Origin of the sequence: Duganella radicis (genome assembly GCF_009720825.1) — a bacterium.
GTDB classification, from domain to species: domain Bacteria; phylum Pseudomonadota; class Gammaproteobacteria; order Burkholderiales; family Burkholderiaceae_D; genus Rugamonas; species Rugamonas radicis.
Window position 1 is genome coordinate 1 of sequence record NZ_WNKY01000033.1, and the last position, 56682, is coordinate 56682.

Below are 56682 nucleotides of genomic sequence, written 5' to 3' on the forward strand. Positions count from 1 at the left end.
ATCTCCAGCGCGCCGAAAGACGACACGCCGCCGCCGGCCAAGCCGGCCGACATCGCGCTGGCCCCGGCGGCGCCGGCCGGCGCCTTTGCCAGCCTGAAAGGCCAGCTGCGCGCCCCGGTGGCGGGCAAGGTGGCGGCCAGGTTCGGCGCCAAGCGCGGCGACGGTCCGAGCTGGAAGGGCGTGTTCATCCGCACCGCCGAGGGCGCCGACGTGCACGCCATCGCCGGCGGCCGCGTGGTGTTCGCCGACTGGCTGCGCGGCTTCGGCAACCTGATCATCGTCGATCACGGCGGGCAGTACATGAGTATTTACGGAAACAACCAGTCGCTGCTCAAACGGGCCGGCGACATCGTCAAGGCCGGCGACCCGATCGCCAGCGCAGGCAACAGCGGCGGCAACGAGGAATCGGGGCTATACTTTGAACTTCGCCATCAGGGCGCGGCATTCGATCCGGCTGGCTGGGTCAAGTTTTAAGGTTCGCAGGAAAAATGGGCAACAAAGTCAAGAGCATCGGCCTGATCGGCCTCGGTATGGTGGCTGGTGTTGCCGCCTCGTTCCAGTTTTCCGCCATCGCGCAAAAAGTCAGCGGCAACCCGTTGCCGCTGGAAGAATTGCGCCAGCTGTCCGACGTTTTCGGCCTGATCAAGACCGACTACGTCGAGAACGTAGACGACAAGAAGCTGCTGACCGAGGCCATTTCCGGCATGGTGTCCTCGCTCGATCCGCACTCGGTCTACCTCGATAAAAAAGCCTTTCGCGAAATGCGCGAGACGGTGGCCGGCAAGTTTGTCGGCATCGGCGTGGAGGTCGGGCTGGAAGACGGCTACATCAGGGTGGTGTCGCCGATCGAGGATACGCCCGCCTTCAAGGCCGGCATCAAGGCCGGCGACGTCATCACCCGCATCGACGGCACGCTGATCAAAGGCATGTCGCTCGACGAATCGGTGAAGAAGATGCGCGGCGAGCCGCGCTCCAAGGTCAGCGTCACCATCAGCCGCAAGGACGAGGACAAGCCGCTGATCTTCAACATCGTGCGCGAAGAAATCCGCGTGCAGAGCGTCAAGGCCAAAATCATCGAGCCGGGTTATGCGTGGGTGCGTATCTCGCAATTCCAGGAACCGACCGTGGACGACATGGCGAAGAAAATCACCGCCCTGTACCACCAGGACCCGAACATCAAAGGCCTGGTGCTCGACCTGCGCAACGATCCGGGCGGCGTGGTGCCGGGAGCGATCGGCGTGTCGGCCGCCTTCCTGCCCAAGGATTCGGTGATCGTCTCCACCAACGGCCAGCTGCAAGCGTCGAAGGAGACCTTCTACGGCCGTCAGGAATTCTATGCCCCGCGCGCCAAGACCGACCCGCTGTCCAAACTGCCGGCCGCACTGAAGGACGTGCCGATGGTGGTGCTGGTGAACGGCGGCTCCGCCTCGGCCTCGGAAATCGTCGCCGGCGCGCTGCAAGACTACAAGCGCGCCACCATCATGGGCCAGCAGACTTTCGGCAAAGGCTCGGTGCAGACCTTGCGCCAGCTGACCGCCGATACCGCCGTCAAGCTGACCACCGCGCGCTACTACACGCCGAAGAACCGCGCCATCCAGGCGCGCGGCATCACGCCCGACCTGCTGGTCGACGAAACCGCCGAAGGCGACGGCTTGAACCGCCTGCGCGTGCGCGAAGCCGATCTGCAAAAACACCTCGGCAACGACAAGGACCCGGAAGGCGACGCCGCCAGGCGCGATCCACTGGAAGAGGGTCAGGCGGTGGCCGTGCTGGCCAAGAAAACCAAGCCGGTGGAATTCGGCTCCAGGGAAGATTTCCAGCTGGAGCAGGCCCTGAATCACTTCAAGGGCCTGCCGGTCAAACTGTCCAAATAAACCCATGCGCGTCAACGCCGCAGAGAGACGATGAACGACTCACAATTGCTGCGCTACTCGCGCCACATCCTGCTCGACGAAATCGGCATCGAAGGCCAGCAAAAGCTGCTGGCCGCGCGCGCGCTGGTGATCGGCGCCGGCGGCCTTGGTTCGCCGGCCGCCATGTACCTGGCGTCGGCCGGCGTCGGCCACATCACGCTGGTCGACAACGACACAGTGGATCTCACCAACCTGCAACGCCAGATCGCCCACACCACCGAACGCGTGGGCCAGCCCAAGGCCGAATCGGCGCGCCTCACGCTCCAGCGGATCAATCCCGAAACCGCCGTCACCGCGCTGGTCGAACGGGTGGATGACGCCCGCCTGGCCGAGCTGGTGGCGCAGGCCGACGTGGTGCTCGACTGCACCGACAACTTCGCCACCCGCCATGCGGTGAACCGCGCGTGCGTGGCAGGGAATAAACCGCTGGTGTCGGGGGCGGTGATCCGCTTCGACGGGCAAATCAGCGTGTTCGATCCACGCGGCGGCGGGCAGCCCTGCTATTCCTGCCTGTTCCCGCAGGATCAGAAGTTTGAAGATGTGGCCTGCTCCACCATGGGCGTGTTCGCGCCGCTGGTGGGCGTGGTGGGCGCCATGCAGGCGGCTGAAGCGCTCAAGCTGTTGATGGGCGTGGGCGCTTCGCTGGCGGGGCGCCTGATGATGCTGGATGGCTTGAACATGGAATGGACCAGCATCGGTGTAAGCCGCAACGATGCCTGCCCGGTCTGCGCTGCGCAAAAAATAAAAGGAGAATCAACTTGCTGAACAAACGACTCGCCGTACTGCCATTCGCCCTGGCCGCCGCCTTCGGCGCGCACGCCGCCACCACCACCAGGTACCTGATCATTTCCGAAAACGCCAACAAGCAGATCGGCCAGCAGGTCGTCGAACGCATGGACGACGGCCTGACCAAGGTCACTTTCGGCTACAAGGACAACGGCCGCGGCCCGGATCTGGTGGAGCAGTTCCGCCTGGGCGCGGACGGCACCATGAGCGAATACTCGGTCAAGGGCAACTCGACCTTCGGCGCCGTGGTGGACGAGCAGTTCAGCCGCAAGGGCGATCAGGCACAGTGGAAGTCGACCTCGGAGCAAGGCCAGACAACCGTGAGCGGCGCGGCCGCCTACCTGCCGCTGAACAGTTCCTTCGAGGTGGAGTCGGTCGCCATCGCCGCGCTGGCCAAAACGCCGGACGCCAAACTGGCGCTGCTCCCTTCCGGCACCCTGTCGCAGCGCCAGCTCGATCAGGTGGAAGTCACCAGCAGCAGCGGCCAGAAACAAACCGTGCGCCTGCTGGCGCAGACCGGTGTCGGCCTGTCGCCATCGTTCTACTGGGCCACCGCCGGTGACAATCCGCGCCTGTTCGCGGTGGTCATGCCGGGCTTCGGCAGCATGCTGGAAGAGGGCTGGCAAGCGGCCGCGCCGGAACTGGCCAGGCGCCAGAAGAGCGCGGAAAGCCAGATGCTGACCGATGCCGCCGCCAGGTTGCAGCATCCGCTGCACGGCCTGACCGTGGTGCGCAACGCCCGCATCTTCGACAGCGAAAAAGCCACCCTCGGCAAACCATCGGACATCTATGTGCTGCGCGGCCGCATCACCTCGGTGCAGCCGGCCGGTTCGCCGGTGCGCGCCGCCGACAATGTGATCGACGCCGCCGGCCGCGTGGTGCTGCCTGGCCTGTTCGACCTGCACGGCCACGTCGACCGCTGGTCCGGCGCGCTGAATATGGCGGCCGGCGTCACCAGCGTGCGCGACATGGGCAACGACAACGCCCAGCTGCAAGCCATGCTGGACGAAACCGCCGACGGCAAGCTGCTGGCGCCGCAGGTGGTGCCGGCCGGCTTCCTGGAGGGCGAGAGCCCGTACAGCGCCAACAACGGCTTCGTCATCAAGGATCTGAAGGAAGCCAGGGACGCCATCGACTGGTACGCCGAGCGCGGCTACCCGCAGCTCAAGATTTACAATTCCTTCCCCAAGGCCATCCTGAAAGACACGGTGGCGTATGCGCACAGCCGCGGCATGCGCGTCTCGGGCCACATCCCGGCCGGCCTGCGCGCGCAAGAGGCGCTGGACGCGGGTTACGACGAAATCCAGCACATCAACCAGGTGCTGCTGAACTTCCTGGTCAAGCCGGATACGGAAACCCGTAACCTCAACCGTTTCGTGCTGCCGGCGGAGAAGGTGGCGGACCTCGACTTCAACTCCAGGCCGGTGAAGGACTTCGTGGCCTACCTGGCGAAGAAGCAGATTTCGATCGACCCGACGCTGGCCACCTTCGCCTTCCTCAAGCAGCGCGACGGCGACATGAACGAGCCTTACGCCTCGGTGGCCTCGCACATGCCGCCGGACGTGGCGCGCGGCTTCAAGGTCGGCACCATGAAGATCGACGGCGACGCGCAGCTCAAGCGCTACGAGAAGTCCTACGCCAAGATGGTGGACTTCGTCGGCGTGATGTACAAGGCCGGCGTGCCGATTGTGGCCGGCACCGACGATATCGCCGGTTTCACCCTGCATTCCGAGCTGGCGCTGCTGGTCAAGGCCGGCCTGACGCCGGCACAGGCGCTGCAAGTGGCCACCCGCAACGGCGCGCGCTACACCCGCACCAGCAATGACCGCGGCAGCATCACGCCGGGCAAGCTGGCCGACATCGTGCTGGTGGACGGCGACCCGACCAAAAACATCGAGGATGTGCGCAAGGTGTCGGCGGTGATCACGCGCGGCTTCCTGATCTACCCGCGGGAGATCGACGCGGCGCTGGGCATCGCGCCGTTCGTGACGGCGGCGCCCATGGTCACCCGCAGCGACAAGCCGGTGGCCGCCGCCTACGGCGGCAGCAACGAAGGCGCGCGCGCCCGCATCGAGGCCAGCGCCCGCAAGCACGATTGAGTAAGTCCATGTAAAGAAACGGTCATATTAAGAGCTGTTTAAGCACCAAAGCGGATAAATCAGGGCCGAATATCGGCTAAAAGTCGCAAGTGCCCTGATTCCGCCTTATACTCTGCACTCATTTTTATTTGCCATCGAATTATGAAAAAGTTTACAAATCGTGCCCAGCGCGGCTTCACCCTGATCGAAATCATGGTGGTCGTGGTCATCATGGGCGTGCTGGCGGCACTGGTGGTGCCCAAGCTGCTGAACCGTACCGGCGAATCCAAGGTCGCCGCCGCCAAGGTGGATATCGCCACCATCATGCAGGCGCTGAAACTGTACAAGCTGGATAACCAGCGCTACCCGACCACCGAGCAAGGCTTGCAGGCGCTGATCGAAAAGCCGACCGGCGGCCCGGCCGCCAACGGCTGGAAGGCCGGCGGCTATGTCGAGAAAATGCCGAAAGACCCATGGGGTAATCCGTACCAGTATCTGTCGCCGGGCATCAAGGGCGAGATCGACGTGTTCTCCTACGGCGCCGACGGACAACCAGGCGGCACCGGCGACGATGCCGACATCGGCTCCTGGGATAACTGATCGCTGATCATGCGCGGCGAGCGTGGCTTCACGCTGATTGAATTGCTGGTGGTGATGGTCATCCTGGGCATCACCCTGGGGCTGGTGTCGCTCAACGCCATGCCGGGCCAGAAACAGTCGATGCAGCAGGACGCCAGGCGCATCGCGCTGCTGCTGCAACTGGCGCGCGACGAAGCCATCGTGCGCAACCGCCAGATCGCCTTTGAAGCCGGCACCGACAACTACCGCTTCATGATCCGCAACGAAAACAAGCAATGGGAGCAGGTGGCGCAGGACGACCTGCTGCGCGAGCGCGAATTCAAGACCGCGCCGCTGACCCTGATGTTGGACCCGGCGCCGGCCCTGCCCGAGTCCACGCTGCGCATCGTCTTCGGCCGCGAGCCGGTCGATAAACCTTTTGTGCTGACCATGACCGCCAGCGACGGCGGCACGGTCGCCATCCGCGCCGACGGCATCGGCCATTTTACGGTGGACTGAGATGCGGCGCTCGATTCAATCTCAACGCAATCGCGGGTTCACCATGCTGGAAGTGCTGGTCGCGCTGATGATCGTCGCCACCGCGCTGATCGCGTCGCTGCGCGCGGTCGGCAGCCTGACCGCCAACAGCGACGGCCTGCGCGCCAATATGATGGCGACGTGGTCGGCCGAGAACCGGCTGGTGCAACTGCGCCTGTCCAGGGCCTTCCCGCCGATCGGCAAGCAAACCTACGAATGCCCGCAAGGCGACCTGCCGCTGATGTGCGAGGAAGAAGTCATCGCCAGCCCCAACCCGCGCTTCCGCCGGGTCGAGGTCAGCGTCTACGAGGCCGCGCATCCGGAGCGCCGCATCATCAAGCTGGTCCAACTGGTGCTGAGCCCATGATCCACCGTGCGCGCGGCTTTACGCTGATTGAACTGCTGCTGGCGATCTCCATCCTGGCCATCATCGCGGTGCTGGGCTGGCGCGGGCTCGATAGCATCGTCCGTTCGCGCGAAACGCTCAGCACCGGCATGGAGCAGACGCGCGGCCTGCAACTGGCGTTCGCGCAGATGCAGAGCGATTGCGAGAACCTCGCCACCAATGGCCTGCTGCGCAGCCGCGCCAATCTGCAAGCGGAAGACAACCGCGTCACGCTGGTGCGCGTGGTGATGGCCGAGAACCAGCCGACCCGCTTGCAGGTGGTGTCCTACCGCGTGGTGGACGGCGTGCTGACGCGGCGCGAGTCGCTTTCCACGCGCGATCTCGCGCAGCTGGACAATCTGTGGCAGGCGGCGCTGGGCGATACCGATCCCGCTGTCGCCGTGGCGCTGCAATCGGGTGTGCAGAATCTGACGATGCGCATGTGGATACCGGGCGGCAGCGGTCCGGCCGTCACCACCAATGCCGGCGGCTGGCGCGCGGCCACCGGCATTTCGACCGCGCTGCCGGATGGCAGCCCGATTGCGCCGACCGGCCTGGAAGTATCGATGACGCAGCAGGGGCAGGAAATTCCGATGGTGAAGTCCTTCCTGCTGGGGGCGAAATGAAGCGGCAACGGCAACAAGGCGTGGCCGTGGTGACGGCGCTGCTGCTGACCACCCTGGCGGTAACCATCGTCACCAGCTTGTTCTGGTTGCAGCAGGTGCAGGTGCGCTCGATGGAGAACCAGCGCTTGCAGCTGCAAACGCGCTGGATCTTGCGCGGCGCGCTGGACCTGAGCCGGCTGGTGCTGAACCAGGACTTGATGGATTCGCCCAACTACACGCAGCTGAACGGCGTGTGGGCCACGCCGCTGGAGGAAACGCGGCTGGACGATTACGTGGAGCGCGAGCGTTTGCAGGGCGAGAGCTTCGACGCCACGCTGTCCGGCCGCATGGTGGATGCGCAGGGACGCTACAATCTGGCCAATCTGGCGGACAGCACTAAACAGCTCAACCTCGACGAACTGGCGGTGTTCAAGCGCCTGCTGGAGAATCTGAAGCTCGATTCCAGCCTGGCGCAAGGCGTGGCGGACCTGGTGCTGAATGCCACGCCGGCGCCGAATACGCAGACCACCGGCGGGCAGACCACCGGTGCGCAGACCGCCGCCGCCGTCACCACCACCGGCAGCCAGCCGATGGGCCTCGTGCGGGTGGAAGACCTGCTGGCGGTGAGCGGCTTCACCCCGCAAGCTATCGAGCAGTTGCGCGACTATGTCATCATACTGCCCGTGAGTGGCACCACGGTGAACGTGAATACCGCGCCGGCCGAGCTGTTGTCGGCGCTGGTGCCGGGGCTGTCGCTGTCGGATGCGGCGGCCATGGTCAGCGCGCGCAAGACGAGCTATTACCGCGACACCGCCACCTTCCTGGCGCTGTCGCAGATGGTCGGCAAGCAGATCAAGGCCAAGTGGAATGTAAAAAGCGATTACTTCCTGGCCTACAGCCGGGTGAGGCTGGACCGTGCCGCGCTGGATACGCAGTCCCTGCTCAAGCGGCCGGGGAGCATACCCAACACCACGGTGGAATGGATACGGGAATACTGAAAGTAGCGATGAACGAAAGCGAGATCCTTTGACGACATTATTTATCCGCTATCCGGCCAAGGCCAGCGTCGACAGCGGCGCGGCCCAGACTTGCCCGTTCGCGCTGGTGGGCGACGGCGGCAATCTGCTGCAACAGGGCGCCTCGCCGCTGGGGAATATCGGTGACATGGTGGCCTCCGCGCGCCGCGTGGTGTTGCTGCTGGCCGCCCCGGACACCACGCTGCTGCGCGTGAAAGCGCCGCCGCTGTCGGCCGCCAGGCTCAAGGCCGCGCTGCCGGCGCTGGTGGAAGAACAGGTGCTGGGCGATCCCGCCGACTGCGTGCTGGCCGCCACCGCCGAAGATGCGGAAGGCCTGCGCACCGTCGCCGTGGTGCAGCGGGCGTGGCTGGAAGTACTGGTCAAAGCCTTGCTGGCGCAGGGCGCGCATGCGGTGTCGGTGGTGCCGTCGCAACTGTGCCTGCCATTCCAGCCCGGCGCCGTCTCGGCCACGCTGCTGCAAGGCGATGCCGGCTACGATCTGGTGATGCGTCAGTCGCAGTTCGAAGGCCTCGGCCTGACGCTGCCGGCGCAGCCGCAAGCGGCGCTGCACACGCTGCGCGCGCTGGCCGGCGAGCAGCCGGTCACGCTGTACCTGCCGTCATCGCACATGGCGCAATTCAGCCCGCTGGCGGCCGACGTCCCGCACCTGACGCTGGAAGAGGACCACTGGGCGCACTGGGTGGCCTCGTCGCGCAGCGCCGGGCTGGATCTGGCGCCGGCACTGGGCGCCAGTGGCGCCGCGGCGCGCGCATGGCAGCGCTGGCGCTGGCCGTTGCGCATCGCCGTGCTGGCGCTGCTGGTCAATGTGATCGGCCTGAACATCGAATGGATGCGCCTCAAGAACGAAGCCAAGGTGGTGAACCAGTCGATGACGCAGACCTTCAAGTCGGTCTATCCGAAAGAACCGCTGATCGCCGCGCCGATGGACCAGATGAGCCGCAACATCCGCCTGGCCAAGGCCAATAGCGGCCAGACCGGCGCCGACGAATTTGTCACCATCAGCGCCGGCTTCGGCGAAGCACTGGGCGCACTGCCGCGGCGCGACATCATCGCCACGCTGGAGTACAAGGACCATGCGCTGCTGGTCAAGGTCAAGCCGAACACCGTGGACGCGGCGGCGGTGGGGCAGCTGCGTTCCGCGCTGGCCGGCCGCAAGCTGGAGTTGCAGGAACCGACGCCGGGCAGCTGGAAGATCGTGCCGGCAGCCGGAGGAAAATCATGAGCAAGCCCAATCCAATTCAAGACCTGCGCGCGCGCGCCGACGCCTTCTGGCAAGTGCGCACCGAGCAGGAACGCAAGCTGCTGCGCATCGCCGGCATCGTGGTCGGCGCCGGGCTGTTTTACAGCCTGCTGATCGATCCGGCGCTGAGCGGCCGCGCCGCCCTGCATAAATCGCTGCCGGAACTGCATCAGCAGGCGGCCGAGATGCAGAACATGGCGCGCGAGGCGCAGGCGCTGCAAAGCCAGAACACCATCGCGCCCACGCCGATGACGCGCGAGAACCTCAACGCCGGGCTGGCGGCGCGCGGCCTGACTCCGCAGTCGGTCAACGTCACCGGCGAATACGCCAAGGTGCAGTTCAACGGCGCGCAATACGCCGGCGTGGTGGCATGGCTGGACGCCATCCGCACCGAAAGCCGCATCGCCGTGGTGGACGCCAGCTTTACCGCGCAGGACGCGCCGGGTGTGGTCAACGGCAGCCTGACGCTGCGCCAGGGAGCCCGATGAAGCGCGCCATGCTATGGTTGCTGACCGTCGCCCTGACGGTAGGGGTGACGCTGGCGGTGTTCTTCCCGGCCGCGTGGCTGGGTTCCATCGTCGAGCAGCGCACCGGCGGCCGTTTGACGCTGGGTGACGCGCAGGGTACGCTGTGGCGCGGCTCCGCCTTCATCGGCGGCGCGTCGGGCAATAACAGCCCGGTCACGCCGCTGCTGCCGGGCCGTTTCAGCTGGAAGATTTCGCCGCTGGTGCTGATCGGCATGGTCGATATGCAGCTGGAGAATCCGCAGGCGCTGGCGCAGCCGGTGACCTTCCGCGGCGGCTGGTCGCAATGGCAATTGAGTCCGTCGGCGCTGCTGCTGCCGGCCGAAGGCCTGGCCGGCCTGGGGGCGCCGCTGAATACCCTGGCGCCCAGCGGCACCATGCGCTTGTCGTGGACGGGCCTGGAGCTGAAGCTGGCCAACCGCCAGGTCAGCGTGGAAGGCCGCACCACGCTGGAGATGAGCGACATGGCATCGCGCCTGTCGTCGATCCGGCCGCTGGGCAGTTACAACATGGCGCTGGACTGGCATGGCCAGCAGGCGCAATTGACGCTGAGTTCCGTCAAGGGGCCGCTGCTGCTGAGCGGCCGGGGAAGCTTGAACAACGGCCGCCTGCAATTTTCCGGGCAGGCCGAGGCAGCACAAGGATACGAAGAGACGTTGGCCAATCTATTGAATTTGCTGGGCCAGCGCAAGCCAGGTAATGACCGTCAGGTCATCGCATTAGAGTTCCACTGAGATAAAGCCCGACCATGAAAAAACAGTCCGTTAGCAAATCCCTTCCTGCGCTGCGCCGCCTGAGCGCAGGTGCGATGCTGTGCTGCGCGATCAGCGCCGCACCAACCGCCGCGCTGTTGCTGCCTGCACTGGCGCACGCCGCCGCGGATGACGCCGCGCTGAACTTCGTCGGCGCCGATATCGAATCGGTGATCAAGGCGGTGGGGCATTACACCAACATCACCTTCGTGATCGACCCGCGCGTGAAAGGCACGCTGACCGTGGTGTCGGAAAAGCCGGTCACCAAATCGCAGGCATTCAGCCTGCTGACCTCCGCGCTGCGCCTGCAAGGCTACGCGGTGGTGAGCGGCGACGGCTTTGCCAAGGTGGTGCCGGAAGCGGACGCCAAGCTGCAAGCCAGCCCGACCCAGGTCGATGGCGCGCAGGCCAAGGGCGACCAGATCGTCAGCCAGATCTTCCGCCTGAATTATGAATCGGCCGCCAACGTGGTGACCGTGCTGCGCCCTCTGATCTCGCCGAACAACACCATCAACGCCAACCCGGGTAACAACAGTGTGGTGGTGACCGACTACGCCGACAACGTCAAGCGGCTGGCGAAGATCGTGGCGGCGCTGGACGCGCCGGCGGTGTCGGACCTGGACGTGATCCCGGTGCGCTACGCCATCGCCAGCGACCTGGCCACCATGATCAACAAATTGCTGGACAATGCCGGCGGCAGCGGTGCGGCCGATGCCGGCAAGGTCAGTGTGCTGGCCGATCCGCGCACCAATTCGCTGGTGCTGCGCGCGCCGTCGGTGGCGCGCGCCAACCTGGCCAAGTCGCTGATCGCCAAGCTTGACCAGCCGACCGCGGAACTGGGCAATGTGCACGTGGTCTACCTGAAAAACGCCGAAGCGACCAAGCTGGCGCAGACCCTGCGCGCGGTGGTGTCGGGCGAAGTGTCGCAGCAGAGCAGCGGCAGCGGCACGGGCACGAATAGCCAGAACAACAGCAACACCGGCGGCTTTGGCAGCAACAGCAACAACAGCATGAGCGGCAATTCATCGGGCACCGGCAACGCCGGCCCGAGCAACCCGCTGCTGAGCGGCTCCAACTCGCAACAGCAGAACAGCGGCGGTGGCGGCGCGGCAGGCTTCATCCAGGCCGACGCCTCCACCAACACCCTGATCATCACCGCGCCGGAATCGGTGTACCGCAACCTGCGCGCCGTGATCGACCAACTGGACGTGCGCCGCGCGCAGGTCTACATCGAATCGCTGATCGTTGAAGTCACCTCCGACAAGGCGTCCGAGTTCGGCGTGCAGTGGGTGGGCGCGACCGGCAACTCGAACAGCACTTACCGCGTGGGCGGCCTGCAATCGTTCACCACCAGCGGCGCCGACAGCTCCCTGGTGTCGATCTACGCCAACAAGGGTTCGACCATTCCGAACAACGGCCTGTCGATCGGCGTCTTCAAGCAGATCGGCGGCGCCCTGGGACTGGGCGCGCTGGCGCACTCGCTGGAATCGGACGGCAACGCCAACATCCTGTCGACGCCGAACATGGTCACGCTGGATAACGAACTGGCCACCATCCGCGTCGGCCAGAACGTGCCTATCCTGACCGGCCAGTACACCACCACCTCCGGCACCAACAGCAATCCGTTCCAGACCATCGACCGCAAGGACGTGGGCCTGACGCTGAAAGTGCGCCCGCAGATTTCCGAAGGCGGCACCATCAAGATGGCGATCTACCACGAGACCTCCAGCGTGGATAAATCGACCCTGACCGCGCAATCCGGCATCACGCTGAACAACCGCGTGATCGAGAATAACGTGATCGCCGACGATGGTCAGATCATCGTGCTGGGCGGCCTGATTGAAGATACCGAAGGCGATGGCACCGACAAGGTGCGCGGCCTGGGCGACATTCCGGTGCTGGGCAATCTGTTCAAGTCGCAGTCGCGCACCCGCAAGAAAACCAACCTGATGGTGTTCCTGCGCCCTGTGGTGATCCGCAATAAAGAACAGAGCACCAGCCTGGCCACCGACCGTTACGACTACATGCGCAGCCAGCAGGAAGCCATCAAACCGCCGGACAGCATCCTGGTGCAGGACCTGGGCCAGCCAGTGCTGCCCAAGCTGCAAAACGGCGCGCCGGTCAGCGGCGGCGCGGTTGCCGCGCCGGTGCCGCCGGCGCCGATCCCTGTACGCGTGCCTGGCGCCGCCGAAAACGTCCAGCCGCAAAAGTGATATGAGCAATCTCCTCCCATACGCTTATGCCCGCGATTTCGTGGTGCTGGCCCAGCACAGCGATGATGCCGAAAACACCGTCGATGTGCTGATGTGCGGCGCCACGCCGCCGGCCGCCATCGCCGAAGTGTCGCGCCGTTTCGGCCGCATCCAGTTGAAGCACATGACGCGCGCCGACCTGGAAACCGCCATCGCCACCGCCTACGCCAGCTCGGGCGGCAACGCCTCCATGGTGGCGGAAGAATTCGACGCCGATCTCGATCTGACCAAGCTGCTGCAAGACGTTCCGGCGATTGAAGACCTGCTGGAATCCTCCGACGACGCGCCGGTGATCCGCATGATCAACGCGCTGCTGACGCAGGCGCTGCGCGACGGCGCGTCCGACATCCACATCGAGCCGTTCGAGCAAACCTCGGTGGTGCGCTTCCGCGTCGACGGCACGCTGCGCGACATCGTCCGTCCGCGCAAGGCGATTCACGGCTCGCTGATCTCGCGGATCAAGATCATGGCGCAGCTGGACATCGCCGAGAAGCGCCTGCCGCAGGACGGCCGCATCACGCTGCGCATCGGCGGCAAGCCGGTGGACGTGCGTGTTTCGACGCTGCCGACCGGCCACGGCGAACGCGCGGTACTACGCCTGCTGGACAAGGAAGCCGGCCGCCTCGACCTGAACCACCTTGGCATGAGCGACACCATGCTGCCGAAGTTCGATGCGCTGATCAATCAGCCACACGGCATCGTGCTGGTGACCGGCCCCACCGGCTCCGGTAAAACCACCACGCTGTACGCCGCGCTGTCGCTGCTGAACGCCTCCACCACCAACATCATGACGGTGGAAGACCCGATCGAATACGACCTGCCTGGCGTGGGCCAGACCCAGGTCAACACCCGCATCGACATGACCTTCGCCAAAGCCCTGCGCGCCATCCTGCGCCAGGACCCGGACGTGATCATGATCGGCGAGATCCGCGACCTTGAAACCGCGCAGATCGCGGTGCAGGCTTCGCTGACCGGCCACCTGGTGCTGGCCACGCTGCACACCAACGATGCCGCCGCCGCCGTCACGCGTCTGCTGGACATGGGCATCGAACCGTTCCTGCTGTCGTCCACCCTGCTGGGCGTGCTGGCGCAGCGCCTGGTGCGCAAACTGTGCCCGAGCTGCAAAACCTTCGACGGCAAGTTGTGGCACGCGGTCGGCTGCGAGCATTGCGGCCACACCGGCTATCAGGGCCGCGTGGGCGTCTACGAATTTTTGGAGACCACGGAGCACATCCGCGCGCAAATCCACAACCGCGCCTCGGAAGCCGAGATCAAGGCGGCCGCCATCGCCGACGGCATGCAGACCATGCGTGAGGACGGCGACCGCTGGCTGGACAGCGGCACCACCACGCAGGCCGAATTGATGCGTGTGACCAAGGACTAAGGCATGCCCGCATTCCGTTACGAAGCCGCCGATGCCGGCGGCGCCACCAAGAAGGGCGTCCTCAATTCGGACAGCGCCCGCTCGGCGCGCGCCGAGTTGCGCGCGCAGGGACTGGTGCCGCTCAAGGTCGACCAGATCGCCACGCAAGTCGACGCGTCCGGCGTGACCAAGAGCCGCGGCGGTTTCGGCGAGCGCCTGACCTCGACCGAGCTGGCGCTGTTCACGCGCCAGCTGGCCAGTTTGCTGGAAGCCGGCCTGCCGCTGGAGCAGGCCTTCACCGCCTTGCTGGAACAGGCCGAGCGTCCCTACCTGCGCGACCTGATCGCCTCGGTGCGTTCGGAAGTGATCGGCGGCGACTCGCTGTCCGCCGTGCTGGGGCGCCATCCGCGCGACTTCGCCGAAATCTACCGCGCGCTGGTGGCCTCCGGTGAGCAGATCGGCCAGTTGTCGCGCGTGCTGTCACGCCTGGCCGACTACATCGAACGCCGCAATGCGCTGATCCAGAAAGTGCGGCTGGCCTTCACCTATCCGGCCATCGTGACGGTGGTGGCGTTCTCCATCGTGATCTTCCTGCTGACCTATGTGGTGCCGCAGATCGTCTCGGTGTTCGCCAACACCAAGCAGAAGCTGCCGTTCCTGACGGTGGTGATGCTGGCGGTGTCCGACTTCGTGCGCCACTACGGCATCGTGGTCGGCATCGCGCTGATCGGCGCGTGGTTCATGTGGCGGCGCGCCTTGCAGAACACCGCGCTCAAGCGCCGCTGGCATACCTGGCTGCTGACCGCGCCGCTGTACGGCAAGTTTGAACGCAGCCTGAATACCGCGCGCTTCGCCAGCACGCTGGCGATTACCACCGGCTCCGGCGTGCCTATCCTGCGCGCGCTCGACACCAGCCGCGACACGCTCAACAACGTCGCCATGCAGGAGCTGGTGGAAGAGGCCAGCGACGCCGTGCGCGAAGGCGTGAGCCTGGCGCGCGCGCTGTCGGCGCAAAAGCACTTCCCGCCGATGCTGATCCACATGATCCGCGCCGGCGAAATCACCGGCGAGCTGCCGGCCATGCTGGACCGCGCCGCCGCCGCGCAGGAAGCCGACCTGGAACGCCGCACATTGACGATCGCCGGCCTGCTGGAACCGGCGCTGATCCTGGCCATGGGCGTGGTGGTGCTGCTGATCGTGCTGGCGGTGCTGATGCCTATTATCGAAATCAATCAGCTGGTACGCTGATCACAAGGACACCATGAAGCGTTTGCCCTTAATCCTGACTGTTCTCGCCGTGGTGCTGTTGTCGGCATCGCTGGCCTACTGGGGACTGCAATTATTCAAGCCGCAGCAGCGCGCCATCGCCGCGCCGCCGCCACCGCCGCCGATGGGCATCAACCTCGATGCGGCCAAGGGCCTGTTCGGCGGCCAGGTTGCCGTGGCCGTGGTCAGCAACTACCAGCTGAAAGGCGTGGTGGCGGCGCGCGGCGAGGACAGTGCGGCCATCATCTCGGTCGATAACAAGCCGGCGGTGGCGCTGGCGGTCGGCAAGGAAGTGATGCCGGGTGTGCTGGTGAAAGAGGTGCATGAGAAGCATGTGATCCTGTCCGAGGGCGGCGTGATCAAGCGTGTCGACCTGCCGAGCGATGCCGGCGTGTCCAGCGGCCCGGCCAACGCGCCCCCGACGCCACTGGCGCCGCTGCCATCGGCGCCGCCGCCGATCGTGCAGCCCGCGCCGCCGCCGGTGCAGACCTCCGGCCAGCCGCCGGCGCAGCCGCAACAGAACGCCCAGACCGCGCCGCAGCGGCCCAACCCCAACGATCGTCAGTAGGATAGCCCATGGCTTACATCCGTTATCTGGCCGCAGCTTTATGCTGCGGCTTTTTCTTGTCCACGGCGCTGGCCGCGCAGCAGCCTAACGCCACCTCGGTGGCGCCGGATGCGTCGATCAAGCCGCGTCCGAAAATCGCGCTGGTGTTGTCCGGCGGCGGTGCGCGCGGCTTCGCCCACATCGGCGTGCTGCGCGCCTTGCAGGAGCTGCGCATCCCGGTCGACATCGTGGTCGGCACCAGCATGGGCAGCGTGGTGGGCGGCGCTTACGCCGCCGGCAGCTCGGTCGACCAGCTGGAACAGCTGGTGCGTCGTACCGACTGGAACGCCGTGGTGGCGGACCGGCCGCCGCGCGATGAATTGTTTTACCGCCGCCGCGAGGAAGACTTGCTGCTGCCGTCGCGGATCGAATTCGGCGCGCATCTGGATGGCGTGTCGCTGCCGCCCGCCGCCGCCGGCAACGAGGCGCTGGAACTGGCGCTGACGCGCGTGCTGCCGCCGGGCGCGCGCGACAAGCCGGCCAATCTGCTGCAATTGCCGTTCCGCTCCGTGGCTTCGGACCTGGTCACCGGCGAACTGGTGGAGCTGACCGACACGCCGCTGTTCCTGGCCATGCGCGCCTCGCTGGCGGTGCCGGGCGTGTTTGCGCCGGTGCGCGTCAATCAGCGCCTGCTGGTGGATGGTGGCCTGGTGCGCAACCTGCCGGTGGACGTGGCGCGCGAGATGGGGGCGGACGTCATCATCGCCGTCAACGTCGGCACGCCGCTGGCGCAGGAAAAGGAACTGGTGAGCGCGGTCAGCGTGGCGCAGCAGATGCTGCAAATCCTGACCGAGCAAAACGTCCAGCGTTCGCTGAAGGAACTGCGTCCGAACGACGTGCTGTTGCAACCGGACCTTGGCGGCATTGGCTTCCTGGATTTTGGCCGGCATGACCGCGCCATGAAAGAGGGCGAGGCGGCGGTGCGCGCCATGAGCGCGCGGCTGGTGGCGCTGGCCCTGCCGGAAGCGCAGTACGCGGCGTATGAGTTGAGCCGCTCGTCGGCGCCGGTGGCGATCGACCAGCCGGTCAGGCTGACCAAGCTGGAAGTGGCGCCGAGTGGCCGCATCAATCCGAAGGAACTGGAAGTGCAGACCGGCCTCAAACTCGGCCAGGAAGTCACCAGCGAACAGGCCACGCTGGCCGGCAATATGCTGTTCGGCCGCGGCGACCTGGCGCGCGTGGAAACCGAGGTGCGCGACGACGAGAGCGGCCGCAGTGTGCTGATCAAGCCGACCGAAGCCGATTGGGCGCACAGCCGGCTGCGCGTCGGGCTGGAGCTGAACAGCGATTTCAGCGAGAACAGCGCGTTCCAGTTCAAGGCCATGCACGTGCTGTCGTCGCTCAACGACTGGGGCGCGGAATGGCGCACCATTGCCAGCGTCGGCACCGAGCGCGTGCTGGGCACGCAGTTCTGGCAGCCGCTGGGCGTGGGCTCGCCATGGTACGTGGCGCCGTCGCTGCAATATGGTTCGGGCGCGGCCGACGTCTTCAACTCCAGCGGCTTCCGCCAGGCCCGCTATGCCTACGACTACACCGCGGCGGCGCTGGCGCTGGGGCGTCAGGTGGGCCGCTGGGGCGACTTGCGCTACACGGTGGCGCGCCAGGTCGGCAACGCCCACCTCAGCATTCCGGAAGACCTGACCAACCAGCGCACGTTCCAGACCGTGCAGGCCCTGAGCTTCAATGTCGACACGCTGGACACCATCGCCTTCCCGACGCGCGGCACCCTGTTCAGCCTGGACTGGCAACGCGCGGTGGAAAAATCGCGCCTGGGCGGGCCGGTGCCGACGCAGCAAAAGGTGCAGGGACTGGAAGCCTTCCACACCGGCCGCTGGGCCGGCCACGTGTACGCGGAATGGGCGCGCAGCCAGGGTGGGGCGACCGACAACAATCTGGGTGGTTTCCTGCGCCTGTCCGGCACCACGCCGGAATCGGTGGTGGGCAGCCGCACCTTGCTGGGACGGGTGGTGATGGCGCGCAGCATCGGCGCCATGCCGGCCGCGCTGGGCGGCGACGTGCGGCTGGGCTTCTCGCTGGAAGCGGGCGCGGCCTACAGCCCGGCCGACCCGCTCCACTGGGGCAAGTTCAAGCAGGCGGCCAGCGGCTTCATCGCGGTCGACACCCGCTTCGGCCCGCTGTACTTCGGCACCGGCACCACCAAGGGCGGCAACAGCAGCGCCTACCTGTTCCTCGGTCCTATCTGGTGACCTTCCATTTGCGGGATGGATAGTCGATGATGATGGTTTGTCCGGCAAAGCCGGCCAGGCCCACAATGCCGGCCAGGGGCACGCCGATGTCGACGCCCATCTTGCAGTAACCTAGCACGCCGCCATTCAGCCTGTAACCGCCGACGCGCAGCGCGGTCGTCAAGCGGCTGGTCTCGCAGCCCACCTCGTTGCCCCAGCTGGATACTTTCAGCGGCGCGCTGTCCGAAGTCCGCAGCGCCGCGTACAGCGCCGGTTGCAGCGGCGCAAAGCTGAACAGCGCCGCGCCGGTATCGCTGTAGGTAAAGCGCGCGCGTTGCAGGTCGAGGGTTAGCGAGCCGCTTTCGAAAAATCCATTGCCGACGGTGCCGGCGTGACACTGATCGCCTTCTGGCAGAGGTTGCGCCACGCTGGCCTTGATGGTGCGCCGGCCGATGACAATGTCGGCCGGCGCACCGGCGGCGCCGCCAGGAGTGCGGCAAGTAGCAGTTTATTCATGGCTATTTCGCCACCACCTTGCGCAGCACTTCGTACAGAATCAGCAGCAGCGCCGCCAGCGGCAGGGCGTCGACCACGATGGTCGGAAGGGCGCCGATGTGGAACACGCGCTCCAGCAGCGTGTAGGCGGTCATCAGGATGAAGGCGGCGGCCATCATCCATTGTTTGTGTGCGGTGAAGACGCCGGAGCAGGTGACGGTGCCGGCCAGGCTGATGAGGGTTGCGATTTTCATGCGGTCGTTTTCGATGGTGCTGTACGGCGCAGCGCGGTGAAGGCTGCGAATTCCCAGGAACGGAATCCTACCAGTAATGTAAATCCGTCGCGTTCGCCTGGCATCAGGCGGCGGTCGTTCTGGTGCAGGCGCGCCAGCTCGCCGGCCAGTTGCTGGATGCGGCTCACCAGTTCCAGCGAACTCGGCGCCGACAGGCGCGCTGGCAGGCACAGCAGGGTTTCGCCGCCGCCGTCGAAGCTGCCGCTGAAATAATCGTCCACCACGTGCTCGCGGAAGAATTGCTGCACCGGCCCGTCCGGCAGCCAGCGGAAGGCGTTGGAGACGCGCAGGCGGTAGCGGTTCAACGGCTTCAGTTCAATCAATCCCAGCCGGTCCAGCTCGGCCAGCAGCATGATGCATTCCGGCTCGGTCAGCGCATAGGTTTCCAGGATTTGTTCCAGCGTCCAGTGGCCCAGGCAGCTGATCGCCATCAGCAGCAGCTTGGGATTGGCCAGCAGCGATTTTTCCTGCGTCAGCGTCAGGCGGTCGGCCTGCGGGGTGGCGTCGGCGGCGCCGCGCAGCACGTCTTCCATCGGCACGCCCGCCGCCTTGCAGATTTGCGCCAGCCGCGACAGCGACATGTCCTGTTGCCCGAACATGCGCTTGACGCTCGACTCGCTCATCGAGATCCGCTCGGCCAGCATTTTGTAGGTGACGCCGGCGGCCCGCATCTGGGTCCGCAGCACTTGCAGCAGCAATTCCGGTGAGCTCATTTCACGCCTTGTTAAAAAACAAAAAGGTATCGTAACACGATACCTTCTGGTTTGAAAATCAGTTCACGGAATAATTCGGTAGTACATCGGATCGGACTGGCGCACACTGATGTCCATACGCCGGGAGCGGGAGCCATCACCGGCCCCCGCCGAAGGTGGCCTCTCTACAGCACGTAGCGCGACAGGTCCTCGTTGACCGCCAGCGCATCCAGGCGCGCGTTCACATACGCCGCGTCGATCACGATGGTCTTGCCGGTGTCTTCGCTGGCCGTGAAGGACAGTTCCTCCAGCAGCTTTTCCATCACCGTGTACAGCCGGCGCGCGCCGATGTTTTCGGTGCGCTCGTTGACCGAGTAGGCGATCTCCGCCAGGCGGTTGATGCCTTCCGGCGCGAACTCCAGCTTGACGTCCTCGGTGGCCAGCAGCGCTTCGTACTGCTTGGTCAGGCAGGCGTCGGTGCTGGTCAGGATGCGTTCGAAGTCGGCGATCGACAGCGATTCCAGCTCGACCCGGATCGGGAAGCGGCCTTGCAGCTCGGGGATCAGGTCCGACGGCTTGGCCAGATGGAAGGCGCCCGAGGCGATGAACAGGATGTGGTCGGTCTTGATCATGCCGTACTTGGTGTTGACGGTGGTGCCTTCCACCAGCGGCAGCAGGTCGCGCTGCACGCCGGCGCGCGAGACGTCGGCGCCGCCCACTTCCGAACGCGAGGCGATCTTGTCGATCTCGTCCAGGAACACGATGCCGTTCTGCTCGACGTTCTGGATGGCCTTCTGCTTCATCTCGTCCTCGTTGACCAGCTTGGCGGCTTCCTCGTCGATCAGCACCTTCATGGCTTCCTTGATCTTGACCTTGCGCGCTTTCTTGCGCTGCGCGCCGATGCCGGAGAACATGGACTTGATCTGCTCGGTCATTTCCTCCATGCCGGGCGGGGCCATGATTTCCATCTGCGGGCCGGCCTCGGCCAGCTCGATCTCGATTTCCTTGTCGTCCAGCTCGCCCTGGCGCAGGCGCTTGCGGAAGGTCTGGCGGGTGCTGTCGTCCTTTTGCGGTTCCGCGCCCGGCGGCGTGAAGCCGAAGTCGCGCGCCGGCGGCAGCAGGATGTCGAGCACGCGGTCCTCGGCCGCGTCCTCGGCGCGGGTGCGCACCTTGGCCATTTCCGACTGGCGGGTCTGCTTGACGCCGATGTCGATCAGGTCGCGGATGATGGTGTCCACGTCGCGGCCCACATAGCCCACCTCGGTGAACTTGGTGGCCTCGATCTTGATGAAGGGCGCGTCGGCCAGCTTGGCCAGACGGCGCGCGATCTCGGTCTTGCCGACGCCGGTCGGGCCGATCATCAGGATGTTTTTCGGCGTGATCTCGTGGCGCAGCGGTTCGTCCACCTGCTGCCGGCGCCAGCGGTTGCGCAGCGCGATGGCGACCGCCTTCTTGGCCTTGGCCTGGCCAACCACGTGTTTGTCGAGTTCGCCGACGATTTCCTGCGGGGTCATGTTCATGCTGGGTCCAGTGTCTCAATGATGTGGTTCAGATTGGTGTAGATGCACAGCTCCCCGGCGATGGTCAGCGATTTTTTGACCACTTCCGCCGGCGACAGTTCCGTGTTCTCCACCAGGGCCTTGGCGGCCGATTGCGCGTAAGTGCCACCGGAGCCGATCGCGCCCACGCCATCCTCCGGTTCCAGCACGTCGCCGTTGCCGGTGATGACCAGCGTGGAGTCGGCGTCCGCCACCAGCAGCATGGCTTCCAGGCGGCGCAGCACGCGGTCGGTGCGCCAGTCCTTGGCCAGCTCCACCGAGGCGCGCAGCAGGTTGCCTTGGTGTTTCTCCAGCTTGCCTTCGAAGCGGTCGAGCAGGGTGAAGGCGTCGGCGGTGCCGCCGGCGAAGCCGACCAGCACCTTGCCCTGGTAGACCTTGCGCACCTTGCGGGCCGTGCCCTTCATGACGATATTGCCCAGCGTGACTTGGCCGTCGCCGCCCAGCGCGACTTGCTTGCCGCGACGCACGCACAGGATGGTGGTGCCGTGAAATTGTTCCATAGTTACCTCAAAGTAATGATGCAGGCTGCCTCAAGACTGAAAAGTGGGGCCGGGAACTAAAATTGCAAGTTAATACTTGTGGGGATAGATGCGGGCCAGGCTGGCGTAGCCCAGCAGCCGCAGCAGCGCGTTGACCAGGTGATTCACGTCGCGGAAGGCGATTTTCCGGCCCTGGCCAGCCCATTCCTGCAATGCGGAGTGTAGCTGAATGGCGCTGGCGTAGTCGATGCGCGTCAGGCGCGAGCAGTCGAACACCAGCGCCGGATACTGTTCAGCATAGCGCTGGATGGCCGGCAGCAGCGCGCCAAGTTGCTGTTCTATGACCGGCGGCAACATGAAGCGGTCGGGCGAGGCCGGCACGTGTTGCGCCGGCGCCATGGCCACCTTGTGCGGCGGCGTGAAAGCCGGCGGCGACACTTCGAAGGTCACGCAGTAGTCCATGCTGACCTGCTCGAATTCCTTTTCGCGGTGTTGCAATTGCAGCAGTTCCAGCAACAGCAGCCAGCTGGCCTCGCCCTCGTCGCGGCGGCCGATGGTGAGATTGCCGCGCAGGTGGGCGGTCAGCGCGGCCGCGCCCACCAGGATCAGCTCGCGCTGCTGCCGCTGCAATTGCCGCAGCGTGTCCAGCAGCAGGGCGGCGCCGTCGGCATGCACCGCCGCCACCCGGCTGAATTCCAGCCGCAGCACCGGGTGCTCGCCGGCCAGCGCGCGCAGGCGCTCCAGCTGCGGCGCGATGTGCGGCCCCAGCACGCCGCTGAAGGATGCGGTCGGCGTCAGGCCGGCCCAGTCCGGCGAGGCGGCCGCCAGCGCGGCCGGCGCCTGCCAGGCGGGCGGCGAGGTTTCAAAGGTGCTGGCGTAGTCGATCGACAGGTTGTCGAAGGCGTCCTGCTGGCCGGTCACCTGGTACAGGTCGAACAGCATCCACCAGGCGCCGCGGTCACTGTTGAGGCGGTTGGCCTCGGCCACGGCCGCCAGCAGCATCTGCTGGGCCACGCCGTTCTGGCCGTTGGCGTACAGGATGGCGATTTCTTCCACCGCCGGGGCGCTGTCGTCGGCGCTGGCCAGCGGCAATTCGTCGTCCGCCAGCAACAGCGTGGTGGGAATGTCGCCCAGTTCGGCCGCGTCGGCGGCCGGCCGGGGCGGGCGCGGCGGCCGCTGGCTGCCCCAGGCCGGTTCCGGCAGGTTGAAGATGTCGGCCGCCATGGCCGACTCGATGGCGTCGATCTTCATGGCGGTGGCGCGGGCGATCTCGCGCTGGCGCGCCGCCTGGCTCTGGCGTTCCGCTTCGCTATTGGCGGCCAGCCGCGCTTGCTCATCGTCGGTGAGCGGCGGCAGGGTCTCGGCTTTCTTGAAGAGTGAGAACAATCCCATAGCAGCATAGTGTAGCCGTAAAAAAAGCACGCGGTGCGAGGCGCGTGCTTTTTGGGGTGGGTGGCGCGCTTAGTCGCCGTACAGCTTTTGCTTGAGCTCGCGGCGCTGCTGGGCTTCCAGCGACAGGGTGGCGGTCGGACGGGCGATCAGGCGCGGAATGCCGATCGGCTCGCCGGTTTCTTCGCACCAGCCGTAGTCGTTGTTGTCGATGGCCACGATCGATTGCTGCACCTTCTTGAGCAGCTTGCGTTCGCGGTCGCGCGTGCGTAGTTCCAGCGCGTGCTCTTCCTCGATGGTGGCGCGGTCGGCCGGGTCCGGCACCAGCACGGTTTCGCGCAGGTGTTCGGTGGTTTCACCGGCATTTTTCAGCAGCTCTTTTTCCAGGGCTTGCAACTTTGCCTTGAAGAAGGCCATTTGCGCAGGATTCATGTAATCCTTGTCATCCATGGCCAGAATTTCTGCTTCGGTCAGGATGCGCTCAGGCGCTGCGGGGGTCGATTTATTAGTTTTGGTCATAACTTCGCTTACCTTCGATACGACAGAGTTGTCATCAACATACAAAACCCGGATAGTTTATACCAGACATTGTTCTAAACCGCTAATAAAGATGTCTTTGGGAAGATTTTTCCCAATAAATACCATTTTGCTGCCACGAACGTCGTTTTCTCCCCATTTGGCGCCGAGGTCGCTGCCCATGATCTGGTGCACGCCCTGGAATACCACTTTGCGGTCGGCGTCCTGCATGAACAATACGCCTTTGTAGCGCAGCATGCGAGGACCGTACACATTGACCAGGCCGCCGAGGAACTCGTCCAGCTTGGCGGTGTCGAACGGACGGTTGCTTTTGAACACAAAAGCCGCGATGTCGTCGCTGTGGTGGCCGTGGTGGTGGTCGTGATGCCCGTGATCGTGGTGGTGGTGGTCATGGCCGCAGTGCTCGTCGTGGACGTGGCCTTCCTCGTGCGCCTGGTCGGTCAGCAGGAAGTCCGGGTCCAGGTCCAGCTTGTCGTTGAGGTTGAAGCCTTTCAGGTCCAGCACCTCGCTGATCGGGGCGCGGCCGAAGTCGGACTTGCTGACCGGCGCGCGCGGGTTCATGCGGGTCAGGCGGGCGCTCAGGGCGGCCAGCTGTTCCTCGCTGACCAGGTCGGTCTTGGACAGCAGGATCTTGTCGGCGAAGCCGACCTGGCGCTGGGCTTCCTCGTGCTGGTCCAGCTGGTCCATGGCGTGGCGGGCGTCCACCACGGTGACCACGGCGTCCAGCATGTAGTTAGCGCCCACTTCCTCGTCAACGAAGAAGGTCTGCGCCACCGGGCCGGGATTGGCCAGGCCGGTGGTCTCGATCACCACGCGGTCGAACTGGATCTCGCCGGCTTCGCGCTTTTGCGCCAGGCTGCCGAGGGCGACGATCAGGTCGCCGCGCACGGTGCAGCAGATGCAGCCGTTGTTCATTTCCACGATCTGTTCGCCGGTGTCCTGCACCAGGATTTCATTGTCGATGTTTTCCTGGCCGAATTCATTTTCAATCACGGCGATGCGCATGCCATGCTCTTCCTGGAGGATGCGGTTGAGCAGGGTGGTCTTGCCGGCGCCAAGGAAGCCGGTGAGGATGGTGGTCGGAATCATAGGTACTCTCAAAGTGCGCAAATGCAATCGGTCGATTATGCCGGAATTTTTCCGGCGCTAGCAATTCGCCTGATTGAGCAATATCAGTACGCGCCAGCCGGATTTACTTCAGTTTAGCGCGTGGATGGGCTTTATCGTAGACCTCGGCCAGATGCTGGAAGTCGAGCGCCGTGTACACCTGCGTCGAGCTGATGCTGGAGTGGCCCAGCATTTCCTGTACCGCCCGCAGGTCGCCCGACGATTGCAGCAGGTGCGAGGCGAACGAGTGGCGCAGCATGTGCGGATGCACGTGCACCGGCGCGCCATGCGCCACGCCATGGCTTTGCAGCCGCTGCTGGATCACGCGCGGCGACACCCGGGTGCCGCGTGTGCTCAGGAACAGGGCGTTGCCGCCATCGGTGGGGGCCGGACGTACCGCCAGCCAGGCCTCCAGCGCCGCCAGCGCGGCCGAGCCGACCGGCACCGTGCGGCGCTTGTTGCCCTTGCCGGTCACCGTGACTTCCTGGTTGCCAGCCTCCACCCAGCCCAGGCTGTCCTTGCCGGGCACCAGGTCCAGGCCGGCCAGTTCGGACACCCGCAAGCCGCTGGAGTACAGCAATTCGAACATGGCGCGGTTGCACAGCGCGGCCGGCCCGGGCGCCGCGCCGGCGACCGGACGGGAGGGCGCCACCAGCTGCACGGCGTCGTCCACCGACAACGCGCGCGGCAGGCTTTTGGCGCGCTTGGGGGCGCGCACACCCTGCACCGGATTGGCGGCCAGCACGGTTTTCTCGCCCAGCCAGTGGAAAAAGCCGCGCCAGCTGGACAGCTTGCGGGCGATCGAGCGCGGATCGAGCTGCTGCGCGTGCAGCCTGGCGGTCAGGCGGCGGATGGCGTGCTGGTCGAGCTTGTCCCAGTCCAGCGCGCCGGACTGCGCCGCCACGAGTTTGGCCAATTCGTGCAAGTCGCGGGCGTAGGCGGCGCTGGTGTGCGGCGACAGCTGGCGCACGCCGCGCAGATGGGCGAGGTAGGCGTCGATCCAGGCCAGCTTGCTGTCTGGAGCGTCGCTCATGGCGTCGGGCCTCAGGCCAGCAGCCAGGCCAGCGCGGTGCTGGCGGTTTCGCCGATGTGGACCAGGAAGTCGGTGGCCATCAGCGAGGTGAAGCGGTTGGCGTCCTGCGAACCCATGATCAGCAGGCCGAAGGCTTGCTTGTCGCCCGGCTTGCGCAGCGGGATGATGACGGTCGACACCACGGCCGCCGGATCGTCCAGCCAGCGCACCGCCTCGAAGTCCTTGTTGGCGCCGCAGTACGGGGCCAGCAGGCTGTTGGCGAAGATGCGCGCGTCGTCCGACACGCCCTTGACGAACCACTCGTCCAGGTAATCCGGCGCCGTGCCCCAGATGCGCACCGTCACTTGCGGCACTTCAAAGGCGTTTTTCAGACCGCTGGTGACGGCGTGCGGCAGCGAGCCCACGTCTTCCGATTGCAGCAGGATCTGGGTCCAGCGGTGGAACTTGTTGGCGATGGCTTCGTTTTCCGAGGCCAGGCGCATCAGGTTGTGCATGCGCAGTTCCAGCGCCTTGTACTTGTCGCGCAGGACTTCCATCTGGCGTTCCTGCAAGGACACGGCGCGGCCGGCGAGCGGACTGGTCAGTTTGATTTCCCCCAGCAGCGCGGCGTGCTCCTCGAAGAAATGCGGATGATCGGTCAGGTATTGGGCGACGGCGTTGGAGTCCAGTGGGGAAGTCATTGAAGTACTTGATAGGCTAGATTGAACTGCAATTCTAAACGAAAAAAAACGGACATGGTGTCCCATGCCCGTCATTCCCCAACTACGCTGGCAGTTCTTGACGACTGCGCCGCTTAGAGCTTGTTTTTAGAAGTTGTGGTGAATACCGACGCTGTAGAAATTGAAGGTGGCGGCCGGCGTGATTTTCTTGCGGGTGCCGTCCACGTACAGGTAGGTGCGCGGCGACAGGTTGTAGTCGTAGCCGAGCGAGAATTGCTTGGTTTTGGCGATGGCCGGGCTGTTGAGCACATTGTCCGGCGTCTTGCGGCCAAAGCCGGCGCGGATCAGGCCGGGACCGACGTTGTAGTTCAGGCCCAGCAGCCATGCCTTGGTGATCGGGTTGAGCGGCACGCTGTAGTCTTGGTCCTGGCGCTGGTAGGAGCCCATCAGCTTCAGGTCCGGAATCGGTTTGAAGTAGGCGCCCACCGACCACAGCTTGGTCGACACGGCGTTGCGCTCGTACGCGCCATAGGCCGAGAACGGGCCCTGGGTGACGGTGGCGCTGATCGAGTACGGGTTGACCGGCGCCATGCTGTTGGCCGGGAACTGCGGCGCGGCGGCGGTGCCGCGGCCGATGATGACCGGGTTGTTGTTGGCTTCCTTGGTGGCCACCGTCAGGTTCAGCTGGAAGATGCCGCCGATCACCGGCGAGTTGTAGAACACGGCGTTGGAGAAGCGGTTCAGCGAGTTGCCGGCCACGCTCATCGGGTCGGAAGTGTAGCCGGCCACTTGCAGGTCGGTCTGGTAGCCGGCCACCGCTGGCATGCCCGACCATGGTTCGTAGAAGGTGCTGGTTTCCTGGAACGCCGTCAGGCCGCGGCCCAGGCGGATGGTGCCGAAGTCGCCTTGCAGACCGACCCGGCTCTGGCCCTGGAACAGCGGACGCACGGTGCTTTCGATCACGCCGGTGTCCGGCTCGTAACGAATTTCCAGCTGGAACAGGGCCTTCAGGCCGCTGCCCAGATCTTCCACGCCGCGAAAGCCGAGTTTGTTGTTATCGCGTTTGCCGACGGCCGTGACGTCGGTATCCGTGCGCCGTGAAACACCCGCGTCCAGCGTGCCGTAAATGGTGACGGACGATTGCGCCTGAGCGACCGAGAATGCGCCCATGAGTGCCAGAGCCAACAAAGATTTCTTCATTTGTTTTCCTTTATAAGTGTAATTCTCATCCCCGCCGCTGCGTGACCGCCGGTTGCTAGAACCTTAATTGCTCGTCGGTTGAATTGCGCTGGAATGGTCGATTGTGACGGCTTGTTTTGGTCGAAAGCCGCGGAACCCGGACTTCTTGTTGTATTTTTGAAACGCTTGTCAGCCACGTCATTTACCCCGTTTCTGGCGGGATTTCGCTTTCATCCGGGCATCAAAACAGCTCTAGCGTACAGGCGGGACAGGGGGGCGGCGTTTGTGCGAAATCAAGCCGGCGCGCATATTGTCTAGGGTGTGGCGCGGATGGCACGCTACACTTAGCTTCATATGAGGCCGCAGATAACACAGAGACGATGGCTAATCGAGAAGAGTTAGGAATCATACGGGGCGCCCGCGCGGGAGACGCGGATTGCCAGCTGGCGCTGGGCAAGTTGTACTTGTTCGGCGGCGCCGGATTGCCGCTCAACGTGCCGACCGCGCTGCACTGGCTGAGCCGCGCCGCCCGTCAGGATCTGGACGAGGCATGGCGCCTGATTGGCAGCCACATCCCCTTTGACATCGCCCGGCACAGCTTGCCGGAAGTGCTGCGCTGGTACGAACGCGCTTACGACGAGGGCATCGCCCACGCCGGCCTGGTGCTGGCGCAACTGGTGCTGCAAGCCGCGCCGCAAGACAGCCCCGCCCTGCGCGACAAGGCCCGCCTGGCTTTGCAGTCGGCCGCGCACGCCGGTCTGGTGGAAGCGCAATGGCTGCTGGCGCAGCAAGGCGGCGACCGTCCCCTGAGTCCGGTACTGTCGGCGGCGCGCAGTGTGCGCATGCCGCTGGTGCGCCGTCCGGCGGCGCCGGCGTGGCGCGCCGACAACAGCGTCGGCATGGCGCAGTACGCCGAGCTGGAGCTGCTGTGGCAGCGCGACCCGGCGGCATTCCTGGAACAGGCGCGCCCTCTGTTGCGGCAGTTGCTGGCGGGCGCGCCGGCCGATGCCGAGGCGGCGCGCGCCGGCGACTGGCTGCCCGGTCCGCCGCAACTGCTGCTGCTGTCGCGCTGTGCTGAACTATTGCCGCCGGCCGATGCGGAAGCGCAACAGTGCCGTGAACTGGCGGCTTACGGCGGCGACCGCAACGCCCAGCTGGCGCTGGGCCTGTGGTTTGCGCGCATGGATGGCGCGGGACGGCGCCAGAGCCACGGCATTGCCGCCGTCAATTTCAAGCGCGCGATCCGCTGGCTGACGCTGGCCGGCGAGCAAGGCCTGGCCGAAGCGTGGTTCGCGCTGTCGCGCATTTATCTTAAGCCGGAGTTTTCGCAGCGCTGCGTGGCGGAAGCGCAAAGCTATCTGGAGCGCGCGGCCGAGATGGGCCACTGCGGCGCCCAGCTGGAGTGCGGCATGTACGCCTGGCGCAACCGCCGCACCGACGAGCAGAGCGACGTGCGCGCGGCCTACTGGCTGCAAAAGGCGGCGGCGCAAGGCTGCGAGGAGGCGGAAACGGCGCTGGCGCGGGTGGCGGCCGCGCCGCAGGAAGCCGGCTGGATGACCAGCATCGTTACCTGCCTGACACGTGAGTTGCTGGAGAATCAGCCGCTGCTGGCGGCGCGGCTGGAGCTGGCCGCGCTGTTCGGCCTGAGCCGCGCGGAAGCCCTGCTGCTGGATGTGAAGGCGGCCGATCAGGGGCATTGCCTGGTGGTGGATATCCGCGCCAGCTACGGCCGCAGCAAGCGCCGGCTGGTGCTGTTGCGCACGGCGCGCGAGCGGCAGGCGCTGGACCGCATCGTGCGGCTGTTTGAATCGATCGACAGCGGGCCGGACGGGCTGGAGGGCAATTACCGCCAGCGCCTGTACCGTCTCAAGACCTGGCTGACCAGCGCCGGCGGCGACGCCCTGCTGGCCGCTTAAATTTCTATTTCACCCTCGAACACGGTGACGGCGGGGCCGGTCAGATACACCGGCTGGCCTTCGCCCGCCCAGGCGATCGACAGCTGGCCGCCGCGCGCGTCGATGCGCACCGGGCTGTCCAGCAAGCCGCGGCGGATGCCGGCCACGGCCGCCGCGCAGGCGCCGGTGCCGCAGGCCAGCGTCTCGCCCACGCCGCGCTCGAACACGCGCAGCTTCACGTGCTGGCGGTGGATGATCTGCATGAAGCCGGCGTTGACGCGGTTGGGGAAGCGCGGATGATGCTCGATCAGCGGGCCGGTCAGTTCCACCGGCGCGGTGTCGACGTCGTCCACCACCTGCACCGCGTGCGGATTGCCCATCGACACCGCCGAGATCAGCACGCTCTCGCGCGCGCCGCCCAGTTCCAGCACCAGCGGCCACAGCGTGTCGCGGCCTTGCTGCTCGCCTTGCAAGCCTTCGGCGTCAAACGGCACCCGGCCCGGTTCCAGGATGGGGGCGCCCATGTCGACCGTGATGCTGCCGTCCGCCTCCAGGCGCGGCGCGATCACGCCGGCCTTGGTCTGCACGCTAATGCTGCGCTTGTCGGTCAGGCCTTTTTCCGACACGAATTTCACGAACGCGCGCGAGCCATTGCCGCATTGCTCAACCTCGCCGCCGTCGGCGTTGAAGATGCGGTAGCGGAAATCGCAGCCGGCTTCGCTGGGCTTTTCCACCAGCAGGATCTGGTCGGCGCCGACGCCGAAGCGGCGGTCGCCCAGCAGCTGCCATTGCGCTGGCGTGAAATCGATGTGCTGGTTGACGCCGTCGATCACGACGAAGTCATTGCCGGCGCCGTGCATTTTGGTGAATTTCAGTTTCATGGGCGGTTTAGTGTTTGCTGTACAGCGAAGGCTCGCCATGCGGGCGCGTCTTGAAGCGTTTGTGGGTCCAGAAGTACTCGGCCGGCGACTCGCGCACGCGTTCCTCGATGAACTGGTTCATGCGGCGGGTGGCGGCCACCATGTCGTCACCCGGGTAATTGTCCCACACCGGGTAGAATTTCACACGCCAGCCGCGGTAATCGGGCAGGAAGGTGGCGATCACCGGCATCACCTGCGCGCCGGTGGTGGCGGCGATGCGGGCGGTGGCGGTCAGGGTCGCGGCCTGGATGCCGAAGAAGGGCACGAACTCGGCATCCTTCTCGCCAAAGTCCATGTCCGGCAGCATGAAGTAGGGCAGCTTGTCGCGCAGCGCGCGCAAAATCGGCTTGATGCCGTCCTGGCGCGTGAACAGCTTGACCGGCTTGAAGCGCGCGCGGCCGGCGCGCAGCACCTGGTCGAAGGCGGCGTTCTTTTGCGTGACGTACATGGAGGACGCGCTGGCTTCCATGGCGATCGCGGCGCCGGCCACGTCCAGGCAGACGAAGTGCGGGCACAGCAGGATGGTCGGCTTGTCGGTCATGGCCGCCACCGGGATCTCGCCACCGGGATCGATGGTGATCAGGCGCTTGAGGCGCGACTCCGGCGCCCACCACAGCACGGCGCGCTCCCACACGCTGCGCGAGTAGGCCTGGAAGTGGCGGCGCGCGATATCGACGCGCTGAGGCTCGCTCAGTTCCGGCATGCACAGGCGCAGATTGGTCAGCGCGATGTGGCGGCGCGAACGCAGCAGCACAAATAGCAAGCTGCCGATGGCGTCGCCGAAGCGGCCCAGCAGCGGTAGCGGCAGCCAGTGCAGCAGCCACATCAATCCCAACATCAGTTTCATGCGTTTTCCTTCGCCCTGGCCGCCGCTGGCGCTTCAATTCCATGCGGCACCTTGTAGCGGTTATAGCTCCAGTAGTATTGCGACGGGCTGCGCACGATCAGGCGCTCCATGGCGCTGTTGATGGCCTGCGCCTGGGCGGCGCTGTCGCCGTCCAGCGTTCCGTCAAAGGGCACGAAGCGTACCACATAGCCGCGTCCGCCCGGCAGACGTTCGGCGTAGGTGATGATGATGGTGGCGTCGCCCAGCAGGGCCAGCTTGGCCGGCAGGGTCATGGTGTAGGCGTCGCGGCCGAAGAAGGTGGCCCACACGCCCTCGCCCTCCTGCGGCACCTGGTCGGGCAGCACGCCGACCGGCTGGCCTTTCTTGAGGAACTTGGCCAGCATGCGCACGCCCGACATATTGGCCGGCGCCAGCAGCAGGTTCTTGCGCGCGCGGGCGCCTTCGATCAGCGGTTTCAGCGCTTCTTTTTTAGGCGGACGGTACATCACCATCAGCTCGGTGCGCAGGGCGATCTCCTGCGCCACGATTTCAAAGCAGCCCAGGTGTGGCGTCATGAACACAATGCCGCGCCCGGCGTCCAGCTCGGCCTGCACCAGTTCCCAGTTCTCCAGCGTGGCGTGGCGCGACACGCGGGCCGGATCGGCGCACCAGACGAAGGGCAGCTCGATGATGCTCTTGCCCGCCTCGGCAATGGCGGCGTGCAGGTGCTGCGCCACGCCGGCTTGCCGCATGTTGTCGCGCATGCGGCGGCGGTAGGAGGGCGAGGCCCAGTACACCAGCCAGCCCAGCGCGGCGCCCAGGGCGTGCAAAAACGGCAAGGGGAAAATCGATAAAAAGCGGAAGAGGGGAACCAGCATGTCGTTTTTGTGCCTGTGTCAGAAGCAAGTTTTTTCAAAAAAGCGTAAAATACCACGAGAGCAGTAGCCGCTGAGTTAATGACAACTTGCGATGCGGGATATAAATATCGCTAAAGCGTCGCAAGCCGTAGTGGTAAGCGACCAAACCGTTTACACCTTATCAGGAGCTTGCGATGTCTAATGATTATCTTTTCACCTCTGAATCCGTCTCGGAAGGTCACCCGGACAAGGTCGCCGACCAGATTTCCGACGCGATTCTCGACGCGATTCTGGCCCAGGACCCGAAAGCCCGTGTTGCCGCTGAAACGCTGTGCAACACCGGCCTGGTGGTGCTGGCGGGTGAAATCACCACCCACGCCAACGTCGATTATATTCAGATCGCGCGCGAAACCATCAAGCGCATCGGCTACGACAATACCGACTACGGTATCGACTACCGTGGTTGCGCCGTGCTGGTCGCTTACGACAAGCAATCGCCGGACATCGCCCAGGGCGTGGACGAAGGCGCCGGTATCGACCTCGACCAGGGCGCCGGCGACCAGGGCCTGATGTTCGGCTATGCCTGCGATGAAACCGCCGAGCTGATGCCAGCCGCCATCCACTACGCGCACCGCCTGGTCGAGCGCCAGTCGCAACTGCGCAAGGATGGCCGCCTGCCGTGGCTGCGTCCGGATGCCAAGTCGCAAGTCACGTTGCGTTATGTGAACGGCCGCCCGGTGGCGGTGGACACCGTGGTGCTGTCGACCCAGCACGCGCCGGAGATGCAGCACAAGGCGATCGAAGAAGCCGTCATCGAGGAAATCATCAAGCCGGTGCTGCCGAAGGAATGGCTGCAAGACACCAAATACCTGGTCAACCCGACCGGCCGTTTCGTGATCGGTGGTCCGCAGGGCGACTGCGGCCTGACCGGCCGCAAGATCATCGTCGACACCTACGGCGGCGCCTCGCCGCACGGCGGCGGCGCCTTCTCGGGCAAGGACCCGTCGAAGGTGGACCGCTCGGCGGCCTACGCCGCGCGCTACGTGGCCAAGAACGTGGTGGCGGCCGGCCTGGCGCGCCAGTGCCAGGTGCAGGTGTCGTACGCGATTGGCGTGGCGCGTCCGATCAACATCACGGTCTACACCGAAGGCACCGGCGTGATCCCGGACGAGAAGATCGCGCAACTGGTGATGGAGCACTTCGACCTGCGTCCGAAAGGCATCGTGCAGATGCTGGACCTGCTGCGTCCGATCTACGGCAAGACCGCCGCCTACGGCCACTTCGGCCGCGAGGAGCCGGAATTCTCGTGGGAGCGCACCGACAAGGGCGCCATCCTGCGCGCCGCCGCCGGCCTGAAGTAATCAAGCCCGGCCGTAGCTGCAAAACACCAATGCCCCGGATTTCGGGGCGTTGTTATTTGGGGCGTTTGGGCAGGGGCGGTATCGGATTTGGCGGCAGGTATTTGCGCCGCGGATCGTCGGTCGGGATCATGATATGTCCAGTTTCTGATTGGTTGTTGTCTGCGCTTCATTTCGCAAACGTCGAGTCAATAGCAAGTCGTGCAGGAACTTTCCTGTTTCCATGCCATATTTTCTGCGCAACGCCAGCAAATTTTCCTCAAACTCTTCCACGGGAAAGTCGTCTTTGATTTTCATGCGAAGTATGAGGGAGCCTATTTCCATGCTCAAACTGCTCAGTTCGGCGGTCGACGTCGAGTGCCGCCGCAGTTTTTCGGCGACATCCAGTTGGCTGGATATGATGGCTAACAAAGTACTGGCGGAGGTGAACATCGGCCATAGAAAAGTATAGTCGCTGTTTTTCCAGAATACGAGTCCGGTTAATGCAGCCCCAGCGGATGAAATTCGTCCCAGATGACATCGCGAGGGTCGATAGTCATTGTCAGTTCCCTCCAAAGAAACCACCGTATATGACGATGGCAAAGAGCGCATTGAGCGGACGCAAACGGACGGATTTTGTCGCCATCCGGACTTAACGATGCTAGAATGCGCCTTCCGAGGAGCGCTGCGACGAACTAGCTTCGCCAGGCTCGGAGATCTCCAACCGCGCTCACGTTACTTTTTTCAACTCATGAAAGGAGGGCGTGATGAACGCCGTACTCAAATCCGCTCAAGATTACCTGGTTGCCGACATTTCGCTGGCGCCATGGGGCAACAAAGAAATCAAGATTGCCGAAACCGAAATGCCTGGCCTGATGGCGATCCGCGAGGAATTCGCCGCCGCCCAGCCGCTGAAGGGCGCGCGCATCACCGGTTCGCTGCACATGACCATCCAGACCGCCGTGCTGATCCAGACGCTGGAAGCGCTGGGCGCGCAGGTGCGCTGGGCCTCGTGCAATATCTACTCGACCCAGGACCACGCCGCCGCCGCCATCGCCGCCAACGGCACCCCGGTGTTCGCCATCAAGGGCGAGACCCTGGACGAATACTGGGACTACACCCACCGCATCTTCGAATGGCCGAACGACGCCGCCGGCAACCCGGTCTACTCGAACATGATCCTGGACGACGGCGGCGACGCCACCCTGCTGCTGCACCTCGGCGCGCGCGCCGAAAAAGATATCTCGGTGCTGGCCAACCCGGGTTCGGAAGAAGAGATCTGCCTGTTCAACGCCATCAAGGCCCACCTGGCCAAAGATCCGTCGTGGTACTCCAAGCGCCTGCCGCACATCCTCGGCGTGACCGAGGAAACCACCACCGGCGTGCACCGCCTGTACCAGATGCACAAGGAAGGCAAGCTGGCCTTCCCGGCGATCAACGTCAACGACTCGGTCACCAAATCGAAGTTCGACAATCTGTACGGCTGCCGCGAATCGCTGGTGGACGGCATCAAGCGCGCCACCGACGTGATGGTGGCCGGCAAGATCGCCGTCATCGCCGGCTACGGTGACGTCGGCAAGGGCTCGGCGCAAGCCATGCGCGCCCTGTCGGCGCAAGTGTGGGTGACCGAGATCGATCCGATCTGCGCCCTGCAAGCCGCGATGGAAGGCTACCGCGTGGTGACCATGGACTACGCCGCCGAACACGGCGACATCTTCGTCACCTGCACCGGCAACTACCACATCCTGACCGAAGCGCACATGTTGCGCATGAAGGACCAGGCCATCGTCTGCAACATCGGCCACTTCGACAACGAGATCGACGTCGCCGCGCTGAAAAAGTACACCTGGGAGAACATCAAGCCGCAGGTGGACCACGTGATCTTCCCGAACGGTAAGCGCATCATCCTGCTGGCCGAAGGCCGCCTGGTGAACCTGGGCTGCGGCACCGGCCACCCGTCGTACGTGATGTCGTCGTCGTTCGCCAACCAGACCATCGCCCAGATCGAGCTGTACGCCAACACCGCCAAGTACCCGGTCGGCGTGTACGTGCTGCCGAAGCACCTGGACGAAAAAGTGGCGCGCCTCCAGCTGAAAAAACTGAACGCGCAACTGACCGTGCTGACCCCCGAGCAAGCGGCCTACATCGGCGTGACGCAAGAAGGTCCGTACAAGCCAGATCACTACCGTTATTAATCCGGAAGCGGGGCCTCGCGGCCCCGCTTTTTTAGCAGCGAGAACTTCTTATGCGTTTGGTCCTTACCTGGTTAATCAATGCCGTTGCCTTGCTGGCAGTGCCTTACCTGATGCATTCCGTCGATGTCACAAGCATAGGCGCAGCCCTCGTCGCGGCTCTTGTACTGGGCCTGGTCAATACGCTGATACGTCCCGTCCTGCTCTTGCTTACCCTGCCGGTGACGCTGGTGTCACTGGGCCTGTTCATCTTCATCGTCAACGGCTTCATGTTCTGGCTGGTGGCGCAATGGGTGGACGGCTTCCACGTCGACAGCTTCCTGTCGGCCGTCGGCGGCGCAATCCTGTACAGCGTGATTTCCTGGGCCTTGTCGACCTTACTTTTGAAGAACCCAGATGGACAATCCTAACTTCAGTATCGAATTCTTCCCGCCCAAGACGGCGGAAGGCGCGGAGAAGCTGCGCGTCACGCGCGCCAAGCTGTCCGAGCTCAAACCGAAATATTTTTCCGTGACCTTCGGCGCCGGCGGCAGCACGCAGCGCGGCACGCTGGACACGGTGGTCGAGATCCTCGCCGCCGGCGAAGACGCCGCGCCGCACCTGTCCTGCGTGGGCGGCACGCGCGAGTCGATCCGCGACATCCTGGCCGAGTTCAAGTCGCACAACATCAAGCGCATCGTCGCGCTGCGCGGCGACCTGCCGAGCGGCTACGGCGCGGCCGGCGAATTCCGTTATGCGAATGAGCTGGTGGAATTCATCCGCCAGGAGACCGGCGACTGGTTCCACATCGAAGTGGCGGCCTATCCGGAAGTGCACCCGCAAGCCCGCTCGCCGCAGGACGACCTGCTGGCGTTCGAGCGCAAGGTGAAGGCCGGCGCCAACGCCGCCATCACCCAGTACTTCTACAACGCCGACGCCTACTTCAACTTCGTCGAGCAGACGCACAAGCTGGGCATCAATGTGCCTATCGTGCCGGGCATCATGCCGATCACCAACTACACGCAGCTGATGCGCTTCTCCGACATGTGCGGCGCCGAGATCCCGCGCTGGGTGCGACTGAAGCTGGCCAGCTTCGGCGACGACACCGCGTCGATCAAGGCCTTTGGCCTGGACGTGGTGGCGGCACTGGGCGAGCGCCTGCTGAAAGGCGGCGCGCCGGGCCTGCACTTCTACAGCATGAACCAGGCCGCGGCGACCACCGCGCTGTGGCAACGACTCGTTTAAGCCTCGGTGATGATGCGGTCCAAAGCCACATCATGACCGTCGCTGTCGAATGGCACTTGCAGGCACTGGTAAGCGATTCCCAGTGTCCGCGGGCGCGGTGCATGGCGCGCCAGCGTGCGGTCGTAGAAACCGCCGCCATATCCCAATCGATAACCTTGCGGGTTGAAACCCAGGCAGGGCACCAGCAGCGCCGGCGGATACGCGGCCTGCAAGCGTAAAGCGGCCGGCACGGCCACGCCCATCTTGTCCTTCACCATTTCCTCGCCGATGGACCATTCGGCAAACTCCAGCGCCGCGTCCTTCCGCACCACCACCGGCAGCAGCAGACGCGCGCCAAGGCGCGCCAATTCGGCGTAGGCTGCATGCAGGTCCGGCTCATCGCGCAGCGGCCAGTACACCCCCAGCGCGGCCGGCTGGGCGGCCTGCCACCATGCCACCACCTGATCGCCGATCGCGCGGTCCCACGCGGCGCGCGTGGCGCCGTCGATCGCGCGCCGTTCGGCCAGCAGCTGCTTCCTTAAATCCGCCTTGCCTACTGGTGATCCGGCGTCGCTGCGTGGTATTCTAGGAATGCTGGTCATATTGATTCAAGTCTTAAGAGAGTTGCACATTGATTTCTGCTTCGAAATGGATAGCCGGCGCCCTCGTCGTTGCCTTCACCTCGCTTGCCCACGCCGACGATACCGATAGCCGCAGGGATGACGATTCCTTCCTGCTGCTGCGCGACGCGGTACGCCAGGACGATGCGGCCAAAGCGGATTTCTACGCCGCGCGGCTCCCCAACTATTCGATTCCATCCTACGTCGATTATTATCGGCTGAAATCACGTCTGAAAGACGTTCCGCAGTCAGAAATCCGCGACTTCTTCAAACGCTACGACGGCCAGGCCATTGTCGACCGCCTGCGCAACGACTGGCTGCTGGACCTCGGCCGCAAACGCGACTGGGCCACGTTCGATGAGCAGTACCCGCTGTTCATCCTCAACGACGACACGCAAGTCAAATGCTACGCGCTGACCTCGCGCGCGCTGAAAGGCCAGAAGGTCGCCGACGAGGCGCGCGCCCTGCTGACCGCGCCCAGCGTCTACGGCGAACCATGCGCCGGCCTGATCGCCACCTTGTACCAGAACGGCCAATTCAACACCGAAGACCTGTACGCGCAATTGCGCCTGTCCGGCGAGTACAACGCCACCGGCCAGGCGCGCCGCATCGTCGCGCTGCTGGACGGCCCGGAAAAGAAAGCCGTGCAAGCGGTGGATTTGCCGACGGTGGCGGTGGCCAAGGGCATGGGCCCGAGCAAGGTGGAACATCAGATTTACATCGTCGCCATCGGCCGCCTGGCCAAGACCAGCATCAAACTGGCGACGCTGGCGCTCAACAAGGCACTGCCGAAAATGACGCCGCACGAGCAGCAGCAAGGCTGGGCGGCGATCGCGCTGCAATCGTCGTACACGCTGGCGCCGGAAACCGCGGATTACTGGAAGCGCTCCAACGGCGCGCCGCTGTCGATCGACCAGGCCCAGTGGAAGGCGCGCATCGCGCTGCGCAACGGCGACTGGCGCCAGGTCGAGAACACCATCCGCGCCATGCCGGCCGCGCTGCGCGGCGAGCCGACCTGGGTCTACTGGCTGGGCCGCGCGCTGATGGCGCGCGACGGCGTCACCAGCCAGCCGGCCGGCGAAGCGCTGCAACTGTTCCGCGGCATTTCTGACCAATCGAACTACTACGGCCAGCTGGCGCTGGAAGAAACCGGCAAGCTGATTACCATCCCGACCGCCGGCGCACCGATCTCGCAGGCGGAAATCGCGCCGATGGCGGCCAACCCCAACTTTCAGCGCGCGTTGAAATTCTTCAGCATGCGTCTGCGCTTCGAGGGCACGCGCGAATGGAACTGGGGCCTGCGCGCCCTGAACGAACGCGAACACCTGGCGGCGGCGGAATTCGCGCGCCAGAACAATATCCTCGACCGCATGGTCAACACCTCGGAGCGCACCCGCATCCAGGTCGACTACACGCAGCGCTTCCCGTCGCCGCACAACGATGTGATGCACCCGGCCACGCAAACCCTGGGCCTGGATAAAGCCTGGGTCTACGGCCTGATACGACAAGAGTCGCGCTTCATCATGGACGCGCAATCGCATGCGGGCGCTTCGGGCCTGATGCAGGTGATGCCGTCCACCGGCCGCTGGATCGCCAAGAAAATCGGCCTGGCCGACTTCGCGCAGGACATGCTGAGCGACGTGCGCACCAACATCCTGCTGGGCACCAACTACCTCAACATGGTGCTGGGGAATATGGACGGCTCGCAGGTGCTGGCCACCGCCGCCTACAACGCCGGGCCGGGACGCTTGCGCACCTGGCGTGCCACGCTCACCAAGCCGATGGACAGCACCGTGTTCATCGAATCGATTCCTTACGTCGAGACCCGCACCTACGTCAAGAACGTGATGTCGAACGCCACCTACTACGCGGCGCTGTTTGAAGGCCGGCCGCAATCGCTGAAAGCGCGCCTCGGCAGCGTGGCGCCGAAAGGTTATACCGAAGCCGAGGAACAGGAAACCAGCTTCGTTCCGCGCTGACCCTTTTTACTGGATATGTATCATGCAGACTACCCAACTTGATCCCAGCCTGTCGCAAGCCCTGGCCGCCGCGCGCTCGCCCGGCCTGACCCTCGTCATCGGCAACAAGAACTACTCGTCGTGGTCGATGCGCCCGTGGGTGGCGATGACCGCCTTCGGCATTCCGTTCCAGGAAGTGCGCGTGCTGCTCGACCAGGACGATACCGCCAACCGCATTTGCAGCTACTCGGCTTCCGGCCGCGTGCCGGTGCTGCTGGCCGGCGAAGAGATGACCATCTGGGACAGCCTGGCCATCTGCGAATATCTTGCCGAGCAATTCCCCGAGCTGCATCTGTGGCCGCAGGACGTGGCGGCGCGCGCCATGGCGCGTTCCGTGTGCGCCGAAATGCACGCCGGTTTCAGCGACTTGCGCAACGCGATGTCGATGAACATCCGCGCCAGCTATCCGGGCAAAGGCCGCACGCCGGGCACGCAGGCCGACATTGGCCGCATCAGCGAAATCTGGGAAGAGTGCCTGTCGCGCTTCGGCCATCATCAGTTCCTGTTCGGCGAGTTTTCGATCGCGGACGCCTACTACGCACCGGTGGTATGCCGCTTCCGCACCTACGGCGTGACGCTGGCGCCGGCGCTGGACGCCTACTGCCAACGCGTGCTGGCCCATCCCGCCGTGGCGCGTTGGGTCAACGAGGCCTTGGCCGAAACCGAAATGGCGCCCAGGCACGACGCGGAAATGCCGGACTAAATCATGCGGACTTACGTCGTAGGCGGCGCGGTGCGCGATGCACTGCTTGGCTTGCCGGTCAAGGACCACGACCACGTGGTCGTGGGCGCCACGCCGGAGGACATGATCGTCAAGGGCTTCCGCCCGGTCGGCAAGGACTTCCCGGTATTCCTGCATCCGCAAACGCAGGAAGAATATGCTCTGGCCCGCACCGAGCGCAAAACCGCGCCCGGCTACAAGGGCTTTGTGTTCCACACTTCGCCCGACGTCACGCTGGAAGATGATCTGATCCGGCGCGACCTCACCATCAACGCCATCGCCCGCGCCGAAGACGGCACGCTGACCGACCCCTATGGCGGCCAGCGCGACATCGAACAGCGCATCTTCCGCCATGTGTCGGAAGCGTTTGCCGAAGACCCGGTGCGCATCCTGCGCGTGGCACGCTTTGCCGCGCGCTTCGCCGACTTCCGCGTCGCGTCCGAAACCAACGCGCTGATGCAAAAGATGGTGGAGCAGGGCGAAGTCGATGCGCTGGTGCCGGAACGCGTGTGGCAGGAACTGTCGCGTGGACTGATGGAGCAGAAGCCCTCGCGCATGCTGGAAGTGCTGCGCGACTGCGGTGCGCTGGCGCGCATCCTGCCGGAGCTGGATGCGCTGTGGGGCGTGCCGCAGCCGGAGAAATGGCATCCCGAAATCGACACCGGCATCCACGTGCTGCAAGTGATCGACTGCGCGGCCCGGCTGGAGCGCGATCTGCCGACCCGCTTCGCCTGCCTGATGCACGATCTGGGCAAGGGCGCCACGCCATCGGAGAACTGGCCATCGCACCATGGGCATGAAGGGTTGGGTGTGAAGCTGGTCGAGCAGCTATGCAAACGCCTGCGCGTGCCGACCGAATGCCGCGATCTGGCCGTGATGACCGCGCGCGAACACGGCAACGTCGGCCGCGCCGTGCAGCTGCGCGCCAACACCATCGTCACTTTGTTCGAGCGCTGCGACGCCTTCCGCAAACCGGCGCGCTTCACGCAAGTGCTGCTGGCGACCGAATGCGATGCGCGCGGCCGCATCGGGCCTAACGCCAGCTACGCCGATGCCCCATTCCCGCAACTGGCACGGCTGGAAACCGCGCTGGCGGCGGCGCGCGGCGTCAACGCCGGCGAAATCGCCGCGTCCTGCGCCGATCATCCGCAGCGCATTCCCGAGCGTGTGCACGCGGCGCGCATCCGCGCCGTGAAACAAGCCTTGAAGGAAGAAGAGGACGAGGAATGAGTTCCATCGTGCTGGTGAAGGAGCTGCGCGAGCGCGATCGGCGCCGCATGCTCAGGCACTTCCTCGACCTGGAGGACAGCGACCGCCTGCTGCGCTTCGGCTCCTTGCTGCCGGACGAGCAGGTGACCAACTACGTCAACCGCATCGACTTCGCGCGCGACATGGTGTTTGGCGTGTACAACCGCATGTTCAAGCTGGTGGCGGTCGGACATCTGGCGTTCGCGCCGCGCGACGAGAACAGCAGCGTGACCGAGAAAGAGCGGGTGGCGGAATTCGGCGTCTCGGTCAGCCGTTCGGCGCGCGGCCGTGGCATCGGCTCCAGACTGTTCGAGCGCGCCGCCATCCACTGCCGCAACAACGATGTCGACACGCTGTACATGCACTGCCTGTCATCCAACAAGACCATGATGCACATCGCGAAAAAGGCCGGCATGGAAATCCACCGCGACTACGGCGAGGCCGACGCCTACCTCAAGCTGCTGCCGGCCGATCCGGCCAGCGTGCTGCAAGAGGCCCTGCACGAGCAGATCGCGGTGCTGGACTACACCCTCAAAGCCAACAAGCGCATCGCCAGCAAATGGTTCAACCGCCTGCTGGGCCGTAAATAATCACACCAGCGGCAGGGCGGTGGTGTCCTTGACGCGTTGCAGGGCGAAGGACGATTTCACATCCAGCACGGCCGGGTGGCGCAGCAGCGTCGCCATCATGAAGCGCGAGAAGTGCTCCATGTCTTCCACGTGCACGCGCAGCAGGTAATCCATTTCACCGGTCATCGCATAGCAAGCCACCACTTCCGGCCATTGCGCCACCGATTCCGCAAAGTCGGCGCGTGGCGACGGCTGGGTGTTGGCCGCGCCCAGCACGCGCGCGGTACTGTGGGCCGACGCCTCGTTGTGCTTTTCCAGCCGCACGTTCACATAAGCCAGCAGTCCGAGGCCGATCTTGTCCGGGTCCAGCAGCGCCACGTACTGACGGATCACGCCCGCTTCTTCCAGCCGCTTGATGCGGCGCAGGCAGGGCGATGGCGACAGGGCGACCAGCTCGGCCACGTCCTGATTCGACAGGCGGCCGTCGGACTGCAATATGGACAGAATTTTACGATCGGTTTTGTCGAGCGCGATCTTGGTCATAAATACCTCGGGAATTCGGTGTTGAGGGCAATATTATTGCTCAAATTGCGCGCACATGCGAATTGTTTGCAATTTTCTGCCGCCAGTGCAGGTCTATACTGTGCCGAACAACGGCAGCAAGGCTACAGACCGGGCGCCAGGACAGAATATTGGAGACAACATGAATGCACCTCACAAGGGTACGCAGCTAGATCCGGCCATCAGCACGGAAGACATCACCCTCGACGACAAGTGGACGCTGGAACGCGGCCGCGCCTTTATGACCGGCACCCAGGCGCTGATCCGCCTGCCGATGATGCAGCGCGAACGCGACCTGAAAGCGGGCCTGAACACCGCCGGCTACATCACCGGCTATCGCGGCTCGCCCGTCACCAGCGTGGACATGACGGCCATGAAGGCCAGGAAGTACCTCGACGAACATCATGTCAAATTCCATCCGGGGATGAACGAGGATCTCGCGGCCACCGCCGTGTGGGGCACGCAGCAAACCAATTTGTTCAAGGACGCCAAGTACGACGGCGTGTTCGCCATGTGGTACGGCAAAGGCCCGGGCGTGGACCGCTGCGGCGACGTTTTCAAGCATGCGAATAATGCGGGAAGCGCCAGGCATGGCGGGGTGCTGGTGCTGGCTGGCGACGACCACGCGGCCAAATCTTCTTCGACCGCGCACCAGTCGGACCACATCCTGAATGCCTGCGGCATTCCGGTGCTGTATCCATCGTCGGTGCAGGAATACATCGACTACGGCCTGCATGCGTGGGCCATGAGCCGTTATACCGGCTTGTGGGTGTCGATGAAATGCGTGACCGATATTATCGAATCGGGGGCGGTGGTGGACTTCGATCCGGACCGCGTGCAGATCGAACTGCCGACCGACTTCGAGCTGCCGGAGGGCGGCCTGAATATCCGCTGGCCGGACACGGTGCTGGACATGGAAGTCCGCATGAACAGCTACAAGTGGTACGCCGCCTTGGCCTACTGCCGCGCCAATAAACTGAACAAGATAATCTGGGATTCGCCGAAGCCGAAGATCGGCATCATCACCGCCGGCAAATCGTACCTCGACACGCGCCAGGCGCTGGCCGATCTGGGCATCGATGAGCAAGCGGCGGCCGACATCGGCATCCGCCTGTACAAGATCGGCATGACCTGGCCGCTGGAAGCGGAAGGCGTGCAGGAATTTGCCAAAGGCCTCGATGAAATCCTGGTGGTGGAAGAGAAGCGCCAGATCCTTGAGTACGCGCTGAAAGAAGAACTGTACAACCTGCCGGACGGCCAGCGTCCGCGCGTGGTCGGCAAATTCGACGACACCGGCGAGTGGAGCAATCACGGCAAGACCGGCCATGGCGACTGGCTGCTGCCGGCGACGTATGAACTGAACCCGGCGCAGATCGCGCGCGCCATCGCATCGCGCATCGCGCACTACTGCGACGGCCATCCAGTGGCCAAGCGCGTGCAGGAGCGCGTGGCGTATCTGGAAGCGAAGGAAGCGGCGCTGAAAACGCTGCCGATGAAAGCCAATCCGCAGACCGACCGCACGCCGTTCTTCTGCTCCGGCTGCCCGCACAATACCTCGACCAAAGTGCCGGAAGGCTCGCGCGCGCTGGCCGGCATCGGCTGCCACTACATGGTGCTGTGGATGGACCGCGAGACGTCCACCTTCACCCACATGGGCGCGGAGGGCGTGACATGGGTGGGACAGGCGCCGTTCACCAACGAGAAGCACGTCTTCACCAATCTGGGAGACGGCACCTACTTCCACTCGGGGATACTGGCGATCCGCGCGGCCGTTGCGGCCAAGGTCAACATCACCTACAAGATCCTGTTCAATGACGCGGTGGCCATGACCGGCGGCCAGCAGTTCGACGGTCCGCTCGATCCGGGCATGATCTCGCGCCAGATCGCGGCGGAAGGCGTGACGCCGATTATCGTCGTCACCGACGAACCGGATAAATACCCATCGGATTACAACTGGGCGCCGGGCGTCACCGTGCGCCATCGCAGCGAATTGATGGACGTGCAGCGCGAGCTGCGCGACAAGCCGGGCGTGTCGGCCATGATCTACGACCAGACCTGCGCCTCCGAGAAGCGCCGCCGCCGCAAACGCAATGAATACCCTGATCCGGCCAAGCGCGCAGTGATCAACGAAGCCGTGTGCGAAGGCTGCGGCGACTGCTCGGTGCAGTCCAACTGCCTGTCGGTGGAGCCGCTGGAGACGGAGCTGGGCCGCAAGCGCCAGATCAACCAGTCCTCGTGCAACAAGGACTTCTCCTGCACCACCGGATTCTGCCCGAGCTTTGTGACGGTGGAAGGCGGAGCGCTGAAGAAGCCGAAGAAAGCGGCGGTCGGTGAGGGCCCTGCCGCGGTGCTGCCATCGCCGGTGCTGCCATCGACCGCGCAGCCGTTTGGCATCCTGATCACCGGCATTGGCGGCACCGGCGTGGTGACCGTCGGCCAGATCCTGGCGATGGCGGCGCACGTTGAAAACAAAGGCGCCGTGGTGCTGGACATGAGCGGGCTGGCGCAGAAGGGCGGCCCGGTGATGTCGCACGTGCGGCTGGCGGACAAGCAAAGCGATTTGCACTCGACCCGTGTCGGCACCGGCAGCGCCGATCTGGTGATCGGCTGCGACCTGATCGTGACCGCCTCGCGCGACGCCTTGTCGCGCATGGGCGAAGGCCGCACGCACGCCATGATCAACTCCAGCAACGCCACCACCGCGGCCTTCGTCAAGAACCCGGACTGGCAATTCCCGGATGCCGGCTCGCGCGGCGAAATCATCCGCGCCTGCGGCAACGACAACGTCGACTTCATCGACGCCGGCCAGATCGCCACCGCGCTGATGGGCGACTCGATCGCCACCAACATGTTCATGCTGGGCTACGCCTTCCAGAAAGGCCAGGTCCCGCTGAGCGAAGCGGCGCTGGTGAAAGCGATTGAGCTGAATGGCGTCTCGGTCGGCTTCAACAAAGCCGCCTTCCACTGGGGCCGCACGGCGGCGCACGATCTGGGCGCGGTGACCAAACTGACCACGCCGGCGAAAGTGATCGAATTCAAGCGCATCCAGACACTGGATGACCTGATCGCCAAACGCATGGAGCTGCTGACGGCGTATCAGGATGCGAATTATGCCAAACAGTATAAATCGTTTGTCGATGCGGTCCGCGCGGAAGAGGCCAAGCTGGGCAAGAGCACCCGCCTGACCGAAGCCGTGGCGCGCTACTACTACAAGCTGATGGCGTACAAGGACGAATACGAAGTCGCGCGCCTGTACAGCGACGGCGCGTTCCAGCAAAAAATCGCCGGCATGTTCGACGGCGACGTGACGCTGAAATTCCACCTGGCGCCGCCGCTGATGGCCAAGCACGATGCGCAGGGCCGCCTGATCAAAAAAGAATACGGTCCATGGATGATGAAAGCCTTCGGGATGCTGGCCAAATTCAAAGGCCTGCGCGGCACGGCGCTGGACGTCTTCGGCTACACCGAAGAGCGCAAGATGGAGCGCGCGCTGATCGGCGAATACCGCCAGACCGTGAGCAGCCTGCTGCCTAAACTAACGACGGAAAACCTGTCGCAAGCGGTCGCCATCGCCAGCATCCCGGAAGACATCCGCGGCTACGGCCACGTAAAAGAACGCCACCTGAAAGCCGCCAAGCAAAAAGAAGCGGCCTTGCTGGCAGCTTTCGGCAAACAAACCACCAGCACCGCTGCCGCCTGATGCGTAAATGAAATTTGGGGTCAGCTCTGTCATTTGGACAAGCGAAGAACATCTTTGATGTGTATCAAGACGATGATTTTCCGTTGATGAAGTCTCCCACCGCGCGGCTAACCGTTTTAACGGAAACCCGCGCGAAGTGGGCAATTTCAGGCATCGAATATCCAAGTGACAGGTAGGCGCGTGCCATGGCCTCTTTGGGATCAGGATATTTTTTGAAATAGTCTGGCAAAGGAGAAACGATGGCCTTTCGTTGGCCGCGCTTAATTTCATTGAGATCTCCCATCACGTCTGTACCGATGACCCGTCGGCAAAACTCCTCATCGCCGAGGAGCATTTGATTTTTCACCGAGCGCAACGGGCTCAGGCCGTTAATTCCTGCAAGAACAAACTGCCGATAGAATTGTTGCGCATCCAATAGATTGCTGGCGAAAAGCTGGAGTATGGATTGAGGTTGTAGCCACACAGGCGTAGCTTGCAGTCCCACGGTGGAGCGGTAACTGCTCCACGGCCATTCCTCTGGTAGGGACCGCATCCTGGCGCGCACCGGGTTCAGTTCGGTGTATCGCGATAGTTCCTGAAGGTAGTTGTCATGCTGACACAAAATGGCCGTGTACCGCCCTTGGTAGACGTGGCCGACCAGTCCGTGTTTGCGGTTGAAATATTGCGAATAGTTCCCGTTGAGATAGCGCATGCCGCGACTTAAACCGCCATCTAGCGTTTCCACCACCAAATGATAGTGATTCGTCATCTGGCAGTAGGCGTACACCACAAAATTAAAACGTGTACAGGCTTCGCCCAACGCACTCAGCCATACCAGACGATCGCTATCTGATCGAAAAATACTGCCCTGCCTGTCTCCACGTGCGGTGACATGATAGAGAGCTCCGCTGTATTCAATTCGCAATGGCCGGTTCATATCGCGAGTTTATGATCGGATACATCAACAACAATTGAGTTCCCGCAATAAAGCTCGTGCAACGCAGTTTTCTAGAACGTTTTGATATTGCTCAAACTTTGTGCGCGGATGTCCAAATGACAGAGCTGACCCTGAATTGCTAAATTGCATTGCTGCATGCCGCTTAAAATTTGGATATTCTTGACTAAGCAGGGGGCAATCCCCGGCTTTTTGTTTTTGCACCTAAATAGTGCATAAGTGAATAAGCTAGTAAGAAAACATTCGTTCAGTATTGTGGCCGGACTTGTTAAGGTGGCAGCCTTTTCAAATCAGGACCACTTCAATGAAAATAAAATTGAAATTGAACCCGCTGGCGGCAGGCGCTATCGCCCTGCTGTGCGGCGCTGCCGGCCCGACTTCGGTACTGGCGCAGGACTCGGTGGCGGCCACCACCCCGCCCGCTGTTGTCATCACCGGTTCGCGCATCCCGCGCGCCGGCACGGAGGGGCCGTCGGCGGTCACCGTCATCACCGGCGATGACATCACCAGGCAGGGCTACCGCAATGTCTTCGACGCCCTCACCAATCAGGCCCAGAACAGCGGCTTTGTGCAGGGCGCCGATTATGGCAATACCTTTACGCCGTCGGCCAACGCCATCAGCCTGCGCGGCCTCGGCCCGAATCACACGCTGGTGCTGCTCAATGGTCGCCGCATGGCGGATTTCCCGATCGCCTATGAAGGCACGGTCAATTTCACCAACCTCGCCAATATTCCATCCAGCGTGGTCGATCGCATCGAGATCCTGAGCGGTGGCGCCTCGGCCGTCTACGGTTCGGACGCGATTGCCGGTGTGGTCAACATCATTCTGAAAAAACAGGCCGACGGTTTCGATATCAATCTCAAGGCCGGCGGCAGCTCGCGCGGCGGCGCCGAGGATCAGCGTCTTCAACTTACCGGTGGCAAGAGCTTCGGCAAGCTCAATACGCTGTTCAGCCTGGAGCTGCTGGAACGCGAACCGCTGTGGAGCGCCGACCGCGATTTCATGGCCTCCAAGACCGGCGTGGCGCCAACCTCCATCCTCGGCCGCAAGAACGTCAGCACCGGCAAGTACGTCGATCTGGGCGACACCTGCTCCTCGTTGAGCGATCTGTTTGGCGGCAGCACGGTCAAGTACACCGCCAAGGCAGGCAGCTATTGCGCCAGTCCGAAAGTCGGCCCGACTTACTGGACCACGCAAACCAAGAACAGCAGCCAGAATCTGTTCGGCAGCGCCAATTACGAGCTGTCGCCGGAGACCACGCTGTACGCGGAAGCGCTGTTCGGCCAGAATCGCAGCACGCAGAATACGCGCGGCCCGTCGTGGACTTCGCGCTCGCTGACCGATTCCTATTTCTGGAACCAGAACACCAATGCCTACGAGGCCTGGAACCGCTACATCTCGCCGGAAGAAATCGGCGGCGTCGATCGCTACAACCGTTATTGGGATGATCAGGCCAGCTCGCTGTCCTTCGGCGCGCGCGGTGTGATCCCGGGGACGACCTGGAATTACGAAGCCGGTTACACCGCTTCGCTGTACAGGAGCCAGGACCACCGTCCGCGCGCGCTGGCCAATATCGACAGCTTCTTCCTCGGCCCGCAACTGGGCGTGGACAAGAACGGCGTGGCAATTTACGCACCTGATCCGGCCCGCCTGACCCGGCGCCTGACGCCGCAGGAATTCAACTCCATCACCGACAATTCGGTCAGCGATGATAAATCGTGGACCAACACCCTGAGCCTCACCGCCAACGGCGACGCCTTCCAACTGCCGGCCGGTCCGGTCAAGGTGGCCGCGGTGGCGGAACTGGGCAAGCAGGGCTTCTCGAATACGCCGGATGCACGCATCAACCAAGGCTACTTCAACGCCGCCACCGGCGCCGACGTCACCGCCGGCACCCGCAAGCGTTACGCGGTGGGTGTGGAAACCAACATCCCGGTGATCAAGACCGTCAACGCCACGCTGGCCGGCCGCTACGACAAGTACAGCTTCGCCGGCCGCGACGACGGCAAGTTCACCTACAACGGCGGCGTCGAATGGCGTCCGGTCCAGCAACTGCTGGTGCGCGGCAATTACGCCACCAGCTTCCGCGCGCCCGACATGAATTACATCTTCAAGGCACGCGGCACCGGCTACTACTCGTCCACCACCGACTACTACCGCTGCGCCAAGGCCGGCCAGCCGGTGGCCGACTGCGAGTTCGCCAACTACTCGCCGGGTGCGGATTATGTGCAGACCGGCAGCAAGGATCTGCGTTCCGAGAAGGGCCGTTCGAGCGGCCTCGGTATCGTGTGGTCGCCGAGCGCGGACTTCGATGTGACGCTGGACTACTGGAACATCAAGATCAGCGATCTGGTGACCAATCTGAGCGCCGACAATCTGCTGCGCGACGAAGCGGCCTGCCGCATCAAGGGCGATCTGACTTCGCCGACCTGCGCCGACGCGATTGCGCGCATCACCCGTTATCCGGACAATGCGCTGAACAAGCCGGGTGAGATCAAGCAGATCCTGGTCAATCCGATCAACGCCGCCACCACCAGCGTGGATGGTATCGACATATCGGGCAAGTATGTGTTCCGCACCAAGGACTACGGCAACTTCATCACCAAGGCCAATTATTCCAAGACGCTGAACAAGCACTCGCGCCAGTTCGCCGGCGATCCGCTCAATGACGATCTGGAGGACCTGACCAATTACGACTGGCGCGACAAGCTGAACGCCAGCGTGACCTGGAACGTGGGCAAATGGTCGAACACCCTGTTCTTCCAGCGCTACGGCAAAGTGCCTGACGCCGCCGGCGACGCCTTCCTGACGCCGACCACTCTGGTCAACGCCAGCGTGGTGTACCGCCTGAATGACCGCACCACCTTGTCGGTGGCGCTGAACAATCTGTTCAATCAGGTGAAAGCGGATAGCAGCGCCGGCTGGCCTTACTACCCGGTTGGCAATTTCAGCCCGGTTGGCCGTCAAGGCTGGATTGAACTGAACTACCACTTCGGCGGTTAAGGTACTCGCTCACCCAGTACAGCAGCGCCGCGCCGTTGAAGGCCATACCGGTCAGCAGCGCGGCGTGCCAGCCGTGGGTGGCAAACATCCAGCCACCCAGCGCCGAACCCAAAGCCCCACCCGCGAAGAACAGCGCGAAGTAGACGCCGTTCAGGCGGCTGCGCACTTCCGCACCCAGCGTGAAGATGGCACGCTGGCCCAGCACCAGATTCGCGGCCACCCCCATATCCAGCACGATCGACGCGATCACCAGCACCGCCAGCGCCACGTTGCGCGATCCCGGCACAAGCATCGGTAGCGCGAAGCCAATCACACCCAGTGCCAGCGCGGCGGCGGTTGCCATCAGCGTGTGACCTTGGTCGGCCAGCTTGCCGGCCACCGGCGAAGCGATTGCGCCAGCCATGCCGACCAGCGCGAAGATGGCGATGCCGGTTTGCGACAGGTGGAACACCGGACCCGCCAGCATCAGCGGCGTGACGGTCCAGAACAGGCTAAACGATCCAAACAGGCCGGCGTGATAAGCGGCGCGACGGCGCAGCACCGGGGTTTGCAGGAACAGGTGCCACAGGGAGCCAAGCAGTTTCGGATAGGTGATGTGGTGATTCGGCACGCGCTGCGGCAGTTTGGCGCGCAGCACGAAAGCCACGATCGTCACCACCACGGCCGCGCCGCCAAACACCACGTGCCAGCTGGTGGCGTCGGCAATCAGGCTGGCCGCGGGACGCGACAGCATGATCCCCAGCAGCAGGCCACTCACCACTTTACCGACCGTTGCGCCGCGCGTGGCTTCCTGCGACATGTGGGCCGCGAACGGCACCACGATCTGCGCCGCCACCGACCCAAGGCCGATGCCCAGCGCCGCCGTCAGGAACATCCACGCGCTGCTGCTGATCGCGGCCAGCACCAGCATGGCGGCGGTGAACAGCAGGCCGGTGAAGATCAGGCGGCGGTTTTCCAACAGGTCGCCCAGCGGCACGATGAACAGCAGGCCGATACAGTAGCCGATCTGCGTCAGCGTGACGATCAGGCCCGCCGCTGCGGGCGACAGGCCGGTGGCGGCGCTGATCGGGCCGACCAGCGTTTGCGCGTAATACAGGCTGGCCACGATCAGGCCTGTCGCCGTGGCCAGCAGGGTGACCATGCCGCTACTGATGTCTTTATTGCTCATGTTGTGCTCCAGTGGGAATTTGATGAGCAAATTTTAGGCAAAAGCCCGGCAAAGATAATTAGGGCATAATGCACCTATACTTTTCACATTATGTGAACAATGGATAGACTGAAAGCCATGCAGACCTTTGTCCGCATCGTCGAGGCCAACAGCTTTACCAAGGCCGCCGAGACGCTGGACCTGCCGCGCGCCGCGCTTACCGCCACCATCAAGAAGCTGGAAGCTTTTCTTGGCACCCAGTTGCTGCAACGGACCACGCGCCGCCTGTCGCTGACGCCGGACGGCGCCGATTACTTCCGCAAGTGCCTGGAGATTTTGCAGGCGGTGGAGGATGCCGAGGGCGCGTATCGCGGCGAGGGCGGCGGCCAGCCGCGCGGCAAGCTGCGGGTTGAATTGCCCGGCACCTTCGGCCGCATGGCGGTGATGCCGCACATCGCCGATTTCTGCCGCGCCTGGCCGGAGGTGGATCTGGTGGTCAGCTTGAACGAACGGGTGCAGGATCTGACCGAGCAGGGGCTGGACTGTTCGCTGCGGGTGGGCGTGTTGCAGGATTCCGCCATGATCGCCCGTCCGCTGGGCAGCATGCGTTGCCTGACCGTCGCCGCGCCGGCCTACCTGACGGCGCATGGCGTGCCGCAGTCGTGGAGCGAGCTGCATGCGCATCGCGGCGTGATGCATTTCTCCGGCCGCACCGGCCGGCCTTATGACTGGGATTTCGTGGTCGATGGCACGGTGGTCACCACGGCGGTGCAGGGCGCGATTGCCGTCAACGATGCCGAGGCCAATGTCAGCTGCGCCTTGCAGGGCATGGGGTTGGCGCAAGTGGCCAGTTATCAGGTGCGCCACCACTTGGCCAGCGGCGCACTGGTCGAGGTGCTGGCGGAAACGCCACCGACGTCGATGCCGATTTCGCTGCTGTATCCGCAGGGGCGCATGTCGTCGCCACGCCTACGCGTGTTTGCCGACTGGCTGGCGGCGCTGCTGCGCCGCGATCCCGATCTGCAAGGGAAATTGTAAGAAATATTGCGAACTTGGCAGCAGTGGCGGCCGCCCGCATATAATGCTTTGATGAAATTCCACATTCTTCTATCCGGCGCGGTGGTAACGGCCGCGCTGCTGACGGGCTGCGGCGGCGGTTCGTCCGGCACCGCGCAAACGCCGGTGACGCCGGTGACGCCGACCGAGCCGCCGGTCGTCACGCCGCCGGTCACGCCGGAGCAGCCGGAGCAACCGGAATGGGAGACCCTGTTCAATCACTGCGCAGTCCCACGCGGCGCCGGCTATCCGGACGTGCAGGGCACGCTGAACGAGGAGATGCGCTGGCTGCGTTCGTTCTTCGACACCACCTATCTGTGGTATCGCGAGATTCCGGCCAATCTGAACATGGCGGACTACAGCACCGCCATCGATTATTTCATGCAGTTGAAGACGTCCGCCGTCACCGCCTCCGGCCGGCCCAAGGACCGCTTCCACTTCACCTATCCCACCGCCACGTGGGAGGCGCTGAATTCCTCCGGCGTGGCGCTGGGCTACGGGCTGACGTGGCTACGCAATAACGATGCGGCGCTGTCGCGCATCCTCACCGTCGGCATGGTGGAGCCGGGATCGCCGGCCGCGCTGGCGGGCATGCAGCGCGGCGATAGTCTGCTGTCGGCCGACGGCGTTTCCGTCACCGATACCAGCAGCGCTTCCGTGGCCACGGTCAACGCCGCGCTGGCGCCGAAAGCGGCCGGCGAAAGCCACGTGCTGTCATGGCGCCGCAACGGTACAGAGATGCAGGTCACGCTGACCGCGCGCAACCTGACCATCCCGCCAGTGCGTATGGCCAAGGTGCTGGATACCGACGACGGCAAGGTTGGCTACCTGCACTTCAATGAACACAACGCGGTGGCCGAGGGCCAGCTGGTGAACGCCATCCAATCCTTCAAGGACGCCGGCGTCAAGGATCTGGTGCTGGACATGCGCTACAACGGCGGCGGCCTGCTGACCATCGCCAGCGAGCTGGCTTACATGATCGCCGGTCCGCAAGCCACGGTCGGCCGCATCTTCGAGAAACCGATCTACAACGACAAGACCACGCCGCAACCCGCCATCATGTTCCAGGCGGCGGCGCTGGGCTACAGGTCGGACAACACCATCAAGGCTGGCACTTCGCTGCCTTACCTGAATCTCAAGCGTGTGACGGTGCTGACCTCGGCCGGCACCTGCTCGGCCAGCGAATCGGTGATCAACAGCTTGCGCGGCGTCGACGTACAGGTCAACCTGATCGGCGGCGAAACCTGCGGCAAGCCTTATGCCTTCACGCCGGCCTCCAACTGCGGCACCACCTACTTCGCGATCCAGCTGCAGGGCGTGAACGATAAGGGCTTCGGCGATTACGCCGACGGCTTCACGCCAACCTGCCGCGTCAGCGATGACCTGGCGCACGCGCAGGGCGATCCGGCCGAAGGCATGCTGGCGGCGGCGCTCAGCTACCGCGGCACCGGCGTGTGTCCGGTGATGCCGAAGGCGCTGCGCAGCGGCACGGCGGCCGGGCCGCTGACGCCGTGGCGCCACGAGGTACGAGAAATCTCGATACGATAATCGCTTTTCATTCAACCTTATGTTGGGAGCTTGCCCATGATACGTTCCGCCATCCTGCTTGCTTTTGCCGCCACCACCACGCTGGCGCAGGCCGCGCCCGCGGCCGCGCCGTTGACCACCATCGCCGAGCGCTCCGGTTTCCAGAGCACCGGCCGATACGACGAGGTGATCGCGCTGTGCGGGCAGTTCCAGAAAGCCTGGCCGAAGCAGGTGCGCTGTTTTGAATTCGGCCGCACGCCGGAAGGGCGTCCGATGCTGGCGCTGGCTGTCTCGCGCACCGGCGCGTTGACCGCGGAGCAGGCGAAGAAGAAGGGCGTGCCGGTGCTGCTGGTGCAGGGCGGTATCCACGCCGGTGAAATCGACGGCAAGGACGCCGGCTTCCTGGCCTTGCGCGAGGCGCTGGAGAATAAGGCGGCGCCGGGTGTGCTGGACAAGCAGGTGCTGTTGTTCGTCCCGGTATTCAACGTCGACGGCCATGAGCGTTTCGGCAAGAACAATCGCCCCAACCAGCGCGGCCCGGTGGAGATGGGCTGGCGCACCACGGCGCAGAACTACAACCTGAATCGCGATTACGTGAAGGCCGATGCACCGGAGATGCAAGCCATGCTGGCGCTGGTGAACCAGTGGGACCCGCTGGCCTACGTCGATCTGCACGTGACCGATGGCGCCAAGTTCCAGTCTGATATTTCGATCCAGGTGGAGCCGGTGCATGGCGGCGACGAGGCGCTGAAAGTGGCCGGAGCGGCGCTGCAAAAGAATGTGATGGCGGACCTGAAGGCGCAGGGTTCCGATCCGCGCCAGTTCTACATGTCGTTCGCCAAGGAAGACGATCCTGCTTCCGGTTTCATCGACAGCATGGCGCCGCCGCGCTTCTCGACCGGCTACTTCCCGATGCGTAACCGCTTCGCCATGCTGGTGGAAACCCATTCGTGGAAAGACTATCCGACCCGCGTGCGCATTACGCACAACACCATCGTGTCGCTGCTGTCGCAGGTGGCGCAGCATGGCAAGGAGTGGCAGAAGCTGGCGCAGGAGGCCGATGCGCGCGCGCTGGCATTGGGCGGCAGCGATTTCCCGCTGAGCTATCGCACCACCTACAACGCCAAGACCATCGAATTCCCCGGCTACGCCTACACGCGCGAGCATTCGGAGATTTCGGGCGGCCTGTGGACGCGCTACGACGAAAACAAGCCGCAGATCTGGAGCGTGCCGCTGCGCGACGAGATCGTGCCGGACTTCAAGGTGGCGGCGCCGCTGGGCGGCTACATCGTGCCGGCGGCGGATGCGGGCTGGGTCGGCGCCAAGCTGAAACAGCACGGCATCAGCTTCAAGGTCATCGGCGCCGACCAGATGTCGGCCGAGGTGGAGACCTTCCGCGCCACCAAGACCACGTTTGGCAAGCAGTCGTTTGAAGGCCATCAATCGCTGGCGGTGGAAGGCGACTGGTCGCGCGAACGCCGTGCGGTGGGCAAGGGCGCGCTGTTCGTGCCGATCGCGCAGCCGAAGGCGCGGCTGGTGATGACCATGCTGGAGCCGCGCGGCGCCGACGGCCTGCTGGCATGGGGCGAATTCAATAACGCCTTCGAGCGCAAGGAGTACATGGAAGACTACGTGGCGGAAGAAGTGGCGCGTGACCAGCTGGAAGCCAATCCGGTCTTGCGCGAAGAATTCCGCAAGAAGCTCGACACCGACGCGGAGTTCAACAAGAGTCCGGAGAAGCGCCTGGAGTTCTTCGCCAGGCGCCACGCTTCGTGGGATGAGCGCTACAACCTCTACCCGGTGATGCGCACCGCGCAGAAGTTCTGATTCAGAGCTGGATGGATGATGCTTTCGCCTGCTGCCTGGCGACTTCCTCATCCATCTTTTGCTTGAGCAGTTCGGCGACCTTGGCGTCGACGGCTTTTTTCTGTTCGGGCGTCATGGCGGCGTATTCCTCTTCCGAGATGCCAAGCTGCTTGCGCATCGCGATGGCGACGCGCTCTCTTAGTAACGCCTCTTCCTAGCCGAGGGCAAAGGAAGCGTTCATTCCTCGCGTTGCAGCGGAATGATACCCGGCACGGTGGCCGGGGTGGAGCAGGGTTCTTCGTCGAAGGCGATGTCGCCTTGCGGGTTGGCGATGCCGTCAGCCTTGATGTCTTTGAAGCCGAACAGGTCGCGGTCCATCAGGTGCGATGGCACTACCGTCGACAAGGACGAGAAGATGTTTTCCACGCGGCCCGGATGCTTCTTCTCCCACTCGCGCATCATGGCCTTGATCTGTTTGCGTTGCAGGTTTTCCTGCGAGCCGCACAGGTCGCACGGGATGATGGGGAATTGCTTCACTTCCGCGTAGCGCTCGGTGTCTTCTTCTTTCACATACGCCAGCGGACGGATCACCATGTGCTTGCCGTCGTCCGATACCAGCTTGGCCGGCATGCCTTTGATTTTCCCGCCGAAGAACATGTTGAGGAAGAAGGTCTCCAGGATGTCGTCGCGGTGGTGGCCCAGGGCGATTTTGTTGCAGCCCAGTTCATCGGCCACGCGGTACAGGATGCCACGGCGCAGGCGCGAGCACAGCGAGCAGGTGGTCTTGCCCTCCGGGATCAGGCGCTTGACGATGCTGTAGGTGTCCTGGTTTTCGATGTGGAACGGCACGCCCAGTTTTTCCAGATAGGCCGGCAGCACGTCGGCCGGGAAGTTGGGCTGTTTCTGGTCCAGATTGACGGCCACGATCTCGAAGTTGATCGGCGCGCGCTCGCGCAGCGTCATCAAAATATCAAGAAGGGCGTACGAGTCCTTGCCGCCGGACAGGCAGACCATCACCTTGTCGCCGTCT

At 64.1% G+C, this 56682-nt stretch carries 52 protein-coding genes and 1 riboswitch (1 of these 53 only partly in view); of the genes, 31 read left to right on the forward strand and 21 right to left on the reverse strand.

What is annotated here, in order from left to right; genetic code table 11:
- The 17 genes from GM676_RS22620 to GM676_RS22700 all read left to right on the forward strand — a co-directional run.
- Window positions 1-474, forward strand: a 474-nt coding sequence (locus GM676_RS22620) for a murein hydrolase activator EnvC family protein (RefSeq protein WP_155466243.1), incomplete at its 5' end; no start/stop codon positions are given.
- Window positions 475-488: 14 nt separating this feature from the next.
- Window positions 489-1874 carry a S41 family peptidase gene (locus GM676_RS22625; RefSeq protein WP_155466245.1) on the forward strand — a complete coding sequence of 462 codons (1386 nt, stop codon included), beginning with the start codon at window positions 489-491 and terminating at the stop codon, window positions 1872-1874.
- Window positions 1875-1904: 30 nt separating this feature from the next.
- Window positions 1905-2678 carry a HesA/MoeB/ThiF family protein gene (locus tag GM676_RS22630; protein WP_155466247.1) on the forward strand — a complete coding sequence of 258 codons (774 nt, stop codon included), beginning with the start codon at window positions 1905-1907 and terminating at the stop codon, window positions 2676-2678.
- Window positions 2672-4798, forward strand: a complete 2127-nt coding sequence (locus tag GM676_RS22635; RefSeq protein WP_229262824.1) for an amidohydrolase family protein — start codon at window positions 2672-2674, stop codon at window positions 4796-4798. The genes GM676_RS22630 and GM676_RS22635 overlap by 7 nt, the downstream gene beginning before the upstream one ends.
- 141 nt (window positions 4799-4939) lie before the next feature.
- On the forward strand, window positions 4940-5377 hold the full coding sequence (gene gspG / locus GM676_RS22640; protein WP_155466251.1) for a type II secretion system major pseudopilin GspG: 438 nt from the start codon (window positions 4940-4942) through the stop codon (window positions 5375-5377).
- 9 nt (window positions 5378-5386) lie between these two features.
- Window positions 5387-5854 (forward strand): GspH/FimT family pseudopilin, encoded by a 468-nt coding sequence (locus tag GM676_RS22645; RefSeq protein WP_155466253.1) that lies wholly within the window; start codon window positions 5387-5389, stop codon window positions 5852-5854.
- A 1-nt stretch (window position 5855) separates the two neighbouring features.
- Window positions 5856-6239 carry a type II secretion system minor pseudopilin GspI gene (gspI, locus tag GM676_RS22650; protein ID WP_155466255.1) on the forward strand — a complete coding sequence of 128 codons (384 nt, stop codon included), beginning with the start codon at window positions 5856-5858 and terminating at the stop codon, window positions 6237-6239.
- Window positions 6236-6883, forward strand: coding sequence for a PulJ/GspJ family protein (locus tag GM676_RS22655; protein ID WP_155466257.1), 648 nt, complete (start codon window positions 6236-6238; stop codon window positions 6881-6883). The genes gspI and GM676_RS22655 overlap by 4 nt, the downstream gene beginning before the upstream one ends.
- Entirely contained in the window at window positions 6880-7860 is a 981-nt protein-coding gene (gene gspK, locus GM676_RS22660) for a type II secretion system minor pseudopilin GspK (protein WP_155466259.1), read from the forward strand. Before GM676_RS22655 ends, gspK begins: the two co-directional genes overlap by 4 nt.
- 28 nt (window positions 7861-7888) lie before the next feature.
- Window positions 7889-9121, forward strand: a complete 1233-nt coding sequence (gspL, locus tag GM676_RS22665) for a type II secretion system protein GspL (RefSeq protein WP_155466261.1) — start codon at window positions 7889-7891, stop codon at window positions 9119-9121.
- Window positions 9118-9627, forward strand: a complete 510-nt coding sequence (locus GM676_RS22670) for a type II secretion system protein M (protein WP_155466263.1) — start codon at window positions 9118-9120, stop codon at window positions 9625-9627. Before gspL ends, GM676_RS22670 begins: the two co-directional genes overlap by 4 nt.
- Window positions 9624-10397: a type II secretion system protein N gene (locus GM676_RS22675; protein ID WP_155466265.1), complete on the forward strand. Its 774-nt coding sequence runs from the start codon at window positions 9624-9626 to the stop codon at window positions 10395-10397. The genes GM676_RS22670 and GM676_RS22675 overlap by 4 nt, the downstream gene beginning before the upstream one ends.
- A gap of 14 nt (window positions 10398-10411) precedes the next feature.
- Complete coding sequence (gene gspD / locus GM676_RS22680; RefSeq protein WP_155466267.1) at window positions 10412-12628, forward strand: type II secretion system secretin GspD; 2217 nt, start codon at window positions 10412-10414, stop codon at window positions 12626-12628.
- 1 nt (window position 12629) lies between these two features.
- Window positions 12630-14051, forward strand: coding sequence for a type II secretion system ATPase GspE (gene gspE, locus GM676_RS22685; protein WP_155466269.1), 1422 nt, complete (start codon window positions 12630-12632; stop codon window positions 14049-14051).
- A 3-nt stretch (window positions 14052-14054) separates the two neighbouring features.
- Window positions 14055-15278 (forward strand): type II secretion system inner membrane protein GspF, encoded by a 1224-nt coding sequence (gene gspF / locus GM676_RS22690; protein ID WP_155466271.1) that lies wholly within the window; start codon window positions 14055-14057, stop codon window positions 15276-15278.
- 13 nt (window positions 15279-15291) lie between these two features.
- On the forward strand, window positions 15292-15864 hold the full coding sequence (locus tag GM676_RS22695) for a type II secretion system protein N (protein ID WP_155466273.1): 573 nt from the start codon (window positions 15292-15294) through the stop codon (window positions 15862-15864).
- Between the two features lie 8 nt (window positions 15865-15872).
- Window positions 15873-18110, forward strand: a complete 2238-nt coding sequence (locus GM676_RS22700) for a patatin-like phospholipase family protein (protein WP_155466275.1) — start codon at window positions 15873-15875, stop codon at window positions 18108-18110.
- On the opposite strand, the gene GM676_RS22705 is transcribed toward GM676_RS22700, so the two are convergent.
- From GM676_RS22705 to GM676_RS22755, 11 genes are all read right to left on the reverse strand, one after another.
- Complete coding sequence (locus tag GM676_RS22705) at window positions 18100-18516, reverse strand: hypothetical protein (protein WP_155466277.1); 417 nt, start codon at window positions 18514-18516, stop codon at window positions 18100-18102. The two genes, GM676_RS22700 and GM676_RS22705, sit on opposite strands and share 11 nt — an antisense overlap.
- Window positions 18517-18607: 91 nt before the next feature.
- On the reverse strand, window positions 18608-18838 hold the full coding sequence (locus GM676_RS22710; protein ID WP_155466279.1) for a hypothetical protein: 231 nt from the start codon (window positions 18836-18838) through the stop codon (window positions 18608-18610).
- On the reverse strand, window positions 18835-19590 hold the full coding sequence (locus GM676_RS22715; protein WP_155466281.1) for a helix-turn-helix domain-containing protein: 756 nt from the start codon (window positions 19588-19590) through the stop codon (window positions 18835-18837). Before GM676_RS22715 ends, GM676_RS22710 begins: the two co-directional genes overlap by 4 nt.
- Window positions 19591-19754: 164 nt before the next feature.
- Entirely contained in the window at window positions 19755-21089 is a 1335-nt protein-coding gene (gene hslU / locus GM676_RS22720; RefSeq protein WP_155466283.1) for an ATP-dependent protease ATPase subunit HslU, read from the reverse strand.
- Entirely contained in the window at window positions 21086-21628 is a 543-nt protein-coding gene (gene hslV, locus GM676_RS22725) for an ATP-dependent protease subunit HslV (protein WP_155466285.1), read from the reverse strand. The genes hslU and hslV overlap by 4 nt, the downstream gene beginning before the upstream one ends.
- A 69-nt stretch (window positions 21629-21697) precedes the next feature.
- Window positions 21698-22999, reverse strand: coding sequence for an STAS domain-containing protein (locus tag GM676_RS22730; protein ID WP_155466286.1), 1302 nt, complete (start codon window positions 22997-22999; stop codon window positions 21698-21700).
- 69 nt (window positions 23000-23068) lie between these two features.
- A complete protein-coding gene (gene dksA, locus GM676_RS22735; RefSeq protein ID WP_155466288.1) occupies window positions 23069-23515 on the reverse strand; it encodes an RNA polymerase-binding protein DksA in 447 nt (148 codons plus the stop codon).
- A 57-nt stretch (window positions 23516-23572) separates the two neighbouring features.
- A complete protein-coding gene (locus GM676_RS22740; protein ID WP_155466290.1) occupies window positions 23573-24622 on the reverse strand; it encodes a CobW family GTP-binding protein in 1050 nt (349 codons plus the stop codon).
- A 103-nt stretch (window positions 24623-24725) separates the two neighbouring features.
- Window positions 24726-25673 carry a tyrosine recombinase XerC gene (gene xerC, locus GM676_RS22745; protein ID WP_155466292.1) on the reverse strand — a complete coding sequence of 316 codons (948 nt, stop codon included), beginning with the start codon at window positions 25671-25673 and terminating at the stop codon, window positions 24726-24728.
- 11 nt (window positions 25674-25684) lie between these two features.
- On the reverse strand, window positions 25685-26353 hold the full coding sequence (locus GM676_RS22750) for a DUF484 family protein (RefSeq protein WP_155466294.1): 669 nt from the start codon (window positions 26351-26353) through the stop codon (window positions 25685-25687).
- Window positions 26354-26479: 126 nt separating this feature from the next.
- A complete protein-coding gene (locus GM676_RS22755) occupies window positions 26480-27532 on the reverse strand; it encodes a porin (protein WP_155466296.1) in 1053 nt (350 codons plus the stop codon).
- Between the two features lie 359 nt (window positions 27533-27891).
- Here GM676_RS22755 and GM676_RS22760 point away from each other — a divergent pair, with 359 nt between their 5' ends.
- The gene (locus tag GM676_RS22760) at window positions 27892-29427 is read left to right on the forward strand and encodes a tetratricopeptide repeat protein (RefSeq protein WP_155466298.1); all 1536 of its coding nucleotides are present in this window, start codon (window positions 27892-27894) and stop codon (window positions 29425-29427) included.
- Here the strand turns inward: GM676_RS22760 and dapF are convergent.
- Genes dapF through GM676_RS22775 form a run of 3 tightly spaced genes read right to left on the reverse strand, consistent with a single transcriptional unit; the run spans window position 29424 to window position 32030 of the window.
- The gene (dapF, locus tag GM676_RS22765; RefSeq protein WP_155466300.1) at window positions 29424-30287 is read right to left on the reverse strand and encodes a diaminopimelate epimerase; all 864 of its coding nucleotides are present in this window, start codon (window positions 30285-30287) and stop codon (window positions 29424-29426) included. The genes GM676_RS22760 and dapF overlap by 4 nt on opposite strands.
- A 7-nt stretch (window positions 30288-30294) precedes the next feature.
- Window positions 30295-31173, reverse strand: coding sequence for an LpxL/LpxP family acyltransferase (locus GM676_RS22770; RefSeq protein ID WP_155466302.1), 879 nt, complete (start codon window positions 31171-31173; stop codon window positions 30295-30297).
- Window positions 31170-32030: a lysophospholipid acyltransferase family protein gene (locus tag GM676_RS22775; RefSeq protein WP_155466304.1), complete on the reverse strand. Its 861-nt coding sequence runs from the start codon at window positions 32028-32030 to the stop codon at window positions 31170-31172. The genes GM676_RS22770 and GM676_RS22775 overlap by 4 nt, the downstream gene beginning before the upstream one ends.
- A gap of 173 nt (window positions 32031-32203) precedes the next feature.
- On the opposite strand from GM676_RS22775, the gene metK reads away from it, so the two are divergent.
- Window positions 32204-33370 carry a methionine adenosyltransferase gene (gene metK / locus GM676_RS22780; RefSeq protein WP_155466306.1) on the forward strand — a complete coding sequence of 389 codons (1167 nt, stop codon included), beginning with the start codon at window positions 32204-32206 and terminating at the stop codon, window positions 33368-33370.
- Window positions 33371-33496: 126 nt separating this feature from the next.
- Here the strand turns inward: metK and GM676_RS22785 are convergent, their stop codons facing one another.
- Window positions 33497-33799 (reverse strand): hypothetical protein, encoded by a 303-nt coding sequence (locus GM676_RS22785; protein ID WP_155466308.1) that lies wholly within the window; start codon window positions 33797-33799, stop codon window positions 33497-33499.
- A gap of 218 nt (window positions 33800-34017) precedes the next feature.
- Window positions 34018-34085, forward strand: a riboswitch (S-adenosyl-L-homocysteine riboswitch).
- A 28-nt stretch (window positions 34086-34113) separates the two neighbouring features.
- Between GM676_RS22785 and ahcY the strand changes: the two genes are divergently transcribed.
- From ahcY to metF, 3 genes are read left to right on the forward strand one after another with little or no spacing between them, the layout of a single operon-like run.
- Window positions 34114-35541 carry an adenosylhomocysteinase gene (ahcY, locus tag GM676_RS22790; RefSeq protein ID WP_155466310.1) on the forward strand — a complete coding sequence of 476 codons (1428 nt, stop codon included), beginning with the start codon at window positions 34114-34116 and terminating at the stop codon, window positions 35539-35541.
- A 50-nt stretch (window positions 35542-35591) separates the two neighbouring features.
- Window positions 35592-35948: a phage holin family protein gene (locus GM676_RS22795; protein WP_155466312.1), complete on the forward strand. Its 357-nt coding sequence runs from the start codon at window positions 35592-35594 to the stop codon at window positions 35946-35948.
- Window positions 35935-36762, forward strand: coding sequence for a methylenetetrahydrofolate reductase [NAD(P)H] (gene metF / locus GM676_RS22800; RefSeq protein ID WP_155466314.1), 828 nt, complete (start codon window positions 35935-35937; stop codon window positions 36760-36762). The genes GM676_RS22795 and metF overlap by 14 nt, the downstream gene beginning before the upstream one ends.
- On the opposite strand, the gene GM676_RS22805 is transcribed toward metF, so the two are convergent.
- The gene (locus tag GM676_RS22805; protein WP_155466316.1) at window positions 36759-37343 is read right to left on the reverse strand and encodes a 5-formyltetrahydrofolate cyclo-ligase; all 585 of its coding nucleotides are present in this window, start codon (window positions 37341-37343) and stop codon (window positions 36759-36761) included. The two genes, metF and GM676_RS22805, sit on opposite strands and share 4 nt — an antisense overlap.
- Before the next feature lie 29 nt (window positions 37344-37372).
- On the opposite strand from GM676_RS22805, the gene GM676_RS22810 reads away from it, so the two are divergent.
- From GM676_RS22810 to GM676_RS22825, 4 genes are read left to right on the forward strand one after another with little or no spacing between them, the layout of a single operon-like run.
- Window positions 37373-39340 (forward strand): lytic transglycosylase domain-containing protein, encoded by a 1968-nt coding sequence (locus GM676_RS22810; protein ID WP_155466318.1) that lies wholly within the window; start codon window positions 37373-37375, stop codon window positions 39338-39340.
- Window positions 39341-39362: 22 nt separating this feature from the next.
- The gene (locus GM676_RS22815) at window positions 39363-40082 is read left to right on the forward strand and encodes a glutathione S-transferase family protein (RefSeq protein WP_155466320.1); all 720 of its coding nucleotides are present in this window, start codon (window positions 39363-39365) and stop codon (window positions 40080-40082) included.
- Window positions 40083-40085: 3 nt separating this feature from the next.
- A complete protein-coding gene (locus tag GM676_RS22820; RefSeq protein WP_155466322.1) occupies window positions 40086-41330 on the forward strand; it encodes a multifunctional CCA addition/repair protein in 1245 nt (414 codons plus the stop codon).
- Window positions 41327-41938, forward strand: coding sequence for a GNAT family N-acetyltransferase (locus GM676_RS22825; RefSeq protein ID WP_155466324.1), 612 nt, complete (start codon window positions 41327-41329; stop codon window positions 41936-41938). Before GM676_RS22820 ends, GM676_RS22825 begins: the two co-directional genes overlap by 4 nt.
- On the opposite strand, the gene GM676_RS22830 is transcribed toward GM676_RS22825, so the two are convergent.
- Window positions 41939-42460 carry an Lrp/AsnC family transcriptional regulator gene (locus GM676_RS22830; protein ID WP_155466326.1) on the reverse strand — a complete coding sequence of 174 codons (522 nt, stop codon included), beginning with the start codon at window positions 42458-42460 and terminating at the stop codon, window positions 41939-41941.
- A gap of 160 nt (window positions 42461-42620) precedes the next feature.
- On the opposite strand from GM676_RS22830, the gene GM676_RS22835 reads away from it, so the two are divergent.
- Complete coding sequence (locus GM676_RS22835; protein ID WP_155466328.1) at window positions 42621-46178, forward strand: indolepyruvate ferredoxin oxidoreductase family protein; 3558 nt, start codon at window positions 42621-42623, stop codon at window positions 46176-46178.
- 64 nt (window positions 46179-46242) lie between these two features.
- On the opposite strand, the gene GM676_RS22840 is transcribed toward GM676_RS22835, so the two are convergent.
- Window positions 46243-47094: a transposase gene (locus tag GM676_RS22840; RefSeq protein ID WP_155466330.1), complete on the reverse strand. Its 852-nt coding sequence runs from the start codon at window positions 47092-47094 to the stop codon at window positions 46243-46245.
- A gap of 322 nt (window positions 47095-47416) precedes the next feature.
- Between GM676_RS22840 and GM676_RS22845 the strand changes: the two genes are divergently transcribed.
- Window positions 47417-50116 carry a TonB-dependent receptor plug domain-containing protein gene (locus tag GM676_RS22845; RefSeq protein WP_155466332.1) on the forward strand — a complete coding sequence of 900 codons (2700 nt, stop codon included), beginning with the start codon at window positions 47417-47419 and terminating at the stop codon, window positions 50114-50116.
- Here GM676_RS22845 and GM676_RS22850 read toward each other — a convergent pair.
- On the reverse strand, window positions 50061-51284 hold the full coding sequence (locus GM676_RS22850) for an MFS transporter (protein WP_229262825.1): 1224 nt from the start codon (window positions 51282-51284) through the stop codon (window positions 50061-50063). The genes GM676_RS22845 and GM676_RS22850 overlap by 56 nt on opposite strands.
- A gap of 117 nt (window positions 51285-51401) precedes the next feature.
- On the opposite strand from GM676_RS22850, the gene GM676_RS22855 reads away from it, so the two are divergent.
- Genes GM676_RS22855 through GM676_RS22865 form a run of 3 tightly spaced genes read left to right on the forward strand, consistent with a single transcriptional unit; the run spans window position 51402 to window position 55673 of the window.
- Entirely contained in the window at window positions 51402-52301 is a 900-nt protein-coding gene (locus tag GM676_RS22855) for a LysR family transcriptional regulator (protein ID WP_308936697.1), read from the forward strand.
- 51 nt (window positions 52302-52352) lie between these two features.
- Entirely contained in the window at window positions 52353-53867 is a 1515-nt protein-coding gene (locus GM676_RS22860) for a S41 family peptidase (RefSeq protein ID WP_155466335.1), read from the forward strand.
- 36 nt (window positions 53868-53903) lie between these two features.
- Window positions 53904-55673, forward strand: a complete 1770-nt coding sequence (locus GM676_RS22865) for a M14 family metallopeptidase (protein WP_155466337.1) — start codon at window positions 53904-53906, stop codon at window positions 55671-55673.
- A gap of 1 nt (window position 55674) precedes the next feature.
- Here the strand turns inward: GM676_RS22865 and GM676_RS22870 are convergent, their stop codons facing one another.
- Together GM676_RS22870 and ttcA are read right to left on the reverse strand one after the other, a co-directional pair.
- Window positions 55675-55830, reverse strand: coding sequence for a hypothetical protein (locus tag GM676_RS22870; protein ID WP_155466339.1), 156 nt, complete (start codon window positions 55828-55830; stop codon window positions 55675-55677).
- Between the two features lie 59 nt (window positions 55831-55889).
- Window positions 55890-56682, reverse strand: the 3' portion of a protein-coding gene (gene ttcA / locus GM676_RS22875; RefSeq protein ID WP_155466341.1) for a tRNA 2-thiocytidine(32) synthetase TtcA. Its footprint extends 119 nt past the window's final position; the window shows 793 of its 912 coding nt (coding positions 120-912); its start codon lies off the right edge, out of view; its stop codon occupies window positions 55890-55892.

What these genes read in the sequence shown, in the direction of transcription:
- dapF (WP_155466300.1), bottom strand. Translation starts at nt 30,287, where the DNA reads ATGAAACTGAAATTCACCAAAATGCACGGCGCCGGCAATGACTTCGTC.
- GM676_RS22795 (WP_155466312.1), top strand. Translation starts at nt 35,592, where the DNA reads ATGCGTTTGGTCCTTACCTGGTTAATCAATGCCGTTGCCTTGCTGGCA.
- gspD (WP_155466267.1), top strand. Translation starts at nt 10,412, where the DNA reads ATGAAAAAACAGTCCGTTAGCAAATCCCTTCCTGCGCTGCGCCGCCTG.
- GM676_RS22805 (WP_155466316.1), bottom strand. Translation starts at nt 37,343, where the DNA reads ATGACCAGCATTCCTAGAATACCACGCAGCGACGCCGGATCACCAGTA.
- GM676_RS22815 (WP_155466320.1), top strand. Translation starts at nt 39,363, where the DNA reads ATGCAGACTACCCAACTTGATCCCAGCCTGTCGCAAGCCCTGGCCGCC.
- GM676_RS22860 (WP_155466335.1), top strand. Translation starts at nt 52,353, where the DNA reads ATGAAATTCCACATTCTTCTATCCGGCGCGGTGGTAACGGCCGCGCTG.
- GM676_RS22730 (WP_155466286.1), bottom strand. Translation starts at nt 22,999, where the DNA reads ATGGGATTGTTCTCACTCTTCAAGAAAGCCGAGACCCTGCCGCCGCTC.
- gspE (WP_155466269.1), top strand. Translation starts at nt 12,630, where the DNA reads ATGAGCAATCTCCTCCCATACGCTTATGCCCGCGATTTCGTGGTGCTG.
- hslU (WP_155466283.1), bottom strand. Translation starts at nt 21,089, where the DNA reads ATGAACATGACCCCGCAGGAAATCGTCGGCGAACTCGACAAACACGTG.
- GM676_RS22870 (WP_155466339.1), bottom strand. Translation starts at nt 55,830, where the DNA reads ATGCGCAAGCAGCTTGGCATCTCGGAAGAGGAATACGCCGCCATGACG.
- GM676_RS22630 (WP_155466247.1), top strand. Translation starts at nt 1,905, where the DNA reads ATGAACGACTCACAATTGCTGCGCTACTCGCGCCACATCCTGCTCGAC.
- GM676_RS22740 (WP_155466290.1), bottom strand. Translation starts at nt 24,622, where the DNA reads ATGATTCCGACCACCATCCTCACCGGCTTCCTTGGCGCCGGCAAGACC.
- GM676_RS22755 (WP_155466296.1), bottom strand. Translation starts at nt 27,532, where the DNA reads ATGAAGAAATCTTTGTTGGCTCTGGCACTCATGGGCGCATTCTCGGTC.
- GM676_RS22645 (WP_155466253.1), top strand. Translation starts at nt 5,387, where the DNA reads ATGCGCGGCGAGCGTGGCTTCACGCTGATTGAATTGCTGGTGGTGATG.
- GM676_RS22845 (WP_155466332.1), top strand. Translation starts at nt 47,417, where the DNA reads ATGAAAATAAAATTGAAATTGAACCCGCTGGCGGCAGGCGCTATCGCC.
- GM676_RS22710 (WP_155466279.1), bottom strand. Translation starts at nt 18,838, where the DNA reads ATGAAAATCGCAACCCTCATCAGCCTGGCCGGCACCGTCACCTGCTCC.
- GM676_RS22775 (WP_155466304.1), bottom strand. Translation starts at nt 32,030, where the DNA reads ATGCTGGTTCCCCTCTTCCGCTTTTTATCGATTTTCCCCTTGCCGTTT.
- metF (WP_155466314.1), top strand. Translation starts at nt 35,935, where the DNA reads ATGGACAATCCTAACTTCAGTATCGAATTCTTCCCGCCCAAGACGGCG.
- GM676_RS22850 (WP_229262825.1), bottom strand. Translation starts at nt 51,284, where the DNA reads ATGAGCAATAAAGACATCAGTAGCGGCATGGTCACCCTGCTGGCCACG.
- GM676_RS22840 (WP_155466330.1), bottom strand. Translation starts at nt 47,094, where the DNA reads ATGAACCGGCCATTGCGAATTGAATACAGCGGAGCTCTCTATCATGTC.
- xerC (WP_155466292.1), bottom strand. Translation starts at nt 25,673, where the DNA reads ATGAGCGACGCTCCAGACAGCAAGCTGGCCTGGATCGACGCCTACCTC.
- GM676_RS22670 (WP_155466263.1), top strand. Translation starts at nt 9,118, where the DNA reads ATGAGCAAGCCCAATCCAATTCAAGACCTGCGCGCGCGCGCCGACGCC.
- GM676_RS22760 (WP_155466298.1), top strand. Translation starts at nt 27,892, where the DNA reads ATGGCTAATCGAGAAGAGTTAGGAATCATACGGGGCGCCCGCGCGGGA.
- gspI (WP_155466255.1), top strand. Translation starts at nt 5,856, where the DNA reads ATGCGGCGCTCGATTCAATCTCAACGCAATCGCGGGTTCACCATGCTG.
- GM676_RS22820 (WP_155466322.1), top strand. Translation starts at nt 40,086, where the DNA reads ATGCGGACTTACGTCGTAGGCGGCGCGGTGCGCGATGCACTGCTTGGC.
- gspG (WP_155466251.1), top strand. Translation starts at nt 4,940, where the DNA reads ATGAAAAAGTTTACAAATCGTGCCCAGCGCGGCTTCACCCTGATCGAA.
- GM676_RS22625 (WP_155466245.1), top strand. Translation starts at nt 489, where the DNA reads ATGGGCAACAAAGTCAAGAGCATCGGCCTGATCGGCCTCGGTATGGTG.
- hslV (WP_155466285.1), bottom strand. Translation starts at nt 21,628, where the DNA reads ATGGAACAATTTCACGGCACCACCATCCTGTGCGTGCGTCGCGGCAAG.
- GM676_RS22695 (WP_155466273.1), top strand. Translation starts at nt 15,292, where the DNA reads ATGAAGCGTTTGCCCTTAATCCTGACTGTTCTCGCCGTGGTGCTGTTG.
- metK (WP_155466306.1), top strand. Translation starts at nt 32,204, where the DNA reads ATGTCTAATGATTATCTTTTCACCTCTGAATCCGTCTCGGAAGGTCAC.
- GM676_RS22655 (WP_155466257.1), top strand. Translation starts at nt 6,236, where the DNA reads ATGATCCACCGTGCGCGCGGCTTTACGCTGATTGAACTGCTGCTGGCG.
- GM676_RS22785 (WP_155466308.1), bottom strand. Translation starts at nt 33,799, where the DNA reads ATGTTCACCTCCGCCAGTACTTTGTTAGCCATCATATCCAGCCAACTG.
- gspF (WP_155466271.1), top strand. Translation starts at nt 14,055, where the DNA reads ATGCCCGCATTCCGTTACGAAGCCGCCGATGCCGGCGGCGCCACCAAG.
- GM676_RS22865 (WP_155466337.1), top strand. Translation starts at nt 53,904, where the DNA reads ATGATACGTTCCGCCATCCTGCTTGCTTTTGCCGCCACCACCACGCTG.
- GM676_RS22835 (WP_155466328.1), top strand. Translation starts at nt 42,621, where the DNA reads ATGAATGCACCTCACAAGGGTACGCAGCTAGATCCGGCCATCAGCACG.
- dksA (WP_155466288.1), bottom strand. Translation starts at nt 23,515, where the DNA reads ATGACCAAAACTAATAAATCGACCCCCGCAGCGCCTGAGCGCATCCTG.
- gspK (WP_155466259.1), top strand. Translation starts at nt 6,880, where the DNA reads ATGAAGCGGCAACGGCAACAAGGCGTGGCCGTGGTGACGGCGCTGCTG.
- GM676_RS22700 (WP_155466275.1), top strand. Translation starts at nt 15,873, where the DNA reads ATGGCTTACATCCGTTATCTGGCCGCAGCTTTATGCTGCGGCTTTTTC.
- ahcY (WP_155466310.1), top strand. Translation starts at nt 34,114, where the DNA reads ATGAACGCCGTACTCAAATCCGCTCAAGATTACCTGGTTGCCGACATT.
- GM676_RS22750 (WP_155466294.1), bottom strand. Translation starts at nt 26,353, where the DNA reads ATGACTTCCCCACTGGACTCCAACGCCGTCGCCCAATACCTGACCGAT.
- GM676_RS22830 (WP_155466326.1), bottom strand. Translation starts at nt 42,460, where the DNA reads ATGACCAAGATCGCGCTCGACAAAACCGATCGTAAAATTCTGTCCATA.
- GM676_RS22825 (WP_155466324.1), top strand. Translation starts at nt 41,327, where the DNA reads ATGAGTTCCATCGTGCTGGTGAAGGAGCTGCGCGAGCGCGATCGGCGC.
- GM676_RS22855 (WP_308936697.1), top strand. Translation starts at nt 51,402, where the DNA reads ATGCAGACCTTTGTCCGCATCGTCGAGGCCAACAGCTTTACCAAGGCC.
- GM676_RS22675 (WP_155466265.1), top strand. Translation starts at nt 9,624, where the DNA reads ATGAAGCGCGCCATGCTATGGTTGCTGACCGTCGCCCTGACGGTAGGG.
- GM676_RS22715 (WP_155466281.1), bottom strand. Translation starts at nt 19,590, where the DNA reads ATGAGCTCACCGGAATTGCTGCTGCAAGTGCTGCGGACCCAGATGCGG.
- GM676_RS22770 (WP_155466302.1), bottom strand. Translation starts at nt 31,173, where the DNA reads ATGAAACTGATGTTGGGATTGATGTGGCTGCTGCACTGGCTGCCGCTA.